The following is a 56,476-nucleotide window of genomic DNA, read 5'->3' as shown; positions in this document are numbered from 1 at the left end:
TCGAGGCGTAGCAGCACATACTGACGAATCCGCGTGACTGTGTAGATCTCGGCGTTCAGCTTCTCCGCGGTCACCGCTCGTTCCTCAGCGGACAACTGGAGCGGGGACTCGTCCGCGTAGAGGTCGTGCCCCCTCTCCATCCAGTCCAGGACGCGTCCGTAACGCTCGATCCGGCGAGTGATGTCCACCCGGCGGACGAGCATGCTCGCCGCGAGCCTTTCGAGGTCGACCAGGAAGCGGAGAAGCTCTGCGGAATCGGCGGTCGGACGACTGAAGTAGCTGATGGCCGGAGGGATCCAGTCGGTGTTGTCCAGCTGTTTCAGCCAGCCCAGCAGCCTGTTGATCGCGTCCGCGTCGGGTCCCCCGGCGTAGCTCGCACGCGTGACCGCCTCGAAGGCGTCCGAGTAGGGAACCAGCACGTCGTCGATGAACTTCTTGCCGTCCGGAACGGGCTCCAGGACCGACGCGCGGAACTCTTTCAAGATCGACTCACGAGCCTTCGTCTTCGCGTACACCATGCGGATGTGAGAGAAGAGATCGCCGAAGTCGTTACGACCGAGATCGTCCTCTTCCTGGGCCCATTTGGTGGTGTAGGCATCCTGGTCGGCTTCCGGGATGCGGCCGATGATCTCCGCCTTGAGGATGTCGGTGTGCGTGAGATCCAAGCCGCGCTCGTTGAGCACCGAGAAGATGCGGTATGCCGACTCGAAATCGGCCGTCGACACTACGACCAAGTACGTGTGCTGGATGATGAACGAGACCAGCCGCTCGCGCTCCCCCAGCTCCAGCCCGCTCAGCCGGGACTTGAGCAGGAGCGCGTTTTCGACGAGGCGTGCCCGGCTGTCGGGTCGCACGTTCGCCAGGGACTCGAGCAGCGCGTTTCCCTCTCGTTCCTGGATGTACTTCTCAAAGAAGCCCTGGTCCTGGTCCCGCAGACGGAGGCGAGGTTGATCCGCGGTCTGCGTGATGGGATCTCCCTTCTGGAAGATCCGGCCCTCCAGTGATGCGGCGAAGGAAGGCGAGACGCAGTCGCGAAGAACGCTCAAGAGCACCGTGAGGGTGGTGAGACGCTGCTGCCCGTCCACCACTTCGGCCGGCGCTTGTTTCTCCGTCTTGACCAGCACGATGCTGCCGAGAAAGTAGGGATCGGCTTCGGTGAGCGAATCCTTGGCGCGAGAAGCGGCGAGAAGGTCGTCGAACATCTCCCCCGCCTGGTCGGTCGTCCACGCGTAGGGGCGCTGATAACGAGGGATCGTGAAATGGTAGTCGTCGGTGAAGATCTTCCCGACGGTGTGCTCCGCTGCTTGGATTTTCGTCCCGGCCATGCGGGAGCTCTCGGTGGGAAGACGCCGGCTGTTACAGGATTCACCGCATCGTTCGGGAAGTCGTGGCCGACTGCCCGACGTTCGGCGCCATCCGGCTCGGTGCTGTCGCTGCGGCGACATCACCCCTTATGCCCGTCTTGACCAGGCGACTTGTCAGATTTGCTCGGCTGAGCTAAATTTTGCTCATGCGAGCAAGAACGTTCACCGAGTCCGGCAGGCGGGCCCAGATCGTGCGGGCGGCGATCGAAGTGATCGCCGCGGAAGGCTTCGCCAAGGCGTCGTTCAGCCGGATCGCGAAGCACGCCGGCCTGTCGAGCACCGGCATGATCAGCTACCACTTCGCGGGCAAGGACGACCTGCTCGCGGTGTGCGTCACGGAGATCGAAAAGATCACCGGGGCGTTCATGGGGCCGCGGATCGACGCCGCCGCCGGGCACGTCGCGCAGCTGCGGGCCTACGTCGAATCGAACGTCGCGCTCGTCGGCGAGCACCCCGCCGAAGTCCGCGCCCTGATTGACCTGGTGAAGAACGCCGGTTCGCAGAGCGCGAGCGTCAACGGGCGGATCGCCTTGTTCGAGGAGCACTTCCGCACCGGGCAGGCGGCCGGCGTCTTCGGGCGCTTCGACCCGCGGACGGCGGCGCTCGCCTTCACCACCGGCCTCGACGCCGTCGTCGCCATCGCGGCCGCCGATGTACCCGAACCCGCCGAGCTCACGCGCATCGGCCGTGAGCTCGCCGACCTCTACGTGCGGGCGACCGCACCCGAAACCACTGGGGAAACCGCATGATGATCGAACAGAAGTCCGAGCCCGACGCCGGCCTGCGGCGGGTGGTCCGCGCCAACGTGCTGACCGTCGTGTTCGAGGTGATCGTGCCGATGGCGCTGTTCTACGGCCTGCGCGCGGCGGGCGTCAGCCAGTGGTGGGCGCTGATGGCCGGCGTGCTGGTGGCCGCGCCGTACGTGCTGTGGACCATCGTGCGCAACCGCAAGGTCGACCTCGTCGCCCTGGTGACGCTGAGCGTCCTGGTGCTCTCGGTCGTACTCGGCCTGCTGTCCGACGACCCGCGCACCCTCGCCATCCGGGAGGGCTGGACCGCCGCGCTGGGTGGCGTGTTCGGCGCGTGGATGCTGGTCACGGTGTTCATCGGCCGGCCGGCGCAGCTGACGCTGGGCCGCACGATCGCCGAGGTCAAGCGCGGTGCCGAGGGCGCGAACGCGTGGGCGGCCCGCTGGGACACCGACGCCCGGTTCCGGCGCGGCATGCGGATCAACACGGCCGCCTGGGGCGGGGTGCTGCTGATCAGCGCGATCGCGCACGTCGTGCTCGTCTACACGCTGCCGATCGACCTGATCTCGCTGGTCACCAACGTGCAGTGGTTCGCCATGCTGGCCGTGCTGCTCGTCTGGCACGTCTGGTACCTCAAGAAGGAGAACCTCGATGCCTGACGTCCTCGTGGCGGGGGCCGGCCCGACCGGCCTGCTGGCCGCGTTCGAGCTGGAACGCGCCGGGCTCGACGTGCTGGTCCTGGACCGCGACGCCCGGCCCACCACGCAGTCGAAGGCGCTCGGCCTGCAGCCCCGGTCCGTCGAGGTGCTGGCGGACCGCGGCCTGCTCGCCGCGATCGAGCCGCACACCGAGGCCCGGCTGCCCGGCGGGCACTTCTCGGGCATCCACATCGACTACACCGACCTGCCGACGCCCTTCCCGTACCAGCTCGGTGTCGAGCAGGTGCACGTCGCGGCGGCGATCGAGGCGCGGCTGCGCACGCCGGTGCTGCGCGACGCGGCCGTCACGGCGGTGGCGCAGGACGACGAAGGCGTCACGGTCACCGCGGGCGGGCGCGAGCACCGGGCCGGCTGGCTGGTGGCGGCCGACGGCGGCCACAGCACGGTCCGGACGCTGCTGGGGGCGGCGTTCCCCGGCCGCTCGGCGCGGATCTCGCTGGTCGTCGCCGACCTCACGCTCACCCGCAAGCCGGCCGGGTTCGCAGACGAGTGGCGGCTGCCGACGAAGTCCGCGGGGTTCCTGCTGCCGCTGTCCGGCGGCCGCCACCGCGTGGTCGTCGTCGGCGAGGAGCAGCAACGGCTCGGCCGCGACGAGCCCGTCACGGCCGGCGAGCTGCAGCGGGCGCTGACCGCCCTGCACGGGCCGGGGTTCGAGGTGGGCGAAGTGCTCTGGGCGTCCCGGTTCGGCGACGCATCCCGGCAGCTGGAGCGCTACCGCCACGGCCGCGTGCTGTTCGCGGGCGACGCCGCCCACATCCACCTGCCGGTGGGCGGCCAGGGGCTCAACCTGGGGCTGCAGGACGCGGTGAACCTCGGCTGGAAACTGGCCGCGCACGTCCGTGGCCACGCTCCGGCCGGCCTGCTCGACAGCTACCACGACGAGCGGCACCCGGTCGCCGCCCGCGTGCTGGTCAGCACCCGCGCGCAGGCGGTGCTCGGGGTGCCCGATCCCGACGCGGTGGCCGTCCGGGAGATCGTCACGGGGCTGATCGCCGTCCCGGAGGCCCACCGCGCGGTCGCGGCGGAGATCTCGGGCATCGGCGTGACGTACCCGGGGGTTTCCGGTCGTGCGACGGGGATCCCGGTCGCCGAGGACGGTCGCGCGGTACTGATCGGCGCGGAACCGCCGCCGGGGTGGGCGGACCGCGTCGAGACCCGTTCCGGCGCCGAGCCGCGGCTCGTGCGGCCCGATGGTTACGTGGTCTGGAACGGCGGGCCGGGCTTGGCAGACGCGCTGAGCACGTGGTTCGGCGAGCCCGCGGTCGCGCTGGTGTGACTTGCCTGAGCCGAGTGACGGCTCGGCTCAGGCAAGACCGCTCAGGACGCCGCGGCCAGCACCGCCTGCTCGACCTCGCGGCGCCAGCCCGGCTCGATGCGGCCGCTGCGGGGCGTCACCGCGAACGAGTCGACCACCGCGCCGCCCAGCGTCGCCACCTTGGCCCAGCGGACCTCCGCGTCGCAGCGGCGCAACGCCCCGGCGACGCGGAACAGCAGGCCGATCCGGTCGGCCGCCCGGAGTTCGAGGACCACCGTGTCCGGGCCGCTCGTCTCGTCGTCGAACCACAGCACCTTCGGCGCGACCGACGCCGCGTCGGGTGAGCCGTAGTCGCGTTCCTTCGCCGCCAGCCGCTGCGTCAGCGGCAGGGTGCCGGCGACGGCGCGGGCGAACTGCTCGCGCAACAGCGTCACTTCCGGCAAGGAACCGAACTTCGGTGACGCCGTGAACAACCCGGCGCGCCCGCCGTCGTGGCCGCGCAGGATCGCCGAGTGCACCTCCATCGAGTTCAGCGCCAGCACACCCGCCGCCGGAGCCAGCAGCTCCGCGCGGGCCGGCACGGCCAGCAGCACCGTGACGACCTTGCCGTGCGTGCTGATCCGGACCTCGCCGTTGCCCGAGGCGACGGCCTGGGCGACGAGCTCGCGCTGTTCGGAGTCCATCGGCTCGGGGGCGGTGAACCCCTTGCCGCGCAGCACTTCCTCGCACCCGGTGACCAGCTCGGCGTGCAGCCGGGCCTTCCAGTCCGTCCAGACGCCGGGGCCGGTGGCCAGCGAGTCGGCCTGGGTGAGCGCGTGCAGCAGTTCGACCAGGACGATGTCGCTGTCCAGGGTCTTCACCACCCGCGCCACCGTCGCCGGCTCGCTGATGTCGCGCCGCGTCGCGGTGTGCGGCAGCAGCAGGTGGTGGCGGACCATCGCCGACACCGTCGCCGCGTCCGCCGCGTCCAGCCCGAGCCGGGCCGCGACCTGGGCGGAGATCTTGGCGCCCAGCTCCGAGTGGTCGGCGTCGCGGCCCTTGCCGATGTCGTGCAGCAGCGCGCCGATCAGCAGCAGGTCCGGCCGCGGCACCGTGGTCGTCAGCTTGGCCGCCTCGACGCAGGTGCGCACGAGGTGCCGGTCGACCGTCCACTGGTGCACCGGCGAGCGCGGCGGCAGGTCGCGGACCGCGCCCCACTCGGGGAACAGCCGTGACCACAGCCCGGTGCGGTCGAGCGATTCGACCGCGTCGACCAGGCCCTCCCCCGCGCCCAGCAGCTCCACCAGGGCGTTCAACGCCTCGGCGGGCCACGGCGCGCGCAGCTCGGGGGCCGACTCGGCCAGGGCTTTCAGGGTGCCGAGCGCGATCGGCTTGCCGGTGCGCGCCGACGCCGCGGCGACCCGCAGCAGCAGCGCGGGGTCCTTCGCCGGGACGGCGTCACGGGCGAGCGCGACCTCGTTCCCGTGCAGCACCACGCCTTCGGCGAGCGGCGTGCGGGACGGCCGCCGCCCGAACCGCGCCTTCGGCGGGTCCACAGTGGACCGCAGGGCGACGTCGAGCGCGTACGCGATCGTGCGTCCCGCGCCGGACAGCTTGCGCGCCAAGGTGAACCGGTCGCCGAAGCCCAGCTCGGAGGCGACCAGGTCGGCCTCCGGTGCGGACAGGACGTCCCGCTCGCGCCGGATCTCGCGCCGCAGCTCGGTCCGGACGTCGAGCAGGAGTCCCTTGGCTTCCAGCAGCTCCTCGCCCGGACGGGCGGTGAGCTGCGCCGCGGCCAGCGCTTCCAGCACGGCGAAGTCCCGCAGCCCACCACGCCCGTGCTTGAGATCGGGCTCGGCGGACTGCGCGATCTCGCCGCTGCGGGTCCAGCGCTGCCGCACCGACGCCGTCAGATCGGGGATCTGCTTGCGCGCGGTGCGGCGCCACTGGTCCCGCGCCGCCGTGACCAGGCGGCCGGACAGCTCGGCGTCCCCGGCGAGGTGCCGGGCGTCGAGCAGGCCCATCGCCGTCCGAAGGTCCTCCGAAGCGACCTTCAGTGCTTCGCCGGGTGTGCGGACCGAGTGGTCCAGCCCGACTTTCGCGTCCCACAAGGGGTACCAGAGCGCGTCCGCGATCTCGCCGACCTTGCTGTTGCCGTTGTGCACCAGCAGCAGGTCGAGATCGGAGAACGGCACCAGCTCCCGGCGGCCGAGCCCGCCCACGGCGACCAGCGCGACCCGCGGTTCCGCGGTGTCGACGCCGGCCGCCGAGGCACCCCTGCTCAGCCAGAACTCATAGAGGTCGACCAGGGCCGCCCGCAAAGCGGACGCCCCCAGCCTCCCGTGCCTGCCCTCGAGCAACCGCTCGGTGGCCTGGACCAGTTCGCCCCCGTCGGCCATCCCGGACGCCTATAGCGCGTCCGTGCCGCGCTCGCCGGTCCGTACCCGGATGACGGTCTCGACCGGCGTCACCCACACCTTGCCGTCACCGATCTTGCCGGTGTGCGCGGCCGTGGTGACGGCGTCGAGCACCTTCTCCACGTTGGTGTCGTCGGTGACGACCTCGATCTTCAGCTTGGCCACGAAGTCCACCGAGTACTCGGCGCCGCGGTAGACCTCGGTGTGGCCCTTCTGGCGGCCGTACCCCTGGACCTCGCTGACCGTCATGCCCAGCACGCCCAGCTGCTCCAGCGCGGAGCGGACATCGTCCAGCGTGAACGGCTTCACAATCGCCGTGATGAGCTTCATGCCTTGCTCTCCTCGAGTTTCGCGGCCGGCGTGGTCTTGACCGGAATGGTGGACGGAGCGCCACCGCCGGACAACCCGGTGAAGTCGTACGCGCTCTCCGCGTGCTGGGCCTCGTCGATGCCGCCGACCTCGTCCTCCACGCTGACGCGGAAGCCGCCCGTCTTCTTGATCGCGAACCCGATGATGAAGGTCAGCACGAAGGAGTACACCAGCACCGCACCCGCGGCCGCCGCCTGGCGCCCCAGCTGGGTGAAGCCACCGCCGTAGAACAGGCCGTCGGCGCCGAGCGAGTTCACGCTGGTGGTGCCGAAGAAGCCGATGAGCAGGGTGCCGACGATGCCGCCGACCAGGTGGACGCCCACGACGTCGAGCGAGTCGTCGAAGCCGAACCGGTACTTGAGCGAGACGGCCAGCGCGCAGACCGCACCGGCGATGAGGCCGATCGCGATGGCCCCGATCGGGCTCACGAAACCACACGCCGGGGTGACGGCGACCAGACCGGCGACCGCGCCGGACGCGGCGCCGAGGGTGGTCGGCTTGCCGAACTTGAGCTGCTCGACCACCAGCCAGCCGAGGACGGCGGCGGCGGTGGCGACGGTGGTGTTGGTGAAGGCGACCGCGGCGAGGTCGTTGGCGGCCAGCGCCGAACCCGCGTTGAAGCCGTACCAGCCGAACCACAGCAAGCTCGCGCCCAGCAGGACGAACGGCACGTTGTGCGGCCGGCCGGTGTCCTTCGGCCAGCCCTTGCGCTTGCCGAGCACGATCGCCAGTGCCAGACCCGCGGCACCGGCGTTGATGTGGACCGCGGTACCACCGGCGAAGTCGAGTGCCTTGAGGTTGTTGGCGATCCAGCCGCCGACGGCGTCCGCGCCGATGAAGCCGTTGAACGAGAACACCCAGTGCGCGACCGGGAAGTACACGACCGTCACCCAGATGACGACGAACAGCGTCCAGCCCCAGAACTTCGCGCGATCCGCGATGGCGCCGGAGATCAGCGCCGGCGTGATGATCGCGAACATCAGCTGGAACATCACGAATGCGAGCACCGGCAGCGCGTCGGAGCCCGGCCACGCGACCTCCGGCGAGGTGCTCGTGGCGGCCGTCACGAAGCCGGCGAGCTTGCCGACGGTGTCGCCGAGCCCGGCGAGGTCGAAGTTACCGACGAAGCCGCCGAAGGCGTCGTTGGAGAACGACATCGAGAAGCCGTACAGGGCCCACAACACCCCCACCACGGCCAGCGCGATGAAGTTCATCATCAGCATGTTCAAGACGCTCTTCGCGCGGACCATGCCGCCGTAGAAGAAGGCCAATCCCGGTGTCATGAGCATGACCAGCGCGGCGCTGGCCAATACCCATGCGGTGTCTCCTGCGTTCAGCACATCGTCCTCCCGTGCCCTGGGTTATGCGAAGGGAGTTTTGGCGCGCGGTGTTTCACGGGGCGGCTCGTCAGGTTTCACCCGCGTGAACTGTCCACGCCACGTTGTTACGTCCAGGTTTCCCGGGACCTGTGCTGAAGTGTCCGGTTGTGAAACCTCGTGGTCGAATATCCCCATGACCCCAGCCGACGGCGGGAATGACCCACTGCCACCCCAGGTCGTGGAAGCGTTGCGATGTTCGGTGTGCGGCGACCCGATCGGGCTAGCCGAACGCACGCTGCGTTGCGGCAACCGCCACTCTTTCGATCTAGCGCGACAGGGTTACGTGAACTTGTTGCACGCGCGAATCCCGGCCGGAACGGCGGACACCGCGCCGATGGTCACGGCCCGCGCGGACTTCCTCGCGTCGGGCGCGTACCGCGCACTGGCCGACGAGCTGGCGAGGGTGTGCGCGGAGGCCGACGGCCTGGTGATCGACGCGGGCGCGGGCACCGGCTACTACCTGGCCCACGTCCTCGCCGCGGCCCCGGCGGCGACCGGGCTGGCCCTGGACGTCTCGGCGGCAGCCCTCCGCCGCGCCGCGCGAGCCCACCCCCGCCTGGGCGCGGCGGTCTGGAACCTGTGGGAGCCGTGGCCGGTGGGCGACGAGGTGGCGACGGTCCTGCTGAACGTCTTCGCCCCGCGCAACGGCCCGGAGTTCCACCGGGTCCTGCGCCCGGGCGGCCTGCTGACGGTCGCCTCCCCGACCCCGGACCACCTACGCGAGCTGGGCGACTTGGTCCTGACGGTCGACGACCGCAAGGAGGAACGCCTGGACGGCACCCTGGGCGAGTACTTCACCCGCACGGCCCGCACGGCGGTGCACAGCAAGGTGGAAATGACGCCGGAGCGCATCCGCCAGGCGGTGGAGATGGGACCGGCAGGCCACCACCTGGACCGCGACGGCCGCCGGGAGCGTCTGGAAGCGGTGAGCGAGCCGCAGGAGGTCACGGTGTCGTTCTCGGTCTCCACGTACCGCCGCCTGTGAGGCGACCGGCACGGCACCCTCGGCGGCCCCGGCCGCACGCCATCCCTGGCGGCCAGTGCCGTCGTCGCGGCCGCGCCCGGGCCGCCACGGTCACCCCCCGGCGGCCAATACCGTCGGTACGGCCGGCTTGACTCCCTCGCACCCGCAAGGTCGCCGACGCGCCCGACCCGGTCCCCTCCACCGCGCCCTCGCCGATGCGCCCTCGTCAGCGGCCCGACCTCCGCGCACCGCAGCCTCACCAGCACGCCCGTCGGTGACCCGACCTCCCTCGCACCCCAGCCCGTCGGCGCGTCCGATCAACGGCCTGACCTCCGCGCACCGCGACTTGCCGGCGCGCTCAGCCTGGCGCAGGCGAGGCCGCCCCGATCGAGCGCGGCGAAGGACTCGACCGCGCGCCCGCTGCGGGCGTGGCAGCGGCGGGCACTGACCAAGATGGCCCATCTCCGCTCGGCGATGCCCTGGTTGTCCCCGCCGAGGTGAACTCGTCTCCCGCTCTCCCGCTCTCCCGCTCTCCCGCTCTCCCGCTCTCCCGCTCTCCCGCTCTCCCGCTCTCCCGCTCTCCCGCTCTCCCGTCCGGCGGACTTCCCGTCCGCTCGCGCCGCGGAACCGGCCTCGCCCGCACCGCGTCTCCCGCCTGCCTGCACCGCGTCTTCCATCAGCCCGGCACCGCGCCTCCCCGCCAGCCCGCACCTCGTCTCCCTGCGCCCGCCCACACCGCACGTACTCCGCGCGCGTCTGGCGCGTCTGGAAGGGTGGAGGCGTGAAGCCCGACTGGACCGCCCCCGCGACCCTGCTCGCGGATCCGGAGTGGGTACGGGCCCGCATTGGCGGCGCGGCGAAGCTCTACGGCTGCGCGCGGCCGGAGGTTCTCGGCACGATCTGGTGGTACTCCCTCTCCTCGATCCTCGTGGCACCCGCGCTCGAAGGCCTGGTCGCGGGCACCCTCGTCGACCCGGCGCTGGCGGCCACGGAGCTGGACCTCGTCGCCGACGGCCGGTTCCTCGGCGCCCGGTCCACCCGTCCGCTGGCCGGCGGGCTGCCCGAACTCGGCGCGGCGTTCGCCAAGACGCTCGGCACCGCGATCGCGACGATCGCCGCCGTCACCGGGGCCCGCGAACGCGCGCTGGGCGCGATCGCCACCGACTCGATCGGCAACCGGCTGCTGTGGACGCCGGATCCGGAGCGCGCGATGGCCCTGGCCGAGCCGCTGGTGGCGGCGATCGACCTCGACCTGCCGAAGCCGCGCTTCGTCCGCGTCGGCCGCACACCCGCCGTCCGGCGCGCGTCGTGCTGCCTGATCTACGAAGTCGGCAACCCCAAGTGCGTGAGCTGCCCGCGTCAGACGCCGTCGGAGCGCGAAGCACGCCTTCGCGCCGCCCTGGGCTGACCGGGTCAGTCCAGCACGGCGACCTCCAGCCCGCGCAGCCGCTCCGGGTCCGCGATGACGTCGATGCCGGTGATCCGGTCGTCGTCGATCGTGAACGACAGGACGACCGACAGCCGCCCGTCGCGCACCATGAGCAGACCGGGAACGCCATCGACGAGGGCCGGCTCGCTGGCGCGGGCCCGCGCGGAGGCCAGCAGTGCGCCGTCGCGGACGCTGGCGACCCCGCGCAGCACGACGGGCGCCGGGCTCGGCCCGACGAAGCGGTCGGCGTGCAGGACGACGTCCGGGTCGAGCAGCGACAGCAATGCCTCGAAGTCGCCACCACGCGCGGCGGCCAAGAACGCCTCGACGACCTTGCGGCGGCGGGGCACGTCCGCGTCCGCCGCGGCACCGCCCTTGACCCGTCGACGGGCGCGGCTCGCGAGCTGCCGCGTCGCGGCCGGGGTCTTGTCGATCATCGGGGCGATGTCGTCGAACGGCACGGCGAACATGTCGTGCAGCACGAAAGCGACCCGTTCGGCCGGCCCGAGCGAGTCGAGCACCACCAGCAACGCCAACCCGACCGAGTCGGCCAGTTCGGCTTCCCGCTGGGGATCGCGGACGTCCGCGTCCGGCTCGGGCTGCAGTTCTAACGGTTCCTCGCGGTGGTTGCGCCGGGTGCGAAGCATGGAGAGACACACCCGCGCGACGACGGTGGTCAGCCATGCGCCGAGGTTCTCGACGTCACCGGTGTCGGTGCGGTCGAACCGCAGCCAAGCTTCCTGGACGGCGTCGTCGGCCTCACTCGCCGAGCCGAGCATCCGGTAGGCGACCGCCCGCAGCCGGGGCCGCTCGTGTTCGAACCGCTCGGTCAGTGCATCCACCGTGTCCCGTTCCTTTCGCGCCGGAGTCGTAGCAGTAGACCCCGCGGCAACGACCGATGTGACACGAACGCCACGGCGCCCGGCGTGATCTCGGTCATCGCCATCTAGTCGCTACTCCTCGGTCATCGGCACCTCGGTCACTACGCCTCAGATATCGCCACCTCAGCCGTCTGCACCGCAGATATCGGCACCTCAGTCATCAGCGCGGTCCGGCACCCCGGTGGCCACCCGGCGCAGGGCCTCGGCCAGCAGCGCGGCCGGTTCGGAGAGCGGCCCCGGCAGCCGGGCCAGCACCACCCGCCGCCGTTCCGACGGCCCGCCTCGCACCGTCACCACCCGCACCCCCGGCGGCACAGCCTCGACGAGCGAAGCCGGCAACGTCGTCAGGCCGCAACCGGCGGCGACCAGGTTGAGCTTGGCGAGCCAGTCACGCGCGGTGTGCGCGATCTCGGGACGCTCGTCGAGCCCGGGCCACACGCCCATCAGCGTGTCCTCCCCCGACGGCCCCGCGATCCACCGCTGCCCACGGAGGTCGGCGACGTCGACCGCGTCCGCGCCGGCCAGCGGGTGCCCCGCGGGCACGGCGAGGCAAAGAGTGCGCTCAGCGAGGGTTTTGAGCCGCAGCGCCGGAGTTTCGGAGTCCGGCGGCCGGAACGGCGGCACCGAACCCAGCACGGCCAGGTCCACCGTGCCCGCGCGCAACGCCCGCACCAGGACCGGCGTCGTGCCCTCCCGGGTGGTGACGCGCACCGCGGGGTGGGTGCGCCGCAGTTTCGCGACGGCCCGCGGGACCAGGACGGCACCCGCGCTGGGGAACCAGCCGAGCCGCACGCTCCCGCCGTCGGCGGGCAGCCCGGCCAGCTCACGCCCGGCGGCGTCGATCTGGTCCAGCACCGCGATCGCCCGGCGCAGCACGACGTTCCCGGCCGCGGTCAGGCGGACCCCGCCGGGACGCCGGTCCAGCACCGGTGTCCCGGCCACGCGCTCGAGCGAGGCGATCTGCCGTGACACCGCGGACTGCGTGTAGCCCAGGGCCGCGGCAGCGGCGGTCAGTGTGCCGCGTTCGGCGACCTCGCGGAACACGCGGAGGGCCACCAGGGAGACGTCGCCGAATTCCATGACGTTCACGCATACCAGGCTTGCCAATCTCTCGCTGGGCGCATGGCCCGGACGGACCTAGCGTGGCGGCATGACACGTACCGCTGTGGTGACCGGAGCCAACCAAGGCCTCGGCTTCGCCCTGACCCAGGGACTCGCCACCCGCCTCGGCCCGGACGACCTCGTCCTGCTCGCCGGCCGCGACGCCGAACGCGTGGCGGCCGCCGCCGAGCGCGTCGCCGCGAACCCCGCGACGCGCACCCGGGTGGAAGGCCGCGTCCTCGATGTCTCGGACGCCGACGCCGTCGCCCGCTTCGCCATAAACCTCGGCGGGGTGGACATCGTGCTGTCCAACGCCGTCGGCCCGCTCCACCCCGGACGGCCCCAGGCCGAGCAGGCCGACGTCTTCCTCGACGTCGCGAACGCCGGCACCCATGCGGTGCTGCGCTCGTTCGGCCCGATCCTGCGCCCGGGCGGCAGGTTGCTCGTCGTCGCCAGCTCGCTGGGCACGCTCGGCCACCTGCCCGAAGCCTTGCGGCCCCGGTTCGACGGAGTCTCGCTCGACGACGTCGAGCAAGCCGTCGAGGACTGGCGCGCCGCGATCCACGACGGCCGGGCGAACGAGCTGGGCTGGCCGGAGTGGATCAACGTGCCCTCGAAGGTCGCCCAGGTCGCCGCCGTACGCGCGGTGGCCGCGGAGCGCCGGGAGCGAGACCTCGCCGACGGCACCCTGGTCGCGGCGGTCTGCCCCGGCCTGGTCGACACGCGGGCGTCACGCCCGTGGTTCGCCGACTTCAGCCAGGCCCAAACGCCCGACCAGGCCGCACGCGCGGTGCTCGACCTGACGCTCGACGACCTCGACCCGTCGACGTACGGCGAGCTGGTCCGGTTCGGCGCCGTGCTGCCGTGGCACAGCGGCAACCCGACGCGGCACGAGGAACTGACCCGCTAGCCGCGCCTAGGCAGGCCCACGCGCGACCGCCGGCCCGGGTCCTGTGCGACCACCGGTGACGACGACCAGCGGTCACGCCCGGTTCAACGGCGCCGGCTCAGAGCACGCAGAACTCGTTGCCTTCGGGATCCGCCATCACGACGTGGTCCGGGCGGCCGCCTGCCTCGTGCTCCTGCTGCACCGTCGCGCCCGCCGCGATGAGCCGGGCGATCGCCTCGGCGACCCGCTCCCATCGCGTCTCCCAAGGCACCTCGCGTCCGCCTCCCGCCTGGATGTCCAGGTGCAGCCGGTTCTTCACGACCTTGTCTTCGGGAACCTTGAGGAAGCTCAGGCTCGGCAGGACACCTTCCGGGTCGGCCAGGTACGCGCCGTCGTCCCATTCGTCCTCGGGTACTCCGAACTCGGTGAACCAGGCTTCCCAGCTCGCGAACCCGGCCGGTGGTGGCCGCTCGATGTAGCCGAGGGCCACCGCCCAGAACCTCGCCAGCGCGCGGGGCGCCGCGCAATCGATCGTCAGACTCCAGCGCACCGTCACCGGCGCAGCGTAGCCGCCAACAGCGCCACCGCCCCCCTCGCGACCGCGATTCCTCGTGCCGCGACGTGGTTTTCGTCCAGTGGCGCCACCGGGTCCGACACCATGACGCTGGTGACCAGTGACCGGCCGTCGGCCGTCCGGACCAGGTAGTTCAAGGTCAGCACGCCGGGTTCACTGCCGCCCTTGAACCAGACCTCCGGGAACTTCGCCTTGTCGAGACCGAGCCCGCCGTCGTTGAGCGACAGCGCGTGCCCGATCTCCGGTTGGTTCTCCTTCTGCAGCCCGGAAAACGCCCTGCAGATGTCGTCCGGGGAACCGAACCACTCGAGCTGGTCGATCTTCTCGGGCCTGGGCCAGGAGGTGAGTCCGGTGAGCGGGAGCCGTTCGAGTCCCGCGACCGCGGCGGGACGTGCCCAGCGTGGCAACGCCAGGTAGGCGTCGGCGCGGGCCGGGTACTGCGTCGCCTTGAGCTCGAACAGCGCCTTGGTCGTCAGGAACGGGACGTTCGCCGGCGGCCGCTGGTTGCCGAACGCGGTGACCTGCCGCTGCACGGCGTCGCGACCGAGCCGGTGGATCAGGTGGTCGGCAGCGGTGTTGTCGCTGATCGAGATCATCTTGTCGGCGTATTCCGACAGCGGGAGCCGGGTGCCGGCCGGCTGGTTCTGCAGCACGCCTGACGGCAGGCTCTTCCAGTCGTCGCGGATGGCGAGCTGTTCGGTCCAGGACGCCTTGTGCTCCGCGACCGCGGCGCCGAGCGCACCGAGGACGTAGAGCTTGAACGCCGAGCCCAGAGGCCGTTGCACGTTGTCCTGCACGCCGTGTACGTCACGGCAACGCCCGTCCGGCAGGATCTCCGACGCGCCGAACGAGACGCGCCCGCCGAGCGCCGCGAGCTGGGCGTCCACTTCGGGCCACGACGACGGCACCGGGTCGTCCGCGGTCGCCCGCAGCCCGTCGATCAGCCCGGTCTGGTCGACGTGGAGATCCAGCAGGTAGTCGTCCGCCGGGCCGTGGACCACCGCTTCGACGTGGTCGGGCGCCTCGGTGACGACCCGCTCCACCTCGAGCCGGCCGAGCCCGGTCAGTGCGGCGTTGATGCCCGCCGTGCCACCCGCCGCGGTCACCAGGACCTGCGCGATGTGCTGCTGTAACTCGGCATCGGACACCGGGACGCGCCCGGTGGCGTCGACGACCCATTCAAGCTGGTCCCCCGCCGTGGGTACCTCGGCGGCGTGGGCGGCCGGGGCCACCAGCGGTGCGAGGATCGCGATCACACCCGCGATTGCTGTCTTCATCGTTCCCCCTGTTCACAACTGCGCTCACAACTGTTCGGCCGACCGGATCCACAGCCCGGCCACCTGACCGTCCTCGCGGTAAGTCACTTGCACGGTCCGCTCACCGGCCTCGAAGGCCACCGGCAGGTGGACGATCGTGTAGTCCCCCGCCGACCGCGCGTACGCCTCTCCCATCCGTTCGTAGCGTCCGACCGATCCGGCCAGCTGCGTCCAGGCGAGCTGCAGCTCCTCTTCGCCGACCGACGCGAGCATGCGGTCGTCGAAGTCCCGGCGTACCTCGTGCCACCGGCACCCGACGAGCTCGAACACGAGCTCCTCTGCGAGGTGGATCGCGTCGGGCCGCTTCAGTTCCGTCATCGACGCGCCCGTCGCCGGATCGACCGGCCGGCCGAACCGCTGGAACGCGGCCTGCCGGCTGGTGCCCAGCAGGTCACCGATCTCCTGCCAGGTGTGCCCGGCCGCTCTGGCCGCGTCCACGGTGTCCCGCAGAGCGGCTTCCGCATCGCGGACCTTCCGCAACGCCGCACCGACCGCGGCCAATGGTTCGTCCGGCACGGTGTCAAGAGTGGATTGACGACCGGAGGTTGTCAAGTCATTCTTTACGTGCGTTCGCTGCCTGCGGGCAGCGCTCCGGCACGTGGCGTCGCAGTACTGGCGATTTCGCCCAGCTCCACGACGAGGTGGCAGCGGCTTGCCACACACGGCGCATTTCATACGTTCGAGTGTAGCGCACGGAATATCAAACCGTGCTAACGTCGGCAGCACGAAATGACCGCGCCCACCACCTGGGAGGCGTGGCCGACCGAAGGGGAGGACGGTTACGGTGAGGACCGATGAGTGAACGCACCTGGGGCTTCCGGACCCGCGCATTGCACGCGGGCGGAACGCCCGACCCGGCGACCGGTGCGCGTGCCGTGCCGATCTACCAGACCACGAGCTTCGTCTTCGAGGACGCGGCCGACGCGGCCAACCTGTTCGCGCTGCAGAAGTACGGCAATATCTACAGTCGGATCGGGAACCCGACCGTGGCGGCGTTCGAGGAGCGGATCGCCAGCCTCGAAGGCGCGATCGGCGGTGTCGCCACCGGCAGCGGGCAGGCCGCGGAGTTCCTCACATTCAGCGCGCTCGCCGAGGCCGGCGACCACATCGTGTCGGCGAGCGGTCTCTACGGCGGCACGGTCACCCAGCTCACCGGCACGCTCCGGCGATTCGGCGTGGAGACGACGTTCGTCAGCGGCGGCATCGACGACTACGCGGCGGCGATCACCGACCGGACCCGGCTGCTCTACACCGAGGTGATCGGCAACCCGGGTGGTGGCATCGCGGACCTCACCGCGCTGGCGGACCTGGCGCACGCCCACGACATCCCGCTGGTGGTCGACGCGACGCTGGCGACGCCGTACCTCTGCCGGCCGATGGAACACGGTGCGGACATCGTGCTGCACTCGGCGACGAAGTTCCTCGGCGGCCACGGGACGACACTCGGCGGGATCGTCGTCGAGTCGGGGAAGTTCGACTGGGGCAACGGGAAGTTCCCCCGGATGACCGAGGCCGTCGAAAGCTACGGCGGCCTCAAGTACTGGGAGAACTTCGGCGAGTACGCGTTCTGCACGCGGCTTCGCGCGGAGCAGTTGCGGGACATCGGCGCGGTCCTCTCACCACACTCGGCTTTCCTGCTGCTGCAAGGTGTCGAGACCCTGCCCCAGCGGATGGACGCACAAGTCGCCAACGCCCGCGCCGTCGCCGAACACCTCGACGCGGACCCACGCGTGGCCTGGGTGTCCTACGCGGGGCTGCCGGCGCACCCACACCACGACCTGGCGAAGAAGTACTTGCCCGCCGGGCCCGGGGCGGTGTTCTCCTTCGGCATCAACGGCGGGCGCGCGGCGGGCGAAAGGTTCGTCGAGTCGGTGGAGCTGTTGTCGCACCTTGCGAACGTCGGGGACGCCCGCACGCTCGTGATCCACCCGGCGTCGACGACCCACGCGCAGCTGTCCGAGGAGCAGCTCACGGCCGCGGGCGTGGGACCCGACCTGATCCGGCTGTCGGTCGGACTGGAAGACGTCGAGGACATCCTCTGGGACCTCGACCAGGCCCTGGGCAAGGCGGTGGCCGGATGACGTATACAGTGGGCGCTGTCGAGCGGCGCGCGATCCTGAACCAGGCGAAGTCGGTGACGCTGGTGGGAGCGTCCGCGAACCCGTCTCGGCCGAGTTATTTCGTCGCGACCTACCTGCTCTCGTCGACGCGGTACGAAGTCAACTTCGTCAACCCCCGCCTGGACACCCTGTTCGGGAAGCCGGTGTACGCCTCGCTGAAGGACGTGCCGGGCGAACCGGACCTCGTCAGTGTGTTCCGGAAGCACGACGATCTGCCTCAGGTGGCCGAGGACGTGATCGATGCCGGCGCGCGCACGTTGTGGCTGCAACTCGGGTTGTGGCACGAACCGGTGGCCGACCGGGCTCGGGAGGCGGGCCTGGACGTCGTGATGAACCGGTGCGTGAAGATCGAGCACGCGCGGTTCGCCGGGGGCCTGCACCTGGCCGGGTTCAACACTGGCGTGATCAGCTCGCGGAGGCAGTCGGCACCCTAGGGAAGAGCGCACCCGTTCCCGTCGTTGGCCCCGGGTATGACCGAGAAACTCGGGATCACCCTGTCCGGTGGTCCGACCGCGCTCCTGGAACTGGGCGGCGTCCGACTGCTCACCGACCCGACGTTCGATCCGCCGGGTGACCACTCGATCGGCCAGCGCGTGCTGGTCAAGACCGAGGACTCGGTGCTGACCGAGGACGCCGTCGGCGTGGTGGACGCCGTGCTGCTGTCCCACGACCAGCATCCGGACAACCTGGACGATCGCGGGCGCGACTACCTCAAGACGGTGCCGCTGACCCTGATCACTCCGAGCGGCGCCAAGCGGCTGGGCGGGACTGCGCGTGGCCTGGAGCCGTGGGAGGAGACGCAGGTCGGGCGGCTCACGGTCACCGCGGTCCCGGCGTTGCACGGGCCTGAAGGAGCGGAGCAGCTCGCCGGTGACGTCACCGGGTTCGTGCTCAGCGGCGAAGGCCTGCCGACGGTGTACGTCAGTGGGGACAACGCGTCGGTGGACCTGGTGCGGGAGATCACGTCGCGATTCAGCGTCGACATCGCGGTGCTGTTCGCCGGTGCCGCGAGGACGAAGCTGTTCGACGGCGCTCCCCTGACGTTGACCAGCGAAAACGCCGCCGCGGCGGCAAAGGTGCTCGGCTCGGCGAAGGTCGTCCCGTTGCACTTCCGGGGCTGGCAGCACTTCAGCGAGGGTCCTGACGTACTGAGGAAGGAGTTCGAGGCGGCCGGCCTGACCGACCGGCTGGTGCTGCTCGAACCCGGGGAGCGCGCAGAGGTCTGATGTGGACCCGTGAGAGGCTGGCGGTATGGCCAAACCGACGCCGCTGCAGTTCCGGAACATCCTCGTCGCCCTCCTGGCGGCGGCGGGCTTCGTGTGGAGCATCGTGGCCGGCCTGCCGTGGTGGGTCAGCGCGATCATCGGCTGCGCGTGCGTCTTGTCGCTGGCCTCGGCCTACCTGAACCGTCCCGACGCGGGCTGACCACGGGCCGTCGACGAGGTGTGTACGGCACTCGTCGACGACCCGCGAGTTCAGGCGGGGATACCGCGCCGGGGCTCGGACACCGGGGCCGACCTGCTCCGCTGAAGTGCGACGCGATAGGCCCACGGAGCGGCAAAGAACACGCGACTCGTCAACCCGACGTGCGTGACCCAACCGACTTGCAGGACACCACGCCGACTCCCATGCGCGGCCGTGCGAGCCTCAGCGGGTCTTGGCGAACCGGGCTTTCACGTTCGCGCGGCCCGTCTCCGTCAGGCGGCCGAACAGGCGCAGCCTGGCCAGGCCGCCGTCCGGGTAGATGTCCAGACGAGCCTCCGTCACCTCGGGGCCGTCCGGTACGGCGAAGCGGTGGCGCGTGTCCGGCTGCAGGCGCGTCTTCGGCAGCAGCTCCACCCACTCGCCGTAGGTGTCACGGCCGCTGATCGACGCCCAGCCCGGGGCGTTGCCCTTGAGGTTGCTCGTGTCCAGCTCGACAAACCGGACGGTGCCGGCGCCGGCCAGCCTGAAGGTCGCCCAGTCGTTGCCGTCGTCGCGGCGGCGGGCCGTCTCCCAGCCCTCCGCCTGGTGGGCCGCGAGGCCCGGCGAGAGCATGTTGTTCGGCGACGAATAGAACATGTTGCTGCACCCCGTCACCAGGGCGCCGTTCTCCAGGGCCGCCAGATCCAACGCGTCCAGGTCGAGCAGGTCCGGGTCCGGGATCGGGGCGCCGTGGACGCGCAGGCGGGCGACACCGCCGTCGGGGTGCTGGGTCAGGCGAACGTGGGTGTACCTGCGGGAACCGTTGACCGTGTGGAAGTTCTCCGTGTGGCCCGCCGCGGGTGCGCGGTCGACGAGGATGTCCCAGTCCGCCGTCGCCAGCTCGGCCGCGCTCGGGTAACCCGGCACCGAAGCCGCTTCGACCGAGACGAACGGCGGGTAGTTGCCCTTGAAGAACGCCGTGTCGACGACCACCCCCGTGACCGTGCCCGCCAGGCCGAGCCGAAGGATCGCCTGGTCGTCGCCCGGTTCGCGGTGGCGGCGGGTCTCCCAGCCGTCGTAGACCTGACCCTTCGGGCCGAACGTCTCGGCGCGGTGCGCCGGCGTCCACGGGTTGACCAGGTTCTCCTTCTCGGCGAACAGCTCGTCGGTCGCCCACATCACGGTCCCGCCGAAGCGACGTGAAGCGAGGTCGGGCAGTTCTGTCCACTCAGGACGGTCAGACAACACAGCCTCCATCTCAGCAGTTCCCCCGGGTCAGCAACGCCCCGAAGGGCGCGTCGCCGGTGATTTCGGTGCCGCGCAACCAGGTCGAGCGGACAACGCCGGCGAGCGGGCGGCGGTCGTAGGCGCTCACCGGGTTGCGGTGCTTCAGTTTCGCGACGTCGACGACGAACGCCTCGTCCGGCGCGAACACGCAGAAGTCGGCGTCGTAGCCCACCGCGAGGTGACCCTTGCGACGCATTCCCGCCTGCGCGGCGGGGTGCTCGGCCATCCAGCGGACGACGTCGGTGAGCGTGAACCCGCGTTGCCGCGCCTGCGTCCAGATCGCCGGAAGCCCCAGCTGCAGGCTCGAAATCCCGCCCCAGGCCTGCCCGAAATCGCCGCTGTCGAAGCGTTTCAGCTCCGGCGTGCACGGCGAATGGTCGCTGACGACGCAGTCGATCACACCGTCGGCGAGCCCCTGCCACAGCTGTTCGCGGTTGGCCGCCTCCCGGATCGGCGGGCAGCACTTGAACTGCGTCGCGCCGTCGCGGATCTCCTCGGCGACGAAACTCAGGTAGTGCGGGCAGGTCTCGGCGGTCAGCGCGACGCCGTCGCGGCGGGCCTCCGCCACGAGCGGCAGGGCTTCCGCGGACGACAGGTGCAGGATGTGCGCCCGCGCCGAGTTGCGGCGGGCCGCCTCGATCACGTGCGTGACGGCCAGATTCTCCGCCGCCCGCGGGCGCGAGTGCAGAAAGTCGACATAGCGACCGCCGTGCGGCTCGGGCGCCTCGTCGATCTCGTGCGCGTCCTCGGCGTGGACGATCATCAGCGCGTCGAAGGAACTCAGCTCCCGCAACGCTTCGTCGAGCCCAGCCGGGTCGAGCGGCGGGAACTCGTCGACGCCGGAGTGCAGCAGGAAGCACTTGAACCCGAAGACGCCGGCCTCGTGCAGCCCGCGCAGGTCCGAGACGTTGCCGGGGATCGCGCCGCCCCAGAAACCGACGTCGACGTGCACCCGGCCGGTCGCCGCCTTGCGCTTGACCTCCAGGGCCGCGACGTCGACCGTCGGTGGCAGGCTGTTGAGCGGCATGTCCACGATCGTGGTGACCCCGCCCGCCGCGGCCGCGCGGGTGGCCGTCTCGAAGCCCTCCCACTCGGCGCGGCCGGGATCGTTGACGTGGACGTGCGTGTCGACCAGCCCGGGCAGCAGCACGACGTCGTCGCCGAGTTCGACGACGCGGTCGCCGGTCAGCGAAGCGCCGGCGGGTTCGATCGCGACGATCCGGCCGCCGTCGACGCCGAGCGTCACCGGGACCTCGCCCTCGGCCGTGACCGCCCGGGCTGCGCGCACCACAAGATCCATCCGAGAACCCTTCGCCGGGAGAAGTGACCACCGCCGATTTCACAGTACGGAAAGGCGGTTTCGCACAACGACACTAACCACGGCTCGCGTCGCTCGTCAACGACGGACGCGGCGCGTTACGGTCACCTCGTGCGGCTTGAAGCGGAGTTCACCAGCGAACCGTTCCACGGCGAAGGTTCGCCGCCCGAGCACGCGCTCGCCGCGCGCGACGCGGCCGTGGAAGCGGGGCTGGACACCGACTTCGGGCCGCTCGGCACGCTCGTCCGCGGTGACGCGAAGGCCCTTCTCGAGGCCTTGCCCAGGATCACACAGGCGGCGCTCGACGGCGGCGCCACCCAGGTCACGCTGCAGGTGCGCCAGGTCGCCGCGGCGGACGCCGGCGCCGCCGCCAAGGGGGAAGTCCGACCCGGCGGGTCGACCGAACCGAAGGTCGTTTCCGCCGCCGACCAGCGCGATCCGACGACTGCCCGAGCTGCCGAACCGCACGCGGCGGACGGCCCTGCAGTCGATCCGCACGCGACGGGCGGCCAAGCAGGCAAACCGCACGCGACGGGCCGCCAAGCAGGCAAACCACACGCCACAGGCGACCCGGCAGGCAAACCGCACGCGACGGGCGGTCCAGCAGGCAAGCCGCACACGGCGAGCGGCCCGACAGGGAAACCGCGCTCGTCGGGCGATCCAGCAGGTAAATCGCACACGGCCGACAGTCGAGCAGGCGGAACGAACACGACGGGCGGGCAGGCGGGCGGACCGAACACGACGGGCGGCCAAGCAGGCGGACCGAACACAGCGAGCGGCCACGCGGGTGAGTCGCACGGCGTCGACAGCGCCCCATCCGTCGAACTGAACGATGCGCTCGCCCGGCTGATCGCCGATGTCGAGCGCGAACTCGGCGCCGAGCTGGGCGATCTCGACCGCGCCGGGAAGCAGCGCGCGGTGCGGCTGCTGCGTGAACGCGGCGCCTTCGGCCTGCGGAAATCCGTCTCTTCGGTGGCCGACGCGCTGGGCGTCACACGGTTCACCGTCTACAACTATCTCAACCGCGAAGCCGACTGACCAGCACTTTCAACAAAATGTTGACGGAACTCCGGCGCCGACGTACGGTCAGCGGGACGCCACTCACGAGGAGTTCCCCGTGCCGCTCACCCTCACCGATTTCAACACCGCCGACGCCGGCGACGTACGTCCGGCGTTGACGGCCTGCCTCGCCGTCCCCCGCTGGGCGGACGCGGTTCTCGACCGCAGGCCCTACGACAACCTCGACGCGCTGCAAGCCGCCGCGGACCTGCCGTTGAGTAGTGACGAGATCCGCCAGGCCATGGCCGCGCACCCCCGGATCGGCGAAACGCCGAAGCAGCAAGGGACCGAGGCCGACTGGTCCCGCAGCGAACAGTCCGGTGTGGACAACGCCGACGAGTTCGCCGCCGCGAACGCCGAGTACGAAGCCAAGTTCGGGCACGTCTACCTCGTCTGCGCGAGCGGGCGCAGCGGCGACGAGCTGCTGAAGATCCTCCGCGAGCGCATCGGCAACGACCCGGCGACCGAGCTCGGCGTCGCCGGGCAGGAGCTGCTCAAGATCGCCGGCCTGCGGCTGGCCAAGGCGGTGACCGCGTGAGCCTGGTGACGACGCACGTGCTCGACACGGCGCATGGCCGGCCCGCAACGGGAATCGCCGTCCGCTTCGAAACCGCCGAGGGCAAGCCGATCGCCGACGGGCGCACCGACGACGACGGCCGCGTCCGCGACCTCGGCCCCGAGACGCTGGCACCGGGCGTCTACCGGCTGGTCTTCGACACCGGCGCCTACCTCGGCCCGGACGCGTTCTTCCCGGAGGTGGCCCTCACCTTCCGGATCTCCGACCCCGCGGCGCACCACCACGTGCCGCTCCTGCTCAGCCCGTTCGCCTATTCGACTTACCGAGGGAGCTGAACCGTGGCCATCACCCTGGGCCCCAACCAGTACGGCAAGGCGGAGGTCCGCCTGGTCACGGTGCGCCGCGACGGCCCCGTCCACCACCTGAAGGACCTCACCGTGTCGACGTCGCTGCGTGGCGAGCTGGCCGCGACGCACCTGACCGGCGACAACGCCGCGGTGCTCGCGACCGACACGCAGAAGAACACCGTGTACGCCTTCGCGAAGGAGGCGCCGGTCGGCGAGATCGAGGACTTCGGGCTGCGCCTGGCCCGGCATTTCACCGGCACGCAGGAGAGCATCTCCGGCGCCCGGGTCAAGATCGACGAGCACAGCTGGGACCGGATCACCGTCGACGGCGCGCCGCACGACCACGCGTTCAGCGGCGCCGGCAACGAACGGCGCACCACGGCCGTCACGGTCCAGGGCGACCGCGCGTGGGTCGTGTCCGGGATCGACGGCCTGGTCGTGCTCAAGTCGACCGGCTCGGAGTTCCACGGCTTCCCGCGCGACGACTACACGACGCTCGCCGAGACCGACGACCGGATCCTCGCGACCGCCGTCACCGCGCGCTGGCGCTACCAGGGCGACGGCATCGACTGGGCGGAAAGCCACCGCGAAATCCGGCGCGCGATGCTGGAGACCTTCGCGACGAAGCACAGCCTTTCGCTGCAGCAGACGCTCTACGCGATGGGCCAGTCGGTGCTCGAACGGCGGCCCGAGGTCGCGGAGGTGCGGCTGTCGCTGCCGAACAAGCACCACTTCCTCGTGGACCTGAGCCCATTCGGGCTGAAGAACGACAACGAGGTGTTCTACGCCGCCGACCGCCCGTACGGGCTGATCGAGGGCACCATCCTGCGCGACGACGCCGAGGACCCCGGCCCTGCTTGGGACATCCACTAGCGAGCGCCTTCCGCTCGCCTCGCAAAAAGCAGCCCCCGCCCTCTCCGGGGGACCGGCCCCGCTTCCAGCGTATCGGGACCCTCCGACGGAAAGCCGGAAAAGCCGATGTCGAGGCCGGTTTGTCCACATCACGGGTGGGGTGTGGACAAACCGGGCCGGTGTAGCAACTCCCAGGTCGGGGCGCGGATGGGTAGGCCGAGTGTGGAGCGGCTTGGCCGAGGGCGCGGACACGATTGGTGGAATCTGCAGGATTGGCCGGACCGGCGGAATTTGGCGCGATCGGCGGGATCGGCAGGATTGGTCAGCTCGGCGGGAGTTGGCGGGAGTTGGCGGGATCGGCAGGAACGGCAGATCCGCAGGAACGGCCAGATCGGCGCGATCGGCAGCAACGGCGCGATCGGTAGGAACGGCGCGATCGGTAGGAACGGCGCGATCGGCGCGATCGGCGACGAACGCAAATCCGGCGAGCGCGGGCCCGAGGTGGAGCGACTCGAACGGCCGGGCGGTGCGGGGCGAGCCAGTTGGGTTGCGGACAGCTGCCGGGGGTAGGCAAGGGCTTTGGCCTGGACCACACCTCGCCGGGCGTGGGCGAGCCCCGGTCGAGGCGTGGACATGCCGATCGGGCGTAAACCCGCCGCCGAATCGTGGGCGACAGACCGCGCATGGCGAGCCGATCAAGCGGGAAACAGACTGCCGAGGCGCGAGCGGGCCGATCGAGCGTGAAGCGGGCTGCTGAGGCGTGGGCGAGTCGGCCGAGCGCGGACCAACCCGCTGAAGCGCGGGGCAAGCCGATCGAGCGCCGACCAAACCGCCAAAGCGTAGGCAAGCCGACCGAGCGTGGAACAGACCACCAAGGCGCGGGCGAACCGACCGAGCGTGGATCTCGCCCGCCGAGCCGCGGGGCAGGCCGACCGGAGTTGATAGAACGCTCTAACGACCGCGTATCCTCTAACCGTGGCAGGGACCAAGGAACGCATCATGGCCGCCGGGGCTGAGCTTTTTCGGCGCAATGGGTACAGCGGTACCGGGCTCAAGCAGATCGTCAGTGAGGCGAATGCTCCCTTCGGCTCGCTCTACCACTTCTTTCCCGGCGGGAAGGAGCAGCTCGGTGCCGAGGTCGTCCGGAGTTCCGGGCTGGCCTACATCCAGCTGTTCGACCTCTTCATCGACCCGGCACCCGACCTGATCAGCGGGATCGAGGCGTTCTTCGCCGCCGGGATCGCGACGCTCGAAGCCACCGACTACGTCGAAGGCTGCCCGATCGCGACCGTTGCTCTCGAGGTCGCGAGTACCAACGAACCGCTGCGGGAAGCCACCGCCGACGTCTTCACCGCGTGGATCGACGCCGGGACCGAGAAGTTCGCCCGGTTCGGGCTCGGCCGGGAGGCCGCGCGGACGCTCACCATCTCCGTCGTCAACAGCCTCGAAGGCGCCTTTGTCCTCTGCCGGGCGCTGCGGGACACCGAGGCCATGGCCGTCGCCGGCGCGACCAGCGTGGACGTTGCCAAGCGGCTTCAGAGCGAGCAACTTTAGTCGGGAATCCAACAAGAATACTCAAAATGGCGCTTGACCGATCAGCATCGGACATCAAGGCTGCAGAGTGGTCTAGTCCTCCTGCCTCAACACCGTCGTTCGGTTGGAGCCGCCATGCGCCGTGTCCTCGCCGTCCTCGCCACCGCCGTCGCCGTCATCGGGATCACCGGTCAGCCCGCCGATGCCCTGGAAAACGGGCTCGCGAGAACACCCCCGATGGGGTGGAACACCTGGAACACCTTCGAGTGCAACATCAACGAGACGCTCGTCAAGCAGACCACCGACCTGATGGTCAGTTCCGGGATGCGCGACCGCGGCTACACCTACGTCAACCTCGACGACTGCTGGATGACCAAGAACCGGGACGGCGCGGGCAACCTCGTCGCGGACCCGGCGAAGTTCCCCAGCGGCCTCAAGGCGCTCGGTGACTACATCCACGCGCGCGGGATGAAGTTCGGGATCTACGAGAGCGCCGGCAGCGAGACCTGCCAGCACTACCCCGGCAGCCTCGGCCACGAGCAGACCGACGCCAACAGCTACGCGAGCTGGGGCGTCGACTACCTCAAGTACGACAACTGCGGCAGCCCCGGCGGCGAAACCCAGCAGGACTACGTCCGCCGCTACTCCGCGATGCGTGACGCGCTCAAGGCCACCGGCCGCCCGATCGCCTACAGCATCTGCGAATGGGGCAACTTCTCCCCGTCCACCTGGGCGCCCGACGTCGGCAACCTGTGGCGCACCACCGGCGACATCACCAACAACTGGGGCAGCATCGACTCGATCTACCGCCAGAACGTCGGCCTCGCGTCCGCCGCGAAGCCCGGCGCCTGGAACGACCCCGACATGCTCGAGGTCGGCGACGGCATGGACTTCCAGGAGGACCGCGCGCACTTCACGCTCTGGGCGGCGATGGCCGCGCCGCTGATCGCCGGCGCCGATCTGCGCTCCGCGAGCGTCGCGACCTTCTCCACCTACCTGAACTCGGACGTCATCGCCGTCGACCAGGACTCCCTCGGCAAGCAGGCGACGCGCATCTCGTCGAGCGGCGGGCTGGACGTCCTGCGGAAGCCCCTCCAGGACGGGGACGTCGCCGTCGTCCTGTTCAACGAGAACACCACCACGAAGACCGTCTCGACGACGGCCGCCGCGGCCGGGCTGCCCAGCGCGTCGAACTACCGGCTGACCAACCTGTGGTCGAAGGAGCTGACCACCAGCACCGGCACGATCAGCGCCGCCGTGCCGTCGCACAGCACCGTGATCTACCGGGTGAAGGCCAATGCGAGCGGCTCCAGCATCGGCACGGCCAAGGCGCTGCAGGGCGCGTCGTCGTCGCGGTGCGCCGACATCAACGGCAACCTCACGACGCCCGGCACCAAGGTCGACATCTGGGACTGCGACGGCGGGTCCAACCAGTCCTGGACGTTCACCAGCGCCGGAGAACTGAAGGCCAACGGCCTCTGCCTCGACGCCGACGGCGGTGCGACCGCGGCCGGGACCAAGCTGATCGTCTGGACGTGCCACGGCGGCACGAACCAGCAGTTCAAGCTCAACGTCGACGGCTCGATCACCGGCACGCAATCCGGCCTGTGCGTCGACGTCACCGGCGGCGACAAGCCCGCCGGCAACGTCAACGGCACTCAGCTCGAACTGTGGGGCTGCAACGACGACGCCAACCAGAACTGGTCCCTCAAGTAGCTCAGGTCCCCGTCAGGTGTTCGGGCCGCACCGGGACGCGCGTGAGCGCGAGCCCGGTCGCGGCCCGGATCGCCGCCACGATCGCCGGGGTCGACGAGATCGTCGGCGGCTCCCCCACCCCGCGCAGGCCGTACGGCGCGTGCGGGTCCGGGCGCTCCAGGACGTCGATGCTCATCGGCGGCATGTCCAGGACCGTCGGGATCAGGTAGTCGGTGAAGGAGGGGTTCCGGATCTTCCCGCCGGAGGTCTGGATCTCCTCCATCACCGCGAGCCCGAGCCCCTGCGCCGAACCGCCCTGGATCTGGCCCAGCACGGCCTGCGGGTTCAGCGCCTTGCCGACGTCCTGCGCGCAGTCCAGCGCGACCACCTTGACCAGGCCCAGCTCGACGTCGACGTCGACGACGGCCCGGTGCGCGGCGAACGCGTACTGCACGTGCGCCATGCCCTGCCCGGTTTCCGGATCCAGCGAAGAAGTAGGCCGGTGCCGCCACTCCACCGTCTCGTCGTAGACGTCCTCGGCGAGGACGTCCACCAGGTCGGCGAGCACCTGGCCGTCGACCGCGACGAGCTTGCCGCCGACGACGCGCGTCTTCCGGTCGAACCGGGACAGCAGCCGCGCCCGCACCGCCACGCAGGCGGCCTGCACCGCGCCGCCGGTCACGTACGTCTGCCGTGACGCCGACGTCGAGCCGCCGTTGCCGATCGAGGTGTCCATCGGCAGCACCGTCACCTGCTCGACGCCCAGCTCGGTCCGGACGATCTGCTGCATGATCGTCACCAGGCCCTGGCCGACCTCGCAGGCCGCGGTGTGCACCGTCGCCGCCGGCTCGCCGCCGACCAGCTGCAGCCGAACCCGCGCCGTCGAGTAGTCGTCGAAGCCTTCGGAGAAGCAGACGTTCTTGATCCCGACCGCGTAGCCGACGCCGCGGACGACGCCTTCGCCGTGCGTCGTGTTGGAGACGCCGCCGGGCATGTGCCGCAGGTCGAACGGCCGGTCCGGGGGCATCGGCTTGGCTCGGACCAGGTCCAGCAGCTCGGCGACCGGGGCGGCGGAGTCGACGGCCTGGCCGGTCGGCATCAGCGCGCCTTCGCTCATCGCGTTGCGGACGCGGATCTCGACCGGGTCGAGGCCGCAGGCAGCCGCGAGCTTGTCCATCTGCGACTCGTAGCCGAACGCCGCCTGCACCGCGCCGAAGCCGCGCATCGCGCCGCACGGCGGGTTGTTCGTGTAGGTGCCCCAGCAGTCGACCGCCACACTGTCCACTGTGTACGGTCCGACGCCGAGCGTGGCGGCGTTCGCGACCACCGCGCCGGTCGAGGACGCGTACGCGCCGCCGTCGAGGAACAACCGCGTCCGCACGTAGACGAGCCGGCCGTCGCGGGTAGCGCCGTGTTCGTAGTACATCTTCGCCGGGTGGCGGTGCACGTGGCCGTAGAAGGACTCTTCGCGGTTGTAGACCATCTTCACCGGCTTGCCGGTGTGCAACGCCAGCAGGCACGCGTGGACCTGCATCGACAGGTCCTCGCGCCCGCCGAACGCGCCCCCGACGCCGCCCAGCGTGAGCCGCACCTTCTCCACCGGCAGGCCCAGCGCGGCGACGATCTGCTGCTGGTCGACGTGCAGCCACTGCGTCGCGACGTACAGGTCGACGCCGCCTTCGGTGTCCGGCACGGCGAGCCCGGACTCCGGGCCGAGGAACGCCTGGTCCTGCATGCCGACCTCGTAGACGCCGGAGACGACGACGTCGGCGGAAAGATCCTGCGGCCCACGGCGGATCTTCACGTGCCGGACGACGTTGCCGCCGTCGTGTAGCGAAGCACCTTCGCCCGCGACAGCCGCTTCGGAATCCGTTACAGGAGAGAGTTCTTCATAGGAAACGGCGATCCGCTTCATCGCGCGCCGCGCGGTCTCCGGGTGGTCGGCGGCGACCAGCGCGACCGGCTCACCCTGGTACCGCACAACGGAAGAAGCGAGCACCGGCTGATCGGTGTGCTCCAGCCCGTAGCGGTTGACGCCGGGGACGTCCTCGTGGGTCAGCACGGCGTAGACCCCGGGCACCTTCAGGGCGTCGGTGATGTCGATCCCGGTGATCCGCGCGTACGGGTGCGGGCTGCGCAGGGTCACGCCCCACACCATGTCCTCGTGCCACAGGTCCGAGGAGTACGCGAACTCGCCGCGCACCTTGACCGTCCCGTCGGGACGCCGCGGCGACGTGCCGACGCCGTTGACCGTCTGCGTGCCGACGGTGGCGGTCATCGGTCCTCCCGCAGTCTGGCGCTCGCCGACTTCAGCTCCGACGCGATCTCGGACTCGTCCGCCTCCCGCAGCGTGCCGTCCTCGACGACGGCCTTGCCGCCGACGAACAGCCGCCGCACCGGCGGCGTCGTGCCCAGGACCAGCGCCGCGACGGGGTCCGTGATGCCCGCGTAGTTCAGGCCGGTCAGGTCCCAGATCGCCAGGTCGGCGAGCTTGCCGGGCTCGATCGAGCCGAGGTCGTCCGCCCGGCCGAGGCAGCGGGCGCCGCCCATCGTGCCCATCCACAGCGCTTCCCGTGTGGTCAGCCCGCGCGGGCCGCCGCGTTGCCGCGCCTGCAGCAACGCCTGGTGCAGCTCCTCACCGAGCCCGCCGGACTCGTTGGACGCGGCCCCGTCGGCGCCGAGGCCGACCGCGACGCCCGCGTCGAGCAGGTCGCGGACCGGGGCGATGCCGGCGCCGATGCGGCCGTTGGACGTCGGGCAGTGCGCCGAGCCGGTGCCGGTCGCGCCGAAGCGGCGGATCGCGTCGGGCGCGAGGTGGATGGTGTGCGCGAGCCAGACGTCGTCGGCGAGCCAGCCCAGCTTGTCGGCGTACTCGGCGGGCGTGCAGCCGACTTCGGCCAGGCACTGCTGCTCTTCGTCGAGGGTTTCGGCGAGGTGCGTGTGGAGCCGGACGCCCTTGCTGCGGGCCAGTTCGGCCGCGCCGGACATCAGCCGTTCGGTGACCGAGAACGGCGAGCACGGGCCGACGGCGATCTGCAGGTGCGCTCCCGCCGAGTCGTCGTGGAAGCGGCCGATCGCCGCTTCGGTGCCGGCCAGCGCGTCGTCGGTCGTCTCGACGAGGTTGTCCGGCGGCAGCCCGCCGTCGGACTCGCCGCGGTCCATCGAGCCGCGCACGACATGCAGCCGGACGCCGATCCGCTGCCGGGCCGACGCCAGCGCGGCCACCTGGTCGCCGCCGTCGCGGGGGAAGACGTAGTGGTGGTCCGCGACGGTGGTGCAGCCGGTCAGCGCCAGCCGTGCCATCCCGGCCGTGGCGGCGGCGTGCGTGATCTCCGCGTCGAGCCGGCCCCAGACCGGGTAGAGCGCGACCAGCCACTGGAAGAGCGTGTGGTCGGCGGCCATCCCGCGGGTCGCCCACTGGTAGAGGTGGTGGTGGGTGTTGATCAGGCCGGGGGTGACCAGGCAGCCCGACGCGTCGACGCGCTCGTCGAACTCGCCGGTGTAGCCGCCTTCGCCGACTTCGGCGATCCGGTCGTTCTCGACGACGACGTATCCGCTGGCGTACTCCTCGCCGCTGACCGTGGCGATCGCCCCGCCGGTGATGAGTGTCCTCACGCGACAGTGTCCTTTCCGCTAGGGCCCTTCGCCACGGCTCGCACGGCGTCGAGGATCTTTTCGTAGCCGGTGCAGCGGCAGAGGTTGCCGGCCAGCGCTTCGCGGATCTCTTCGTCGCTCGGATCGGCGACGCGGTTCAGCAGGTCGTGCGCGGCGACGACCAGCCCCGGCGTGCAGAAGCCGCACTGGACGGCGCCTTGGTCCACAAAGGACTGCTGGATCGGGTCGAGGACGTCGCCGTCGGCCAGGCCCTCGACCGTGCGCACCACGCGCCCCTCGGCCTGTCCGGCCGCGACCAGGCAGGCGCACACCGGGACGGCGTCGAGGTAGACCGTGCAGGAGCCGCATTCGCCCTGCTCACAAGCGTTCTTCGAGCCCGGGAGGCCGAGCCGCTCGCGCAGCACGTAGAGCAGGCTTTCACCCTCCCAGACGTCGTCGGCCTGCCGTTTCTCGCCGTTGATCGTGACATTCAGGCGCAAACCCGCTCCCCCGTCCGGTGCTCGTCCCAGGCCCACGTCAACGTACGCCGCGCGAGCACCGACAGCGCGTGTTTGCGGTACGCGGCGCTGCCGCGGACGTCGTTGATCGGCGACGTCGCCTCGGCGACCAGGTCGCCGAAGCGGCGTTTCAGGGAGTCCGGCAACGGCTCCGGCGAGCCCCACGGCAGCTCCGCGGCGAGGAACTCCTCGGCGGCGCGGGCCCGGCGTGGCGTGGGCGCGGCCGACCCGATCGCGGCACCGACAACACCGTCGCGCAGGGCCAGCGCGAAGGAACAGACCGCGATGACCATCGCGTTGCGCGTCCCGACCTTGGCGAACTGCTGCGGTCCGGCGTGCGCGGGCAGGTGGACGGCGGTGATCAGCTCGTCCGGCGCCAGCGAGTGGCGCTTCACGCCGACGTAGAACTCCTCCGCCGGGAGGACCCGGGTCCCCCGCACGGAGGCGACCTCGACCCGCGCGTCCAGGGCCAGCAGCACCGGGTGGGTGTCGCCGGCGGGTGAGGCGGCGCCGAGGTTGCCGCCGACCGTGCCGCGGTTGCGGATCTGGGGCGAGCCGACCGTGCGCGAGGCCATGGCCAGCGCCGGGACGAGTTCACCCACTTCGGCGATGACGCGGCTGTACGGGACGCCGGCGCCGAGCCGGACCGTGCCGTCCGTTGTGGACCACTCCGCCAGTTCAGGCACGCGGGTCAGGTCGAGCAGCGCGTCCGGGCGGCGGTGGTCGAAGTTCAGCTCGACCATGACGTCCGTGCCGCCGGCGATGGGGACGGCGTCCGGGCGCTCGGCTTTGTGGGCCAGGGCCTCGGCGAGCGTCGTGGGACGCAGGAACTCCACTCGTGCTCCTTTGCGAAGAGGGCGATAGACCAGTAGACGCCCAACCGGGCGGGGGCGGCAACGGCGCGGGCCATGAAACGCACCCGAGCGGAACCCCGCGCGTTTGTGCTTTCCTACAAGCCTGATGACGACCGTGAAAACTCTGCTGGACCTGCCGGGGCTGCGGCTGCGCCCGCGGGCCGGGGCCGACCTGCTCGACCGGCCGGTGACGCGCATCTACGTCACCGAACTGCCCGACCCCGGACGGTACCTGTCGGCCGGTGAGCTGGTGCTTTCCGGCTTGCTCTGGTGGCGCGGGCCGGGGGACGCCGAGCCGTTCGTGGCCGCGCTGGCCCGCTCCGGCGCGGCGGCGCTGGCCGCGTCCGGCGCCGACTCCGACGGCATCCCGGACGACGTCGTCGACGCCTGCGAGCGGCACCGGATCCCGCTGCTCGAAGTGCCGATCGACCTGTCGTTCTCGGTGGTCACCGAGCAGGTGGTGCTGGCGCTCGCGGCCGCGTCCGACAGCTCCCGCAAACGTTTGCTGGCCGCCGCGGACGCCCCGGTCGGGACGCTGCTGGAGAGCGCGTCGGCCGAGCTGGGCCTGCCGTGCTGGGTGCTGTCGACGCTGGGCCGGGTGGTTGCCGGGACGGCGCCGCTGCCGATGCCGGTCGAGGACGTCGTCCAGCGGTACGCCGCGAAACAGGACACGGCGGGGCCGCTGACGCTGACGCCGGTGGAAGGCCGGCACGCCGTGCCGTGGCTGATCGCCGTCGGCGGGCCGCTGAGCACCGCGCAGACGGAGCTGACCGAGGAGCTGGCGGGGCTCGTCGGCGTCACCCGGGCGCGCGCGAAGCCGTCCGAAGCCGACCTGACCGGCGACGTCCGCGTGGTCGCGTTGCGGACCGAAGGCAGCGACGAGAGCCGGGACATCCTGCGGGAGCTGCTGCCGGACGCGACGCTCGTCGAACCCGGCGGCGAGACGACGTACGCCGTGACCGCGCGGTGGCCGTCCGACGCCTTCACGGCGCTGTCCACAGTGGAGCCACTGCTCACGGCGCGCCGGATCGTCTGCGGGGTCGGCGATGCCGCGCCCCGCGATGAGGCACGCGAGGTCGCGGCCTACGCGCTGGCCGTGGCGTCGCGGCGCCCCGGGCGGGTCGTCGTGGTGCCGGGCGAGGAGATCGGCGTGCACCAGCTGCTGCTCGCCGGGGCGCCGGACGGGCTGCGGGCCGCGCTGCGCCGGCGCGTCCTCGGGCCGCTGCTGGACTACGACGCCGAGCAGCACACGGACCTGGTGCACACGGTGCGGGTGTTCCTGGAGTGCTCGGGCTCGCCGACCCGCGCGGCGAAGGCGCTGCACGTCCACGTCAACACCCTGCGCTACCGCATCGGCCGGGCAGGCGAGCTGCTCGGCGCGGACCTGACGGAGTTCACCGACCAGCTCGACGTCTACCTGGCGCTGCGCGCCGGGGACCAAGCAGGATGATGGGGAGCGTGGAACCCGAAATCACCTCGGCGCGGCAGGCGGGGCACGACCCCCGCGTGCTGGCCTTCGGGCGGCTCCAGGGCGCGGCGAACCGGCTCGAATACCTGCTCGGGCGCGCGCTGGAGAAGGAGTGCGGGATCACCCACCTGATGTACGAGGTGCTGCTGATCGTCGGGCGCGCGGGCGACGACGGGCTGACGATGCGCTCGATCGCCCAGGAGCAGGTGCTGACGACCGGCGGCGCGACCCGGCTGGTCGACCGGATGGAGACCCTCGGCCTGGTGACCCGCACGGCCCACCCGCGCGACCGGCGCGTCCAGCTGGTGCGCTTGACCGAGCTCGGCGAGCGGACGACGGTGCGCGCGAGCCGGCTGCACGTGGCGAACATCGAGCAGTACTTCTTCTCGCCGTTGCCGGAGGAGCACCGGGAGCGGTTCGCCGACGACCTGCGGCGGCTGAGCCACGCGGCCCGCGACGCCCTCCCCCGGCTGCGCTGAGCGAGCTTTCCGATCGAGGGGTTGAGAAGTGGGTAAGCAGAAACGCCGGGCGGCCGTCGAGGACGTCCCGGCGCCCCGGACGGCCGGGGAGTTCGGCGACGCCCTGCTCGCGGCGGCCTACGACGTCGCGCGGGGCATTCCCGGCGCGGCCAAGGCGTCCGCGAAGAGGCTCGCGAAGGGCTTCGAGCCGGCACCGGAACTCGCGGAGGGCGCGGACCTGGCCGCCCGGCGGGCGATCACCCGGCCCTGCCGGAACGGCTGGCTGCCCGAGGACGTCGACCAGGCGGCCCGGCGGCGGGTCGACGAGTTCGCCGTCTCGTACGTGCTCGACACGCTCGCCGGCTACGCCGGGCAGTTCGCGACCCTGCACCCGGGCTGGCGGGAGCAGCTGGACGACGTCGGCGCCGTCGCCTGGTGGTCGACGTCCGAGCCGCACTTCACGCAGTGGGCGGCGAAGCACATCCTGACCCCCGCCGAAGCGGTGACGACCGTCGTCGAAGCCCTTGGGCTCTTGGTGTCGATGCCGGCGCTGAACCCTGTTCTGCCGGTGCCGGGGACGCCTTACCGGCCGCCGGTCCCCCACGCCATCGACGAGAAGAAGCTGGGCCGCGTCCGCGCGCTGCTGGCCAAGGCCGAGTCGAGCTCGTTCCCGGAGGAGGTCGAGGCGCTGTCCGCGAAGGCGCAGGAGCTGATGACCCGGTACGCGCTCGACCGCGTGCTGGTGGAGACGACGGTCCCGGACGTGCCGGCGTCGCGGCGGCTCTGGCTCGACACGCCGTACCTCGACGCCAAGTCGCTCCTGGTCCACGTGGTCGCGACGGCGAACCGCTGCCAGGCCGTCTTCGACCCGCGCTGGGGGTTCGTCACCGTCGTCGGCGACGAGAACGACCTGGACGCCATCGCGCTGCTGACGACGTCACTGCTGGTCCAGGCGACGCGCGCGATGATCGCCGACCCGGCCGGCCGCTCGCGGGCGTTCCGGCAGTCGTTCCTCGTCTCCTACGCGACGCGGATCGGCGAGCGGCTGGAGAAGGCCGCGAAGGCGACCCTGTCGTCCTCGCCCGACTCGGACCGGCTGCTGCCGGTGCTGGCGTCCCACGAGCTGAAGGTGAAGGCGGCGTTCACGGAGCTCTTCCCCGAGGTGGTGGGCAAGTCGGTGACGGTCCGCGACCTGGACGGCTGGGACGCCGGGCGGTCGGCCGCCGACCGCGCCCGGCTGCACGGCTCGTGAGTGACTCTCACACTTCGCGACGCGCGTACTTCTCCAGCTCCGGGCGGCCGAACGGCAGCTCACCTTCGTCCAGCGCCCCGCAGTCCAGGCCCCGCAACAGGTACACCGCCAGTGCCTGGGCCGTCGCCGGTTCGTCCAGCACTCCCCCGGACGTCTTCTCCGCGTACGCGCGCAACCGGTCCACCGCCGACGGGAAGTTCTCGCGGTAGAACGTGTACGTCGCGGCGAAGCGGGTCGGCAGCTGGTGGGCGTGCAGGTCCCAGCCCTGGTAGAAGCCGCGTTCCAGGGACCTGCGCACCAGGCGCAGGTGCTCGGCCCACGCCGACGGGAGCGCGTCGCCGAGGGGGAGGCGGTTGGTCGAGCCGTCCGAGAGGCGGACGCCCGTGCCCGCCGCCGAGACCTGCATCAGCTGCTTGGCCAGGTCGGCCGCCGGGTGCTCCATGCTCTGGTACGCCGCCGCGATGCCGAGGCCGGCGCTGTAGTCGTACGTGCCGTAGTGCAGGCCCGAACAGCGGCCGTCCGCGGCGTGCACGATGCGGGCCACCGCCAGCGTGCCGTCGGCGTCCACAATGGACTGCGTCGTCTCGATCTGGACCTCGAAGCGCAACGTCCGCTCGGGCAGTCCGTACGCGGATTCCAAGCGGGCCAGCACTTCCGCGGCCACCGAGACCTGGTCGACCGCCGTCACCTTCGGCAGCGTGACGACGAACCCGGACGGCAGTGGCCCGTGTTCCAGCAGGCTGCCCAGGAACAGGTCCAGGGTGCGGATCCCGCGGTGGCGCGTCAAAGCTTCGAAGCTCTTGAAGCGGATGCCGACGAACGGCGTCCCGCCGGTGGTCGCGAGGGTCTGGCCGGCCGCGCGCGCCGCCGCGTCCTCGACGTCGTCCGCGACGCGGCCGAAGCCGTCCTCGAAGTCGATCCGCAGGTCCTCGATCGGCTCGGTGAGCAGCTTGGCCCGGACGCGCTCGTAGACGTCGGCGTCCAGGCCCAGCAGGTCTTCGTGCTCGACGAAGACCCGCATGGCCTGCTTGCCCCAGTCCGCGACCAGCCGCGTCCGGTACTGCGACGCCGGGACGTACACCGTGTGCACCGGCTGCCGCCCCGGCCGCTCCCCCGGGTACAACGCCGCGACGCGCGCGTCGGCCTCGGCCAGGCGCGCGTCGGCGGCGTCGTAGACGTCCTGGGACAGCCGCACTACTTGATCCGCTCGTACGCGGGCAGCGTCAGGAAGTCCGGGAAGCCGTCGGCCAGCGCGACCTGCTCGAACAGCTCGACGGCCGGCTCCAGCTGCTCCGGCTTGATCTCCGCGGCCAGCTCGCCGCGGACCTCGGCCAGCACGCCGCGCACCAGCTCGGACGTCACGACGTCGCCGGTGTCCAAAGTGGTCCCGTTCTTGACCCACTGCCAGACCTGCGAACGCGAGATCTCCGCCGTCGCCGCGTCTTCCATCAGGTTGTGGATCGCCGCCGCGCCGTTGCCGGACAGCCAGGACGCGATGTAGCGGATGCCGACGTCCACCGCCGCGCGCAGGCCGGCCGCCGTCGCGCCACCCGGCGTCGAGGCGACGTCGAGCAGCTGCTCGGCGGTGGCAGAGAGATCCCAGTCCTCGTCGCGCCTGCGCTCCAGCTGGTTCGGCTGGTCGCCGAGGACCTTGTCGAACTCCTCGCGGCAGATGCCGACCATGCCCGGGTGCGCGACCCAGGAGCCGTCGAAGCCGTCGCCGGCCTCGCGGCTCTTGTCGGCGCGGACCTTGTCGAGCGCGGCCTTGGTGACGTCGGGATCGTTGCGGTTCGGGATGAACGCGGCCATGCCGCCGATCGCGAACGCGCCGCGCTTGTGGCAGGTGCGCACGAGCAGCTCGGTGTAGGCACGCATGAACGGCGCGGTCATGGTGACGGAGTTGCGGTCCGGCAGCACGAACTTCTCGCCGGCGTCGCGGAAGTACTTGATCACGCTGAACAGGTAGTCCCAGCGGCCCGCGTTGAGGCCCGAGGCGTGCTCGCGCAGCTCGTAGAGGATCTCCTCCATCTCGAACGCGGCCGGGATGGTCTCGATCAGCACGGTCGCGCGGACGGTGCCGTGCTCGATGCCGAGCGTCTTCTCGGCGTGGGTGAAGACGTCGTTCCAGAGCCGCGCTTCGAGGTGGCTCTCCATCTTCGGGAGGTAGTAGTACGGGCCCTTGCCGCGGCTGAGCGACTCCTTCGCGTTGTGGAAGAAGTGCAGGCCGAAGTCGATCAGCGCGCCGACGGCCTGGCGCCCGCCGAAGGACAGGCCGCGCTCGTCGAGGTGCCAGCCGCGCGGGCGGACCACGATGGTGGCGTGCTCGACGTCGTCCTTCAGCGCGTAGCTCTTGCCGCCGCTCTCCAGCGTGATGTCCTCGCGGACGGCGTCGTACAGGTTGACCTGGCCGGACACCACGTTGGCCCAGTGCGGGGTGTTGGCGTCTTCGAGGTCGGCGAGCCACACCTTGGCGCCGGAGTTGAGCGCGTTGATGGTCATCTTGCGGTCGGTCGGCCCGGTGATCTCGACGCGGCGGTCGCGCAGCGCGGCCGGCGCCTCGGCGACCTGCCAGTCGCCCTCGCGGATCTCCTTGGTCTCCGGCAGGAAATCCAGCTTGCCGGTGGTGCGGGCCTCCTCGCGGCGCTTGCCGCGCGCCTGCAGCAGCTCGTCGCGGCGGCCGGCGAAGGCGTCGTGCAGGCCGGCGAGGAAGGCGAGCGCCTCCGGCGTCAGGATCTCGTCGCCACGCTCGACCGGGTCGCCCAGCACCTGGACTTCAGAAGACATGCGGAACACCTCGAGGGTTCGGATCTTTGGATAACGGCCCTACGGTTTTCTACCAGCCGGACTATAGTTTCTGCATAGCGGAAGCTCAACGCAGACGTAAGGAGGACCACCGGTGGCAGCGGAGAAGAACGGGCGCGATGGCGGCGTCCAGTCCCTGCAGCGTGCCTTCGAGCTGCTGGAACACCTCGCGGACACCGGCGGTGAAGCCAGCTTGTCCGAGCTCGCGACGCTGTCCGGGCTGCCGATGCCGACGATCCACCGGCTCATCCGCACCCTGGTCGACCTGGGGTACGTGCGGCAGAACACCAACCGCCGGTACGCGCTGGGCGCGCGGCTGATCCGGCTCGGCGAGAACGCGAGCATGCAGTTCGGCGCCTGGGCGCGGCCGCTGCTGGCGGAGCTGGTCGAGGAGGTCGGCGAGACGGCGAACCTGGCGGTCCTGGAGCGCGACGAGGTCGTCTACGTGGCCCAGGTGCCCTCGAAGCACTCGATGCGCATGTTCACCGAGGTCGGCCGGCGGCTGCTGCCGCACGGCACCGGCGTCGGCAAGGCGATGCTGGCCCACCTGCCGGCTGACGACGTCCGGTCGCTGCTCTCGCGGACCGGCATGCCGGCTTATACCGAGCACACGTTCACGGACGCGGATGCGCTGGCCGTCGAGCTTTCGCGCATCGCCACGCAGGGGTACGCGCTGGACGAGGCTGAGCAGGAGCTGGGGGTCCGGTGCGTGGCGGTGGCCGTGCCGGGCGCGCCGGTGCCGGCGGCGGTATCGGTGTCCGGACCGTCGGGCCGGCTGACCGCCGAGGCGGTGGCGCACATCGCCCCGGCGGTGCAGCGGGTGGCGGACGCACTGGGCGCGAGCCTCACCCAGGCGCCGCTATCAGTGTTACATTAAGTGATATCCAGTGACTGATAGTGACTCCAGTGTCGGGGGTTCCGAGCCCGCCGGTAAAGTACGCGACATGGCAAGTCTCGAAGACCTCGAAGGCCGGGTGAACGTCCTGGAGGAGCAGATGCTGTCCACCCGGCAGGACGCCGCCGCCGCTCGCGCGCTCGCCGGCACCGCGGATCGCGACGTCTCCGAGTTCAAGCAGACCCTGAACGGCCACACCAAGGTGCTCAACGCCGTGCGTGAGACCCAGATCGAAGACCACCGGGACATCGCGGCCCTCAAAACCGAGGTCAGTGCCCTGCGGGCCGACATGACCAGCAGCTTCACCAAGGTGAGCATCGGCATGGACCGGATGGCTCAGCTGCTCCAGCAGGTCGTCGAGAAGGACTGATTCACCTCAGCTCACCGGCCAGCATGTCCATGAGCAGGCCGTCCCGCCAGGTGCCGTCCGGGGCCTTCTCGTACCGGCGCAGCACGCCGACCGGGCGGAAGCCCAGCTTCGTGTAGACCCGGATCGCCGTCTCGTTGGACGCCGCCGGGTCGATCGTCAGGCGGTGGTGGCCGTTGTCCAGCAGGTGGCGGGCCAGCGCGCGGATCGCGTCCGTGCCGACGCCGCGGCCGTGGAAGTCCGGGTGCACGGAGACGTCGATCCCGGCGTGGCGGTACTGCGGCTCCAGCTCCTCGCAGCTCTGGATGATTCCGACGACCAGGCCGTCGAGTTCGATCACGTAGCTGGTGTAGCCGGCCTCGACCTCGTACAGGCCGTCGACCTCGTGGGCCGCGTCGCCCCACCAGCGGGCGACCTCCGGGGTGGCGAGGATTTCGCGGACGCGGGCGCGATCTTTTGCCGAAATGGTACGCAAAAGTACCCGCGCACCGTGGATGATGGGCATGATTGGTCCTCTCTCGCGGCGAATGACGGCTTTGGGACGTCTGGGGCGAGGAGGGGCACGAGCGGACCTGCGTCAACCGGGCATGCCCGGATTCTCCTTCGGCGCGCACCCGCCCGTCATCCGATTTTCGCGGAAGGACGGCATGGACTCCCATACCGGCGGCGCGCTCGCCTGGCTCGCTCAGGGCGCCGCCTCGAACCTGCTCGACCGGCTCGTCGACCGCGCGCTCAACGGGCCGCCGCTGCCGCCTTCCTGGCCGCCGCGCCCGGGTGGGGCGGTGCCGGGGACGGTCGAGATCTCCGTGCGGCATCAGCTGACGATCCGGACCCGGACGCCGGTGATCCTCACGCTGCAGGAAGACGGCAGCCGCACGGGCACGGTCTTCTCGATCGTCCTGGGCCACACGACCCGCGTGAACCTGCCGGGCGGTGACTACTTCGGCGCCGCGATGATCGTCGACCCGTTGGCGCGCAAGCGCTCCGGCCAGACGCTGCAGGGCATCGGCTGGTCCCGCCTGACGGTCACCGCCCGCCGGACGTCACCCCTGATCATCCCGGCCCACCACCCGTCGGCGCCGGTACTGCTGCAGCTGGGGCTGCGGAAGGCGGACGGCACGCCGTTGTTCCGTTTACCGCCTTCCCGGCTCTAGCCGGTATCCGGCCGCCGTCTCGCGACTCCGGAGGAGAGCGAGAGGGGACTCGACTGGGAACCGTTCACCGGATCACTCGTCTGGCTGGGTCAGGCCGGGACCGCCGGGGAACCGCACGGGGTGACGGTGCCGATGCTGCTCGGCGAGACCGCGCACCTGACCCTGGCACGCGACGACTACCTGATCAGCGCGCTGGTCCTCGACGCGCCCGCGCGGCTCGGCGGCAACCCGGTGCTGCACGGCGTCGGCTGGGTCCGTCACTGGGTGGCCGGCAACCGGACCGATCGGCTCGGCATCACCACCGAGGTGCCGGCCAAGGAGCTGCTCGAACGGCTCGGCCTGCGCAAGCCGGACGGGACAAGCCCGTTCGAGCTGCCGTCGCGCCCTGACCGGCCGCAGCTGCCGGCCTCATGGGTTCGCGTGCGCCGAGCCGCGCTGCTCGCGGAGCAGCCGGCTGCCTTCACCGCCACGGCGAACGCGCGGTGCCGCGCGAGCGTGGTGCAGCGCGGCTCGCGCTGCACCACGGCGGTTTCCACCTTCAGCGCGAACGGACTGTGCACGCACCACGACAGCCACTTCAAGGCGGGTGGCACCGTCCACGACTGGGCCACCCGGAAACGGATCCGTCAGCCCAGCAGAGCGTTCACGAACGCACCCGGCTCGAACGGCGCCAGGTCGTCGGGCCCCTCGCCGAGGCCCACGAGCTTCACCGGCACGCCCAGCTCGCGCTGGACCTGGAACACGATGCCGCCCTTGGCGGTGCCGTCCAGCTTGGTCAAGACGATGCCCGTGACGTCGATGACCTCGGCGAACACGCGGGCCTGCATCAGGCCGTTCTGGCCCGTGGTCGCGTCCAGGACCAGCAGGACCTCGTCGACCTTCGCCTGCTTCTCGACGACTCGCTTGACCTTGCCCAGCTCGTCCATCAGGCCCGTCTTCGTGTGCAGTCGGCCCGCGGTGTCGATCAGGACCGCGTCGACGCCCGTGTCCACGCCGCGCTTGACCGCGTCGAACGCGACCGCCGCCGGGTCCGCGCCTTCCTTGCCGCGCACGACCTCCGCGCCGACGCGCTCGGCCCACGTCTGCAGCTGGTCGGCCGCCGCCGCGCGGAACGTGTCCGCCGCGCCCAGGACCACCGTGGCGCCCTGGGCGACCAGCACCCGCGCGAGCTTGCCCGTGGTCGTCGTCTTGCCCGTCCCGTTGACGCCCGCGACCAGCACCACCGCGGGCTGCTTCTGCCCGTCGACGGTGTGCGGCAGCGCGCGCACCGCGCGGTGGCCGTCGGTGGACAGCTCCGCCGTCAGCACCTCGTGCAGCACCTCGCGGGCCTCGACGGAGTTCCGCACCGCGCGGCGGGACAGCTCGTCGCGCAGCCGCTCGACGATGTGGTTCGTGGTCGCCGCGCCGAGGTCGGCCATCAGCAGCGTGTCTTCGACGTCCTGCCAGGAGTCCTCGTCGAGGTCGCCGGCGCCGAGCAGGCCCAGCAGGCTCTGGCCGAACATCGAGCGGGACTTCGTGAGCCGCCCGCGCAGCCGCTCCAGCCGGCCGGCCGCGGGGTCGATCTCCTCGGCGACGGGCGCCGGTTCGACGACCTCGGTGTCCGGCCGAGTGGTATCCGGCCGAGTGGTATCCGGCAGAGTGGCGTCCGGCAGCTTGACGTCCCGGACCGTGCGCTGGGCCGAGTCGCGCGGGACCGCCGCGTCGTCGCCGACGGCGGGCTGGCCGTCGACCTCCGGGCGGTCGTCGACCGGGTGCTCGGCCGGCCGTTCGACCTCGGGCGCCGCGCCGCCGGGCGCGAGCGCGATGCCCCCGCTGGCCGCGTAGCTGCCGCCCTTCGGTTTCGCTTCGACCTCACGCTGGGCGTCCAGGCTGATGCGGCGCTTGCGCGCGATCAGCAGGCCGGTCACCAGCAGGGCGACCAGCACGACGACCGCGATGACTACGAAGATGAACCAGGAGCTCGACACCGCACCATCCTTTCATTGGCCCGCCGCCACCGCGGACCCGCCGTCCACGCAGGCAATTCGTAACGACGTACATCCCGATTGAGCCAAGACTTCACAGGGTGGGTTGCGTCACAGGCAACGCTGCACTAAACCCCTCCGGATGGGGAAACGCGCTAGCCACGGCTTCCGGGTGATCGGGTTGATTTCGGGCACGTCGGTCGACGGCATCGACGTCGCCGCGGCCGACCTGCTCGCCGAGGACGGCACCGTGGTGCTGACGCCGCTCGGCGAGCTCGACGTCCCCTACCCCGAACCGCTGCGCGAAGGCCTGCTCGCCGCGCTGCCGCCGAACCCGTGCACCGCCGGGGAGCTGACGCGGCTCGACACCGGCGTCGGCCAGGCGTTCGCCGACGCCGCCCTGCGCGGGGCCGTCGAGCTGGCGGGCGGCACCGCGGACCTCGTCGCCTCGCTGGGCCAGACCGTGTTCCACTGGGTCGAGGACGGCAGCGTCCGCGGCACCCTGCAGCTCGGCCAGCCCGCGTGGATCGCCGAACGCACCGGGCTGCCGGTGCTCGCCGACCTGCGTGCCCGGGACGTCGCCGCGGGCGGCCACGGCGCGCCGCTGGCCAGCACCTTCGACCAGCTCTGGCTGCGCGGCCTGGCCGAGGACGGCGGCCGTCCGGTCGCCGCGCTCAACCTGGGCGGGATCGCGAACATCACCGTCGTCGCCGCGGACGCGCCCGCGATCGCCTACGACACCGGGCCCGCCAACGCGCTGCTCGACCTCGCCGCCCACCGCGTCACCGGGCACCGCAGCGACCTCGACGGGCGGCTCGCGCTGAGCGGCTCGGTGCGCGCCGACCTGCTGGTGGCGCTGCTCGCCGACCCGTACTTCGCCGCCCCGGCGCCGAAGTCCACCGGCAAGGAGCACTTCAACGCGGCCTACCTCGACGCCGCCCTCGCCGGGCTGCCGCCGGTCACCGCGGCCGACCTGCTCGCGACGCTGACCGAGCTCACCGCCGTCACGGTCGCCGAGCAGTGCCACCACCACGGCGTGACGACGGTGATCGCGTCCGGCGGCGGGATCGCCAACCCGGCGCTGATGACGGCGCTCGCGCGGAACCTGCCCTCGGCGGTGCTCAAGACCAGCGACGACCTCGGCCTGCCCGGTGCCGGCAAAGAGGCGTACCTGACGGCGCTGCTGGGCTGGCTCACCTGGTGCGGCGTGCCCGGTACGGTGCCGTCGGCGACCGGTGCGCGGGGACCGCGCCTGCTCGGCGCCCTCGTCCCGGGTGCCGGGCCCTTGACCCTTCCTGCCCCGCTGGGGGGCGCCGTGACGCGGTTGCGCGTCGCGGAGAAGGCCGGATGAGGAGTAGGAGAAGTCCATGCGGGGTGTTGATCTGGCCATCATCGTGGTCTATCTGGCGGCGATGCCGCTGATAGGCGTGCTGGTCGGGCGGAAACAACGATCGGCCGCCGACTACTTCGTCGGGGAGCGCAGCCTGCCGTGGGGCGCGGTGATGCTGTCCGTGGTGGCCACCGAGACGTCGACGCTGACCGTGATCAGCACGCCGGGCCTGGTGTTCGGCAACGCGTTCCTGTTCCTGCAGCTGGCCTTCGGCTACATCATCGGCCGGGTCATCGCCGCGTTCGTGCTGCTGCCGCGGTACTTCCGCGGCAACCTCGTGAGCGCGTACGCCTTCCTGGGCAAGCGGTTCGGCTCGGGGCTGCAGGGCACCGCGTCGGTGACGTTCGTGGTGACGCGGCTGCTCGCCGAGGGCGTCCGGCTCTTCGCCGGCGCGATCCCGATCAAGGTGATCCTGGGGCACTACAACATCCACCTCGACTACTGGGTGATCGTGGTGATCCTGACCGCGCTCACGCTGATCTACGCCTACATCGGCGGGATCAAGGCGGTCGTCTGGGTCGACGTCATCCAGCTGACGCTGTACCTCGGCGGCGCCGCGGTGGCGGCGATCGTGCTGCTGAACAAGCTGCCGGGCGACTGGGTGAGCCAGGCGTCCGCGGACGGGAAGTTCGCACTCGTCGACTTCACGAAGAACCTGCTGACCAGCCCGTACGCCTTCGTGACGGCGGTGCTCGGCGGTGCGGCGCTGTCGATGGCCTCGCACGGCGCCGACCAGCTGATCGCGCAGCGGCTGATGGCCACGCGCAGCCTGCGCGACGGCCAGAAGGCGCTCATCGGCAGCGGGCTCATCGTCACCGTGCAGTTCGCGCTGTTCCTGCTGGTCGGGGCGATGCTGTGGGTGTTCAACGGCCGCAAGTCGGTGGCGGAGCTCGGCCTGCAGAGCCCGGACGACGTGTTCTCGAAGTTCATCATCGACGACCTGCCGGTCGGGGTGTCGGGCCTGCTCATCGCCGGTGTGCTCGCCTCGACCATGGGCGCGCTCGCGTCGGCGCTCAACGCGCTCTCGACGTCGACGGTGGCCGACCTCTACCAGCGCTTCACCAAGAAGGCGCCCGAAGACTCGAAGCTGCTCAAGCACGGTCGCATGTGGACGCTGATCTGGGCCGTGGTGTTCGCGGTGTTCGCGTCGCTGTTCTCCACCACGAAGAACTCGGTGATCGAGCTCGGCCTGGCGATCACCGGCTACACCTACGGCGCGCTGCTCGGGGCGTTCCTGCTCGGCCTGCTGATCAAGAAGGCCCGGCAGGTGGACGCGATCGTCGCGTTCGTCGCGACGGTCGTGGTGATGGCGTTCGTGATCCTCGGCCTGAAGTTCAGCGCGAAGAGCGGTTCGCTGATCGGCGTCGACTTCAGCAAGGCGGCCGGCGACCGCGTCGCGCTCGCCTACCCCTGGTACACGCTGCTGGGCGTGGTGATCACGCTGGTCGTCGGCGGGTTGCTCTCGCTGCGCCACCGCACGCCCGACCCGAAGGCCGCGGAGGCCAACGCCGTGGGCGAAGAAGTCACTTCCGCCTGATTCTTTGAACCGCTTCCGGCGGGCGCCCGTGTTGGTCAGCGGGAGCCCGCCGGGAAGCGGCGGGAGGATTCGAAGGTGGGAACATGAAACGGATTTTGGTTGCGCTCGCGGTCGGCTCGCTGGCCCTCGGCGGCGCGGCGACGGCTTCGGCCGCCACGGCGACCCCGAAGGTCCCGGTGGCGATCCAGGTCCCGACGGGCAACCGGCCCCTCGCCACGTACGCCGGTGACGGTGTCCAGATCTACGGCTGCACGAACGGCGCCTGGGCGCTGATCCAGCCCGCGGCCGTGCTGTCGAAACACGGTCAGCCGGTGGCGATCCACAGCAAGGGTCCGGTGTGGACATCCACTGTGGACGGAAGCACGGTCGGCGCGGCCGCGGCGGCGACCTCGCCGCGTGACGGCGCGATCCCGGAACTGCTCCTCAAGGCGAACCTCAACAGCGGCACCGGGGTGTTCGGCAAGGTCACCTACGTCCAGCGCTTGAACACCCGCGGCGGTGTCGCACCGGCCGGGGCGTGCGCGGAAGGCGCCCAGACCGCGGTCCACTACACGGCCGACTACGCCTTCTGGGTGGCCGGCTAGCAAGCATCCCAAGGCGGCCTCGGTTGCGTGAGACGCACCGAAGGCCGCCTTGGTTCGTCCAGGGCCCGGCGAAAGCCGAGCGTCAGCCGACCGCGACCGGTTCGTCGTCGGCGGTGCGGAGGCGCTGCGAGATCACCTTGGTGATGCCGTCGCCCTGCATGCTCACGCCGTAGAGCGCGTCGGCGATCTCCATCGTCGGCTTCTGGTGGGTGATGATGATCAGCTGGGACGAGTCGCGCAGCTGCTCCAGCAGGCCGATCAGCCGGCGCATGTTGGTGTCGTCCAGCGCCGCCTCGACCTCGTCCATGACGTAGAAGGGTGAGGGGCGGGCGCGGAAGATCGCGACCAGCATGCCCACCGCGACCAGCGACTTCTCGCCACCCGAGAGCAGCGACAGCCGCTTGACCTTCTTGCCCGGCGGGCGCGCCTCGACGTCGACGCCGGTGGCGAGCAGGTCGTCCGGCTGGGTGAGGACCATCCGGCCCTCGCCGCCGGGGAAGAGCACGCTGAACACCGTCTCGAACTCGCGCGCCACGTCCGCGTAGGCGCCGGCGAAGACCTCGAGGATCTTCTCGTCGACCTGCTTGATCACGGCCTCGAGGTCCTTGCGGGTGTCCCGGAGGTCCTCGAGCTGCGTGGAAAGGAACTTGTACCGCTCCTCCAGCGCCGCGAACTCCTCCAGCGCGAGCGGGTTCACCTTGCCCAGCAGGGAAAGGTCCTTCTCGGCGCGCTTGGCGCGGCGGGCCTGGGTGTCGCGGTCGAAGGGCATCGGCGGCGGCGGGGTGACGTCTTCGCCGCGCTCCTTGGCCGCCTCGTACTCGGCCGTCTCGCCCGCGCTCGGCGGTACCGGGACGTCCGGGCCGTACTCCTGGACCAGGTCGGCGAGGCCGATGCCGAAGTCCTCGGCGATCTTGGCTTCCAGGGTCTCCAGCCGCAGCCGCTGCTCCGCGCGCTGGACCTCGTCGCGGTGGACGGCGTCGGTCAGCTTCTCCAGCTCGCCGGTCAGCTCGCGGACCTTGGCGCGGACGCCGGTGAGCGCGGACTCGCGGCTTTGACGCCGGGACTGGACCTGGTCGCGTTCGGTGGCCGCGCGCTGGACCGAGCGCTCGATGCGCTCGAGCGCGATCTCACCGCCGTCGACGACGGCGTCGGCGATCCGCGCGCCGTGCTTGCGGGCCGCGGCGGCGCGCTCGGCGCGTTCACGGGCCTGCTGCTCGGCGTGGGCGGCGCGGCGGAGGCCTTCGGCCCGGCCCGCGATGCTGCGCGCCCGCTCCTCGGCGGTGCGCTGCGCGAGCCGCGCCTCCATCTCCTCCTGCCGGACGACGGCCAGCTCTTCGACGGCCTGGTCGCGCTCGGCGGTGTCCGGGTCGTCCTCGACGGGCTGCTCGGCGACGGCGGCGAGGCGTTCCTCCAGCCCGGCGAGCTGGGCCAGCGCCTGGATGCGGCTGTGCTCGACCTTCGCGCGCTGCCCGGTGAGGCGTTCGACCTCGGCCTGCGCGGAGCGGGCGGCCTGCTGCAGCCGGTTGAGCCGCTCCGACGAGCGGGCCTTGCGTACCTTGGCGTCGCCGAGGGCGTCCTTGGCCTGGGAGACCTCTTCGCGGCGGGCCTGCTGCTCGGCGCGGGCGCCTTCCAGCTCGGCCGTGTACTGCTCCACCTGGCGTTCGGCCGTGCGCAGCCGCACCCCGGCCTCGTCGACGGCGGCCTGGACCTCGATCACGCTCTCGCGGGCGCTGGAGCCGCCGATCGCCCAGCGGGCGCCGAAGACGTCACCCTCGGCCGTGACCGCGCGGACGTCCGGGTGCGCGGCGACCAGGCGCCGGGCCGACTCGAGGTCGCGGACCAGGGCGAGCTTGTCGAGCGCCTGCTCGACGGCGGGCCGCAGCTGGGCCGGCGCGGAGACGACCTCGCGGGCCCAGCGCGCGCCTTCCGGCAGCGCGGGCCAGGAGTAGGTGTCCACAGTGGACTCGGACGCGCCGAGCACGATGCCCGCGCGGCCGGAGTCCGTGTCCTTCAAGTACTTCAGGGCGCGCAGGGCGTCTTCGCCGCCGCTGACGGCGACCGCGTCGGCCACCGGGCCGAGCGCCGCGGCCAGCGCGACCTCGTGACCGGGCTCGACGGTCAGCAGCGCGGCGACCGAGCCGAGCAGGCCCGGCAGCTCGTGGGATGCGCCGAGCAGCGCGCCCGCGCCGTCCTTGCGCTTGAGCCCCATGGACAGCGCCTCGACGCGGGCCTTCTCCGACGCGATCTCGCGCTCGGCGGTGCGTTCGGCCTTGACCAGCTCTTCGACGCGCGCCTTGGCCGCGTTGTTGGCCTCGACCGCGCGGTCGTGGTGGGCCATCAGGCCGGAGTCGTCGGACTCCTCGACGCCGCCTTCGGCCTTGGCCTCTTCCAGCTCTTCGTCGGCGATTTCGGCGCGCTCGGCGGACTCCTCGATGGAGACGCTGAGCCGGTCGATCTCGTCCGTGGTCGCGCCGTTCTTGCTGCGCAGCGCCTCGACCTGGCCGGTCAGCTTGGCCATGCCCTCGCGGCGGTCGGCGATGGCGCGGACGGCGGCCCAGTGCGCGCGCTCGGCGGCCTGGACGCGCTGTTCGAGGTCTTCGCGCCGCAGCACGGTCTGGGCGAGCAGCTCCCGGGCCTCCATGACGGCCTCGTTGAGCTCTTCCTCCTGCTCGGCGACGCGCTCGGCTTCTTCGAGCAGCTCTTCGGGGTCGCGGCCGCCGGTGTGCGCGGCGACGTCGGCCGAGAGGTGCCGCTGCCGCTCGATCGCCAGCCGGACGGTGCCGCGCAGGCGCTCGGCCAGCGCGGACAGCTTGTACCAGGTCTCCTGGGCGCTCTGCAGCAGCGGCGCGTCCTCGGCCAGCGACGACTCCAGCTCGGTCTCCTCGGCGGAGACGATCTCGAGGGTCTGCTCGACCTCGGCGCGGCGCTGGCGGGCGACCTTCTCGTCGGCCTCTTCCCGCGCGATCGAGCCGCGCTGGCTGACCAGGTCGTCGGCGAACAGGCGCAGCCGGGAGTCGCGCAGCTCGGACTGGACGTACTGGGCCTTGCGGGCGATCTCGGCCTGCTTGCCCAGCGGCTTGAGCTGACGGCGCAGCTCGGTGGTGAGGTCGCCGAGGCGGTCGAGGTTGCCCTGCATGTTGGCCAGCTTGCGCAGGGTCTGTTCCTTGCGCTTGCGGTGCTTGAGGACGCCGGCGGCCTCTTCGATGAAGGCGCGGCGCTCCTCGGGCTTGGACTCGAGGATCGCCGAGAGCTGGCCCTGCCCGACGATGACGTGCATCTCGCGGCCGATACCGGAGTCCGAGAGCAGCTCCTGGACGTCCATCAGGCGGCAGCGGTCGCCGTTGATCTCGTACTCGCTGGCGCCGTCGCGGAACATCCGGCGGGTGATCGACACCTCGCCGTACTCGATCGGCAGCGCGCCGTCGGCGTTGTCGATGGTGAGGGTGACCTCGGCGCGGCCGAGCGGGGCGCGGCCCGCGGTGCCGGCGAAGATGACGTCCTCCATCTTGCCGCCGCGCAGGTCCTTGGCGCCCTGGGTGCCCATGACCCAGCGCAGGGCATCCAGCACGTTGGACTTGCCGGAGCCGTTCGGGCCGACCACGCAGGTGATGCCCGGTTCGAAGCGCAGCGTGGTGGCCGAGGCGAAGGACTTGAAGCCCTTGAGCGTCAGGCTTTTCAGGTGCACTGGGTGCTGACCCCTCTGGCTGCCGGTTCGGGCGTTTCAATCGTCCCAGGCTACCTGGGGGTGTCCCGGGACCGCCGGACGCGCCCCCTCTCCGGCGCGCCTTAGCACAGCGTGATCGGCGTCGGCAACCTCCTGCGCCACACCCGCCCCGGAAGTACCAAGGCCCGGGCTACCGCTCGGCGAAGCCGCTGAGCCCCCCTTTCGGGTCGGACCAGCGCTCGACAACGGTCTCCACACTTCCGGGTGATTCTCCGGAACGGAGGACGGCCAACAGCCGCTCACAGTGGTCGCGATCACCCTCCGCTATGACCTCGACACGACCGTCGGGCATGTTGCGGGCACTGCCGACGAGACCGAGCTCGAGCGCCCGGCTGCGCGTCCACCAGCGGAAACCGACGCCCTGCACCCGCCCGCGGACCCACGCCGTCATCCTGGTGTTCGTTTGTCCCTCACTCACACGTTCATCCTTTCCGGACAGTTTGACTGCACTCAGTGATCACGCGGGCTCCCTACCTGGGCGAATGCGGCACTGACGGTGATAATCTCCCCGCCGAGGTCGCCCTCCCGGGTTCCCCCGCTCGGGCAAGCAGTGATCGTTCGACGACCTCGAGCCGCAGGTTTTGGAGTCACCCCGATCTTCTAGGAGCCTCTATGCCCCGCCCCGACGGGTCGGATTCGAGCTCACGCATCACCAGGATCGACACCACCGCACCGCCGAAGAGCAGCAAACCGAACCGCGCCGGGTACGTCGTGCTCGGGGTGGCCGGGCTGGTCGTCGCGACGGCGTTCGCGGCCGTCGCCGAGCTCGCCGGACCGGCCCCCGCGACCACCGCGGGCGGCACCGGCGCCCCGGGCGGCCAGGGCACCTCGCCCGCCGGCGTCCAGACGGTGTCGGGCACCCCGACCCCGGGCGGCCCGTCCACCCTCGGCGGCCCGCCGCCGCCGACGGAGACGCAGTCGTCGAGCGCGCCGACCACGGTGGTCTCGGTCAGCCCGGACGGCAAGACGACCACCACGGTCGTCACCCACGCCCCGCCGCCCCCGTACACGCCCCCGCCGGGCGGCCCGGGCAGCACACCACCGCCGGTGACCAAGACGACGACGAAGACCCCACCGCCGGTGACGACCACTCCGACGACGCCGCCGCCGACCACGACGTCGCCGCGGACGGACCCGCCGACCGACACGACCACGCCGGCCGGCGGTGGCGGCAGCTCGTCGGGCGCACCGTCGGTGAGCACGACCGGCACGTCGCCGACGCCCAGGTAAGCGCGAAGTCCCCGAAGGCCACCGCCGCGGCGGTGGCCTTCGTCGTTCCTGGGCCAAACCGCGGTTCGGCTTCGCCGGCGCGTTGCCCCGACCAGCCGACCTTCCTGCTCTGACCCGAAGTCCGTGAATGCCACATCGAGGGACGCTAGTTCCCTCAATGTGGCATTCACGGACTTCGGCCGGTCCCAGTGACACGGGCCGTGCGTCAGGCCTCGAAGCGGTAGCCCATGCCCGGTTCCGTCAGCAGGTGGCGGGGCCGCGAGGGTTCCGGCTCCAGCTTGCGCCGCAGCTGGGCCAGGTACACCCGCAGGTAGTGGGACTCCGTCTCGTACGACGGGCCCCACACCTCGTGCAGCAGCTGCTTCTGCGCGACCAGCCGGCCGCGGTTGCGGACCAGCAGTTCCAGCACGCCCCACTCCGTCTTGGTCAGGTGGACCTCGTGACCGTCGCGGCGGACCTTCTTGGCCGCCAGGTCGATGCTGAACGACGCCGTGTCCACCACCGCGTCCACGTCGTCGGCGCCCGCCACCGCCGAGCGGCGGACCGCCGCACGCAGCCGCGCCAGCAGCTCGTCCATGCCGAACGGCTTGGTGACGTAGTCGTCGGCGCCCGCGTCGAGCGCCTGGACCTTGTCCGCCGAGTCGCCGCGGGCGGACAGGACGATGATCGGGACCGTCGTCCAGCCGCGCAGGCCGGCGATCACCTCGGTGCCGTCGAGGTCGGGCAGGCCGAGGTCGAGCACGACGACGTCCGGCTTGGTCTCCGCGACGGCCTTGAGCGCGGCCGTGCCGTCGTGGGCGGTGATCACCTTGTAGCCGCGCGCGGTGAGGTTGATCCGCAGTGCCCGCACGATCTGCGGCTCGTCGTCCACCACCAGCACGGTGGCCCCGATGTCGGTCATCGCACCCCCTCTTCGACTTTGTACGTGACGCTCTCGGCGGGCAGGGAGACGACGACCGTGAGCCCGCCGCCCGGGGTGTCCTCGGCGCGGATCGTGCCGCCCATCGCCTCGGTGAACCCCTTCGCCACCGACAGCCCGAGCCCGACCCCCGGTGTCGCGTCCCGGTCGCCACCGAGCCGCTGGAACGGCGCGAACGCCGAGTCCGCCGTCCCCTTCCGCAGGCCCTTGCCGTGGTCGACGATCCGCAGCTCGACGTGGCCGGAGTGGGCGCTGGCCCGGGCCGACACCCGGCCCCCGCCGTGCCGCAGCGCGTTGTCCAGCACGTTCGCCACCACCCGTTCCAGCAGGCCGGGATCGGCGAGCACCGACGGCAGCTGGTCGTCGACCGCGACGACCACCGCGCCGGAGGCGTCCACATTGGACAGCGCGTGCGCGACGACCTCGTCGTAGCCGACCGGACGCAGGAGCGGCACCACCGCGCCGGTGGCCAGCCGCGACGAATCCAGCAGGTTGTCGATCAGCCCGGCCAGCCGGTCGGCGGACAGTTCGATGGCCTCCATCAGCTCCGCGGTGTCCTCTTCGGACAGTTGCAGGTCGGGCGCGCGCAAGCTGCCGATGGACGCCTTGATCGACGTCAACGGCGTCCGCAGGTCGTGCCCGACGGCCGAAAGCAACGTCGTGCGCAGCTCGGTGGCCTCGGCCTTGCGCTCGGCTTTCGCCGCGGCGTCGGCACTGCGCTGCTGCCGCAGGGACAATAGCGCCTGCCCGGCCACGGCTTCCAGCACCCGCCGGTCGGCCGCCGGCAGCGCGCGCCCGCGCAGCGTGAGGTGGACGTCGGCGGTGACGGCGATGTCGACGTCGGCCTCGTCCGGGTCGGCGCACGGGTGCTCCCCCGCGGTCGCCACGCCCTGCCACGCGCCTTCGCGCTTTTCCAGCAGGGTCACCGAAGTCAGCGCGAAGTTCTCGCGGACCTTCTCCAGCAGGCGCTCGATCGGGTTCGCGTGGGTCAGCACGGTCCGCGCGTAGGAGGCGAGCAGCGCCGCCTCGGTCCGCGCCCGCGCCGCCTGCGTCGCCCGGCGCGCGGCCGCGTCGACGACCAGCGCGACGAGCACCGCGACCACGACCATCGCGATCAGCGTCACGAGGTTCTGCGGGGTGTGCACGGTGAGCGTGTACAGCGGCGGCGTGAAGAAGAAGTTGAGCAGCCCGGCCCCGAGCACGGCCGCGACCAGCGCCGGGCCGAGGCCGCCGACCAGCGCGACGACGACCGTGGCCAGCACGTACGAAATCACGTCGGTGGCGAAGTCGAACCCGGTGCGCACGAACAGGCCGATGACCGTCACCAGCACCGGCAGCACGACGCTCAGCACCCAGCCCGCGACCAGCCGCGAGAACCCCAGCGGGCTCGCGCCGAGCCGGGCTCGCAGCCGCCCGCCGGCCTCGGCGTGGGTGACCATGTGGACGTCGATGGGCCCGGACTGGCGGACCACCGTGGCGCCAATGCCCTCGTCGAACAGCCGCGCCACGCGCGAACGGCGTGACGTGCCGATCACCAGCTGGGTCGCGTTGACGCCGCGGGCGAAGTCCAGCAACGCGGTCGGGACGTCGTCGCCGACGACGGTGTGGAACGTCGCGCCGACCTCCTCGGCCAGCGTGCGGCAGCGGGCGATCGCGGTGGGGCCGAGCCCGGACAGGCCGTCGCCGCGCAGGATGTGGAGGACCTGCAGTTCGGCGCCGGCGCGGGTGGCGATCCGGCTGGCGCGGCGCATCAGCGTCTCGCTCTCCGGCCCGCCGGTGATGGAGACGACAACGCGTTCGCGCGCCTCCCAGGTGTCGGTGATCTGCTGCTCGGCGCGGTAGCGCTGCAGGGCGACGTCGACCTGGTCGGCCACCCAGAGCAGGGCCAGCTCGCGCAGCGCGGTGAGGTTGCCGGGGCGGAAGTAGTTGCCGAGCGCGGCGTCGATCCGCTCGGCCGGGTAGACGTTGCCGTGCGCGAGCCGCCGCCGCAGCGCCTCGGGCGTGATGTCGACCAGTTCGAGCTGTTCGGCGCGGCGGACGACCTCGTCGGGCACGGTCTCCTGCTGCGTGACGCCGGTGATGCGCTCGACGACGTCGTTGAGGCTCTGCAGGTGCTGCACGTTGACGGTGGACAGCACGTCGATGCCGGCCTCCAGGAGCTCCTCGACGTCCTGCCAGCGCTTGGCGTTGCGTGAGCCCGGCACGTTGGTGTGCGCGAGTTCGTCGACGACGGCGACCTCGGGCGCGCGGGCGAGGATGGCGTCGACGTCCATCTCCTCGAAGGCGCGGCCGCGGTGCTCGGCGTGCCGGCGCGGCACGATCTCGAGGTCTTCGAGCAGCACCGCGGTCTTCTCGCGGCCGTGCGTCTCCACCAGCCCGGCGACGACGTCGGTGCCGCGGTCGAGCCGGCGCCGCGCCTCGCCGAGCATGGCGAAGGTCTTGCCGACGCCCGGAGCCGCGCCGAGGTAGATCCTCAGCTCCCCCCGGCGCGGCTTCTTCGTACTGGTCACGCTGTCAGTGTGCCCCTCCGGCCGCACCTTGCACGGCCAAGTTGAGCTGGAGCACATCCACCCCGGGGACACCGATCCCGGCGCCCGACGTGTTCGCTTCGACGAGCTGCTTCACCCGATCCGCGGGCAGCCCCGTCACCCGGGCGACGCGGGCGATCTGGAGGTCGGCGTAGGCGACGCTGATCGCCGGGTCGAGCCCGGAACCCGACGCCGTCACCGCGTCCGGCGGTACCTGATCGGGTGACACGCCTTCCCGCTTCGCGATGGCGTCCTTCCGCTCGCCGATGGTCTTCACGAGGTCCTCGTTGTACGGGCCCTTGTTGGACGCGCCGGACGTCGACGGGTCGCCGGGACCGAGCGCGTCCTTCGAGAGCGCCGAGGGCCGGTTGTGGAACCACGGGTCGCGCGCCGGGTCGGCGGGCACCGGGTCGACGCCGATGAGCGACGACCCGACGGCCTGGCCGTTCTGCGTGACGACCGAGCCTTCGGCGTGGCCCTCCAGCCCGGGGATGCGGGCGATCGCCCACACGGCCAGGGGGTAGATCACCCCGAGCAGGACCGTCATCACGATGAGGACGCGCAGCCCGGCCCAGGTCTGCTTGACGAGAGTGTTCACGAGGTCACCCGATTCCAGGGATGAGGCGCACGAGCAGGTCGATCAGCCAGATCCCGAGGAAGGGGCTGACGATGCCGCCGAGGCCGTAGACAAGCAGGTTGCGGCGCAGCAGGGCCGAGGCCGACGACGGCTTGTACCGCACGCCGCGCAGGGCCAGCGGGATGAGCACGACGATGATCAGCGCGTTGAAGATGACCGCGGAGAGGATCGCCGACTTCGGCGTGGCCAGGTGCATGATGTTCAACGCGCCGAGCTGGGCGAAGATGCCGGTGAACATCGCCGGCAGGATCGCGAAGTACTTCGCGAGGTCGTTCGCCACGCTGAACGTCGTCAACGCGCCGCGGGTGATCAGCAGCTGCTTGCCGATCTCGACGATCTCGATCAGCTTCGTCGGGTCGCTGTCGAGGTCGACCATGTTGCCGGCCTCCTTCGCGGCGGACGTGCCGGTGTTCATCGCGACGCCGACGTCGGACTGCGCGAGCGCGGGGGCGTCGTTGGTGCCGTCGCCGGTCATCGCGACGAGCCGGCCGCCTTCCTGCTCCTTCTTGATGAGCGCCATCTTGTCTTCGGGCTTGGCCTCGGCGAGGTAGTCGTCGACGCCGGCGTCCGCCGCGATGGCCTTGGCGGTGAGCGGGTTGTCGCCGGTGATCATCACCGTCTTGATGCCCATCGCCCGCAGTTCCTTGAAGCGCTCCTTCATGCCCGGCTTGACGACGTCGGACAGCCGGATCACGCCGTGCACCACGGTGTCTTCGGCGACCACCAGCGGAGTGCCGCCCTGGGCGCTGATCTCGTCGACCACGCGCTCGGTCTCGTCGGGGAACTGCCCGCCGTTGTCGCGCACCCACGCGCGCACGGCACTCGCCGCACCCTTGCGGATCCGCCGGTCACCGACGTCCAGGCCGCTCATCCGGGTCTGCGCGGTGAACGGGACGAACTCGCCGTGCACGTCGTCACCCGCGTGGGCCGCGGTCAGCTCGACGACGCTGCGTCCCTCGGGCGTTTCGTCGGCGAGGCTGGCCAGCCGGGCCGCGCGGGCGAGGTCGTCCGGAGTGGACGATCCCACCGGGATCAGCTCGGTGGCCCGGCGGTTGCCGAAGGTGATGGTGCCGGTCTTGTCGAG

Annotated in this window: 51 protein-coding genes and 1 pseudogene (2 of these 52 running past the window's edge); 26 read left to right on the top strand and 26 right to left on the bottom strand. The window is 71.3% G+C overall.

Annotated elements, in window-relative coordinates:
- A protein-coding gene (locus tag MUY22_RS22875) for a DUF262 domain-containing protein (RefSeq protein ID WP_247062357.1) crosses the window boundary here: on the bottom strand, positions 1–1,325 show its 5' portion. The gene continues 379 nt to the left of window position 1, outside the view; the window shows 1,325 of its 1,704 coding nt (coding positions 1–1,325); the start codon lies at positions 1,323–1,325; the stop codon falls past the left edge of the window.
- Between the two features lie 185 nt (positions 1,326–1,510).
- On the opposite strand from MUY22_RS22875, the gene MUY22_RS22870 reads away from it, so the two are divergent.
- The 3 genes from MUY22_RS22870 to MUY22_RS22860 are packed head-to-tail and all read left to right on the top strand — an operon-like array spanning position 1,511 to position 4,108.
- Positions 1,511–2,113: a TetR/AcrR family transcriptional regulator gene (locus MUY22_RS22870; RefSeq protein ID WP_247062356.1), complete on the top strand. Its 603-nt coding sequence runs from the start codon at positions 1,511–1,513 to the stop codon at positions 2,111–2,113.
- A complete protein-coding gene (locus MUY22_RS22865) occupies positions 2,110–2,772 on the top strand; it encodes a VC0807 family protein (protein ID WP_247062355.1) in 663 nt (220 codons plus the stop codon). Before MUY22_RS22870 ends, MUY22_RS22865 begins: the two co-directional genes overlap by 4 nt.
- Entirely contained in the window at positions 2,765–4,108 is a 1,344-nt protein-coding gene (locus MUY22_RS22860; RefSeq protein ID WP_247062353.1) for an FAD-dependent oxidoreductase, read from the top strand. The genes MUY22_RS22865 and MUY22_RS22860 overlap by 8 nt, the downstream gene beginning before the upstream one ends.
- 41 nt (positions 4,109–4,149) lie before the next feature.
- Here MUY22_RS22860 and MUY22_RS22855 read toward each other — a convergent pair whose 3' ends face one another.
- From MUY22_RS22855 to MUY22_RS22845, 3 genes are read right to left on the bottom strand one after another with little or no spacing between them, the layout of a single operon-like run.
- Entirely contained in the window at positions 4,150–6,465 is a 2,316-nt protein-coding gene (locus tag MUY22_RS22855; RefSeq protein ID WP_247062351.1) for a [protein-PII] uridylyltransferase, read from the bottom strand.
- A 9-nt stretch (positions 6,466–6,474) separates the two neighbouring features.
- On the bottom strand, positions 6,475–6,813 hold the full coding sequence (locus MUY22_RS22850) for a P-II family nitrogen regulator (RefSeq protein ID WP_247062350.1): 339 nt from the start codon (positions 6,811–6,813) through the stop codon (positions 6,475–6,477).
- Complete coding sequence (locus tag MUY22_RS22845) at positions 6,810–8,192, bottom strand: ammonium transporter (RefSeq protein WP_247062349.1); 1,383 nt, start codon at positions 8,190–8,192, stop codon at positions 6,810–6,812. Before MUY22_RS22845 ends, MUY22_RS22850 begins: the two co-directional genes overlap by 4 nt.
- A 172-nt stretch (positions 8,193–8,364) precedes the next feature.
- On the opposite strand from MUY22_RS22845, the gene MUY22_RS22840 reads away from it, so the two are divergent.
- Both MUY22_RS22840 and MUY22_RS22835 read left to right on the top strand, forming a co-directional pair.
- On the top strand, positions 8,365–9,216 hold the full coding sequence (locus MUY22_RS22840) for a putative RNA methyltransferase (protein WP_371827636.1): 852 nt from the start codon (positions 8,365–8,367) through the stop codon (positions 9,214–9,216).
- A 760-nt stretch (positions 9,217–9,976) separates the two neighbouring features.
- Positions 9,977–10,603: a (2Fe-2S)-binding protein gene (locus MUY22_RS22835; protein WP_247062347.1), complete on the top strand. Its 627-nt coding sequence runs from the start codon at positions 9,977–9,979 to the stop codon at positions 10,601–10,603.
- 5 nt (positions 10,604–10,608) lie between these two features.
- On the opposite strand, the gene MUY22_RS22830 is transcribed toward MUY22_RS22835, so the two are convergent.
- The gene (locus MUY22_RS22830) at positions 10,609–11,466 is read right to left on the bottom strand and encodes a sigma-70 family RNA polymerase sigma factor (RefSeq protein ID WP_247062346.1); all 858 of its coding nucleotides are present in this window, start codon (positions 11,464–11,466) and stop codon (positions 10,609–10,611) included.
- Positions 11,467–11,658: 192 nt separating this feature from the next.
- Complete coding sequence (locus MUY22_RS22825; protein ID WP_247064057.1) at positions 11,659–12,585, bottom strand: LysR substrate-binding domain-containing protein; 927 nt, start codon at positions 12,583–12,585, stop codon at positions 11,659–11,661.
- Between the two features lie 70 nt (positions 12,586–12,655).
- On the opposite strand from MUY22_RS22825, the gene MUY22_RS22820 reads away from it, so the two are divergent.
- Positions 12,656–13,516 (top strand): SDR family NAD(P)-dependent oxidoreductase, encoded by an 861-nt coding sequence (locus MUY22_RS22820; protein WP_247062345.1) that lies wholly within the window; start codon positions 12,656–12,658, stop codon positions 13,514–13,516.
- Between the two features lie 97 nt (positions 13,517–13,613).
- Here the strand turns inward: MUY22_RS22820 and MUY22_RS22815 are convergent, their stop codons facing one another.
- The 3 genes from MUY22_RS22815 to MUY22_RS22805 are packed head-to-tail and all read right to left on the bottom strand — an operon-like array spanning position 13,614 to position 15,901.
- Complete coding sequence (locus MUY22_RS22815) at positions 13,614–14,051, bottom strand: VOC family protein (RefSeq protein WP_247062344.1); 438 nt, start codon at positions 14,049–14,051, stop codon at positions 13,614–13,616.
- Entirely contained in the window at positions 14,048–15,346 is a 1,299-nt protein-coding gene (locus MUY22_RS22810; protein WP_247062342.1) for a serine hydrolase, read from the bottom strand. Before MUY22_RS22810 ends, MUY22_RS22815 begins: the two co-directional genes overlap by 4 nt.
- Before the next feature lie 24 nt (positions 15,347–15,370).
- Positions 15,371–15,901 (bottom strand): DUF3887 domain-containing protein, encoded by a 531-nt coding sequence (locus MUY22_RS22805; protein WP_247062340.1) that lies wholly within the window; start codon positions 15,899–15,901, stop codon positions 15,371–15,373.
- 278 nt (positions 15,902–16,179) lie between these two features.
- Here MUY22_RS22805 and MUY22_RS22800 point away from each other — a divergent pair, with 278 nt between their 5' ends.
- Genes MUY22_RS22800 through MUY22_RS22785 form a run of 4 tightly spaced genes read left to right on the top strand, consistent with a single transcriptional unit; the run spans position 16,180 to position 18,930 of the window.
- Positions 16,180–17,466 (top strand): O-acetylhomoserine aminocarboxypropyltransferase/cysteine synthase family protein, encoded by a 1,287-nt coding sequence (locus MUY22_RS22800; protein WP_247062339.1) that lies wholly within the window; start codon positions 16,180–16,182, stop codon positions 17,464–17,466.
- Positions 17,463–17,939, top strand: coding sequence for a CoA-binding protein (locus tag MUY22_RS22795; RefSeq protein ID WP_247062338.1), 477 nt, complete (start codon positions 17,463–17,465; stop codon positions 17,937–17,939). Before MUY22_RS22800 ends, MUY22_RS22795 begins: the two co-directional genes overlap by 4 nt.
- A gap of 36 nt (positions 17,940–17,975) precedes the next feature.
- Positions 17,976–18,731 carry an MBL fold metallo-hydrolase gene (locus tag MUY22_RS22790; RefSeq protein WP_247062337.1) on the top strand — a complete coding sequence of 252 codons (756 nt, stop codon included), beginning with the start codon at positions 17,976–17,978 and terminating at the stop codon, positions 18,729–18,731.
- A 25-nt stretch (positions 18,732–18,756) separates the two neighbouring features.
- On the top strand, positions 18,757–18,930 hold the full coding sequence (locus MUY22_RS22785) for a hypothetical protein (RefSeq protein WP_247062336.1): 174 nt from the start codon (positions 18,757–18,759) through the stop codon (positions 18,928–18,930).
- A gap of 222 nt (positions 18,931–19,152) precedes the next feature.
- Here MUY22_RS22785 and alc read toward each other — a convergent pair whose 3' ends face one another.
- Both alc and allB read right to left on the bottom strand, forming a co-directional pair.
- Positions 19,153–20,166 carry an allantoicase gene (alc, locus tag MUY22_RS22780; RefSeq protein ID WP_247062335.1) on the bottom strand — a complete coding sequence of 338 codons (1,014 nt, stop codon included), beginning with the start codon at positions 20,164–20,166 and terminating at the stop codon, positions 19,153–19,155.
- A 1-nt stretch (position 20,167) separates the two neighbouring features.
- The gene (allB, locus tag MUY22_RS22775) at positions 20,168–21,496 is read right to left on the bottom strand and encodes an allantoinase AllB (protein ID WP_247062334.1); all 1,329 of its coding nucleotides are present in this window, start codon (positions 21,494–21,496) and stop codon (positions 20,168–20,170) included.
- 825 nt (positions 21,497–22,321) lie between these two features.
- Here allB and MUY22_RS22770 point away from each other — a divergent pair.
- The 6 genes and pseudogenes from MUY22_RS22770 to MUY22_RS22745 all read left to right on the top strand — a co-directional run.
- Positions 22,322–22,552: pseudogene (locus tag MUY22_RS22770) on the top strand (helix-turn-helix domain-containing protein); the annotation flags it as partial.
- Between the two features lie 79 nt (positions 22,553–22,631).
- Positions 22,632–23,111, top strand: a complete 480-nt coding sequence (gene uraD / locus MUY22_RS22765; protein ID WP_247062333.1) for a 2-oxo-4-hydroxy-4-carboxy-5-ureidoimidazoline decarboxylase — start codon at positions 22,632–22,634, stop codon at positions 23,109–23,111.
- Positions 23,108–23,425: a hydroxyisourate hydrolase gene (gene uraH, locus MUY22_RS22760; RefSeq protein WP_247062332.1), complete on the top strand. Its 318-nt coding sequence runs from the start codon at positions 23,108–23,110 to the stop codon at positions 23,423–23,425. The genes uraD and uraH overlap by 4 nt, the downstream gene beginning before the upstream one ends.
- Positions 23,426–23,428: 3 nt before the next feature.
- Positions 23,429–24,310 carry a factor-independent urate hydroxylase gene (pucL, locus tag MUY22_RS22755; protein ID WP_247062330.1) on the top strand — a complete coding sequence of 294 codons (882 nt, stop codon included), beginning with the start codon at positions 23,429–23,431 and terminating at the stop codon, positions 24,308–24,310.
- A 978-nt stretch (positions 24,311–25,288) separates the two neighbouring features.
- Positions 25,289–25,843, top strand: a complete 555-nt coding sequence (locus MUY22_RS22750; protein WP_247064055.1) for a TetR/AcrR family transcriptional regulator — start codon at positions 25,289–25,291, stop codon at positions 25,841–25,843.
- 114 nt (positions 25,844–25,957) lie between these two features.
- Positions 25,958–27,538 (top strand): alpha-galactosidase, encoded by a 1,581-nt coding sequence (locus MUY22_RS22745; protein ID WP_247062329.1) that lies wholly within the window; start codon positions 25,958–25,960, stop codon positions 27,536–27,538.
- 1 nt (position 27,539) lies between these two features.
- Here the strand turns inward: MUY22_RS22745 and pucD are convergent, their stop codons facing one another.
- Genes pucD through MUY22_RS22725 form a run of 4 tightly spaced genes read right to left on the bottom strand, consistent with a single transcriptional unit; the run spans position 27,540 to position 32,465 of the window.
- Positions 27,540–29,795: a xanthine dehydrogenase subunit D gene (pucD, locus tag MUY22_RS22740; protein ID WP_247062328.1), complete on the bottom strand. Its 2,256-nt coding sequence runs from the start codon at positions 29,793–29,795 to the stop codon at positions 27,540–27,542.
- Positions 29,792–31,132, bottom strand: coding sequence for an 8-oxoguanine deaminase (locus MUY22_RS22735; protein ID WP_247062327.1), 1,341 nt, complete (start codon positions 31,130–31,132; stop codon positions 29,792–29,794). Before MUY22_RS22735 ends, pucD begins: the two co-directional genes overlap by 4 nt.
- Positions 31,129–31,611, bottom strand: coding sequence for a (2Fe-2S)-binding protein (locus MUY22_RS22730; protein ID WP_247062326.1), 483 nt, complete (start codon positions 31,609–31,611; stop codon positions 31,129–31,131). Before MUY22_RS22730 ends, MUY22_RS22735 begins: the two co-directional genes overlap by 4 nt.
- Positions 31,602–32,465 (bottom strand): xanthine dehydrogenase family protein subunit M, encoded by an 864-nt coding sequence (locus tag MUY22_RS22725; protein WP_247062325.1) that lies wholly within the window; start codon positions 32,463–32,465, stop codon positions 31,602–31,604. Before MUY22_RS22725 ends, MUY22_RS22730 begins: the two co-directional genes overlap by 10 nt.
- 124 nt (positions 32,466–32,589) lie before the next feature.
- Between MUY22_RS22725 and MUY22_RS22720 the strand changes: the two genes are divergently transcribed.
- The 3 genes from MUY22_RS22720 to MUY22_RS22710 are packed head-to-tail and all read left to right on the top strand — an operon-like array spanning position 32,590 to position 35,661.
- Positions 32,590–33,933: a PucR family transcriptional regulator gene (locus tag MUY22_RS22720; protein WP_247062324.1), complete on the top strand. Its 1,344-nt coding sequence runs from the start codon at positions 32,590–32,592 to the stop codon at positions 33,931–33,933.
- A gap of 8 nt (positions 33,934–33,941) precedes the next feature.
- Entirely contained in the window at positions 33,942–34,430 is a 489-nt protein-coding gene (locus MUY22_RS22715) for a MarR family winged helix-turn-helix transcriptional regulator (protein WP_247062323.1), read from the top strand.
- A gap of 28 nt (positions 34,431–34,458) precedes the next feature.
- Positions 34,459–35,661 (top strand): DUF2786 domain-containing protein, encoded by a 1,203-nt coding sequence (locus MUY22_RS22710; protein WP_247062322.1) that lies wholly within the window; start codon positions 34,459–34,461, stop codon positions 35,659–35,661.
- Between the two features lie 7 nt (positions 35,662–35,668).
- Here the strand turns inward: MUY22_RS22710 and MUY22_RS22705 are convergent, their stop codons facing one another.
- Both MUY22_RS22705 and aceB read right to left on the bottom strand, forming a co-directional pair.
- Positions 35,669–36,856 carry an aldolase gene (locus MUY22_RS22705; protein ID WP_247062320.1) on the bottom strand — a complete coding sequence of 396 codons (1,188 nt, stop codon included), beginning with the start codon at positions 36,854–36,856 and terminating at the stop codon, positions 35,669–35,671.
- Positions 36,856–38,445, bottom strand: coding sequence for a malate synthase A (gene aceB, locus MUY22_RS22700; protein WP_247062318.1), 1,590 nt, complete (start codon positions 38,443–38,445; stop codon positions 36,856–36,858). The genes MUY22_RS22705 and aceB overlap by 1 nt, the downstream gene beginning before the upstream one ends.
- A 112-nt stretch (positions 38,446–38,557) precedes the next feature.
- On the opposite strand from aceB, the gene MUY22_RS22695 reads away from it, so the two are divergent.
- Positions 38,558–39,340: an IclR family transcriptional regulator gene (locus MUY22_RS22695; RefSeq protein ID WP_247062315.1), complete on the top strand. Its 783-nt coding sequence runs from the start codon at positions 38,558–38,560 to the stop codon at positions 39,338–39,340.
- A 67-nt stretch (positions 39,341–39,407) separates the two neighbouring features.
- Positions 39,408–39,728 (top strand): hypothetical protein, encoded by a 321-nt coding sequence (locus MUY22_RS22690; protein WP_247062314.1) that lies wholly within the window; start codon positions 39,408–39,410, stop codon positions 39,726–39,728.
- A gap of 1 nt (position 39,729) precedes the next feature.
- Here the strand turns inward: MUY22_RS22690 and MUY22_RS22685 are convergent, their stop codons facing one another.
- Positions 39,730–40,230: a GNAT family N-acetyltransferase gene (locus tag MUY22_RS22685; RefSeq protein WP_247062313.1), complete on the bottom strand. Its 501-nt coding sequence runs from the start codon at positions 40,228–40,230 to the stop codon at positions 39,730–39,732.
- Positions 40,231–40,372: 142 nt separating this feature from the next.
- Between MUY22_RS22685 and MUY22_RS22680 the strand changes: the two genes are divergently transcribed.
- Entirely contained in the window at positions 40,373–40,879 is a 507-nt protein-coding gene (locus MUY22_RS22680) for a hypothetical protein (RefSeq protein WP_247062312.1), read from the top strand.
- A gap of 257 nt (positions 40,880–41,136) precedes the next feature.
- On the opposite strand, the gene MUY22_RS22675 is transcribed toward MUY22_RS22680, so the two are convergent.
- Positions 41,137–41,460 carry a hypothetical protein gene (locus tag MUY22_RS22675; RefSeq protein WP_247062311.1) on the bottom strand — a complete coding sequence of 108 codons (324 nt, stop codon included), beginning with the start codon at positions 41,458–41,460 and terminating at the stop codon, positions 41,137–41,139.
- A gap of 45 nt (positions 41,461–41,505) precedes the next feature.
- Entirely contained in the window at positions 41,506–42,846 is a 1,341-nt protein-coding gene (gene ftsY / locus MUY22_RS22670; RefSeq protein WP_247062310.1) for a signal recognition particle-docking protein FtsY, read from the bottom strand.
- A gap of 139 nt (positions 42,847–42,985) precedes the next feature.
- Between ftsY and MUY22_RS22665 the strand changes: the two genes are divergently transcribed.
- From MUY22_RS22665 to MUY22_RS22655, 3 genes are all read left to right on the top strand, one after another.
- On the top strand, positions 42,986–44,194 hold the full coding sequence (locus MUY22_RS22665) for an anhydro-N-acetylmuramic acid kinase (RefSeq protein WP_247062309.1): 1,209 nt from the start codon (positions 42,986–42,988) through the stop codon (positions 44,192–44,194).
- Positions 44,195–44,210: 16 nt separating this feature from the next.
- Positions 44,211–45,770 carry a sodium:solute symporter gene (locus MUY22_RS22660; protein WP_247062308.1) on the top strand — a complete coding sequence of 520 codons (1,560 nt, stop codon included), beginning with the start codon at positions 44,211–44,213 and terminating at the stop codon, positions 45,768–45,770.
- 83 nt (positions 45,771–45,853) lie between these two features.
- Complete coding sequence (locus MUY22_RS22655) at positions 45,854–46,354, top strand: DUF3455 domain-containing protein (RefSeq protein WP_247062307.1); 501 nt, start codon at positions 45,854–45,856, stop codon at positions 46,352–46,354.
- A gap of 82 nt (positions 46,355–46,436) precedes the next feature.
- Here the strand turns inward: MUY22_RS22655 and smc are convergent, their stop codons facing one another.
- Both smc and MUY22_RS22645 read right to left on the bottom strand, forming a co-directional pair.
- On the bottom strand, positions 46,437–50,039 hold the full coding sequence (gene smc / locus MUY22_RS22650) for a chromosome segregation protein SMC (protein WP_247062306.1): 3,603 nt from the start codon (positions 50,037–50,039) through the stop codon (positions 46,437–46,439).
- Positions 50,040–50,208: 169 nt separating this feature from the next.
- Complete coding sequence (locus MUY22_RS22645) at positions 50,209–50,469, bottom strand: acylphosphatase (protein WP_247064053.1); 261 nt, start codon at positions 50,467–50,469, stop codon at positions 50,209–50,211.
- A gap of 221 nt (positions 50,470–50,690) precedes the next feature.
- On the opposite strand from MUY22_RS22645, the gene MUY22_RS22640 reads away from it, so the two are divergent.
- Positions 50,691–51,308 (top strand): hypothetical protein, encoded by a 618-nt coding sequence (locus tag MUY22_RS22640; protein ID WP_247062304.1) that lies wholly within the window; start codon positions 50,691–50,693, stop codon positions 51,306–51,308.
- Between the two features lie 205 nt (positions 51,309–51,513).
- On the opposite strand, the gene MUY22_RS22635 is transcribed toward MUY22_RS22640, so the two are convergent.
- The 4 genes in view from MUY22_RS22635 to kdpB are tightly spaced (at most 4 nt apart) and all read right to left on the bottom strand, a layout consistent with a single transcriptional unit that may run on beyond the window.
- The gene (locus MUY22_RS22635) at positions 51,514–52,209 is read right to left on the bottom strand and encodes a response regulator (RefSeq protein WP_247062303.1); all 696 of its coding nucleotides are present in this window, start codon (positions 52,207–52,209) and stop codon (positions 51,514–51,516) included.
- Complete coding sequence (locus MUY22_RS22630; RefSeq protein ID WP_371827635.1) at positions 52,206–54,794, bottom strand: DUF4118 domain-containing protein; 2,589 nt, start codon at positions 54,792–54,794, stop codon at positions 52,206–52,208. Before MUY22_RS22630 ends, MUY22_RS22635 begins: the two co-directional genes overlap by 4 nt.
- Positions 54,742–55,353, bottom strand: coding sequence for a potassium-transporting ATPase subunit C (locus tag MUY22_RS22625; protein WP_247062301.1), 612 nt, complete (start codon positions 55,351–55,353; stop codon positions 54,742–54,744). The genes MUY22_RS22630 and MUY22_RS22625 overlap by 53 nt, the downstream gene beginning before the upstream one ends.
- A 4-nt stretch (positions 55,354–55,357) precedes the next feature.
- Positions 55,358–56,476: the 3' portion of a potassium-transporting ATPase subunit KdpB gene (kdpB, locus tag MUY22_RS22620; protein ID WP_247062300.1), read on the bottom strand. It continues 930 nt past the right edge of the window; the window shows 1,119 of its 2,049 coding nt (coding positions 931–2,049); the start codon falls outside the window, past its right edge; it ends in the stop codon at positions 55,358–55,360.

Source organism: Amycolatopsis sp. WQ 127309 (assembly GCF_023023025.1).
Classification (GTDB): domain Bacteria; phylum Actinomycetota; class Actinomycetes; order Mycobacteriales; family Pseudonocardiaceae; genus Amycolatopsis.
The sequence above is the reverse complement of the archived record's forward strand: the minus strand, read 5'-3'. Positions and strand labels throughout refer to the sequence as shown.

What these genes read in the sequence shown, in the direction of transcription:
- MUY22_RS22870 (WP_247062356.1), top strand. Translation starts at nt 1,511, where the DNA reads ATGCGAGCAAGAACGTTCACCGAGTCCGGCAGGCGGGCCCAGATCGTG.
- MUY22_RS22865 (WP_247062355.1), top strand. Translation starts at nt 2,110, where the DNA reads ATGATGATCGAACAGAAGTCCGAGCCCGACGCCGGCCTGCGGCGGGTG.
- MUY22_RS22860 (WP_247062353.1), top strand. Translation starts at nt 2,765, where the DNA reads ATGCCTGACGTCCTCGTGGCGGGGGCCGGCCCGACCGGCCTGCTGGCC.
- MUY22_RS22855 (WP_247062351.1), bottom strand. Translation starts at nt 6,465, where the DNA reads ATGGCCGACGGGGGCGAACTGGTCCAGGCCACCGAGCGGTTGCTCGAG.
- MUY22_RS22850 (WP_247062350.1), bottom strand. Translation starts at nt 6,813, where the DNA reads ATGAAGCTCATCACGGCGATTGTGAAGCCGTTCACGCTGGACGATGTC.
- MUY22_RS22840 (WP_371827636.1), top strand. Translation starts at nt 8,365, where the DNA reads ATGACCCCAGCCGACGGCGGGAATGACCCACTGCCACCCCAGGTCGTG.
- MUY22_RS22825 (WP_247064057.1), bottom strand. Translation starts at nt 12,585, where the DNA reads ATGGAATTCGGCGACGTCTCCCTGGTGGCCCTCCGCGTGTTCCGCGAG.
- MUY22_RS22820 (WP_247062345.1), top strand. Translation starts at nt 12,656, where the DNA reads ATGACACGTACCGCTGTGGTGACCGGAGCCAACCAAGGCCTCGGCTTC.
- MUY22_RS22810 (WP_247062342.1), bottom strand. Translation starts at nt 15,346, where the DNA reads ATGAAGACAGCAATCGCGGGTGTGATCGCGATCCTCGCACCGCTGGTG.
- MUY22_RS22800 (WP_247062339.1), top strand. Translation starts at nt 16,180, where the DNA reads ATGAGTGAACGCACCTGGGGCTTCCGGACCCGCGCATTGCACGCGGGC.
- MUY22_RS22795 (WP_247062338.1), top strand. Translation starts at nt 17,463, where the DNA reads ATGACGTATACAGTGGGCGCTGTCGAGCGGCGCGCGATCCTGAACCAG.
- MUY22_RS22790 (WP_247062337.1), top strand. Translation starts at nt 17,976, where the DNA reads ATGACCGAGAAACTCGGGATCACCCTGTCCGGTGGTCCGACCGCGCTC.
- MUY22_RS22785 (WP_247062336.1), top strand. Translation starts at nt 18,757, where the DNA reads ATGGCCAAACCGACGCCGCTGCAGTTCCGGAACATCCTCGTCGCCCTC.
- alc (WP_247062335.1), bottom strand. Translation starts at nt 20,166, where the DNA reads ATGGAGGCTGTGTTGTCTGACCGTCCTGAGTGGACAGAACTGCCCGAC.
- allB (WP_247062334.1), bottom strand. Translation starts at nt 21,496, where the DNA reads ATGGATCTTGTGGTGCGCGCAGCCCGGGCGGTCACGGCCGAGGGCGAG.
- MUY22_RS22750 (WP_247064055.1), top strand. Translation starts at nt 25,289, where the DNA reads ATGGCCGCCGGGGCTGAGCTTTTTCGGCGCAATGGGTACAGCGGTACC.
- MUY22_RS22745 (WP_247062329.1), top strand. Translation starts at nt 25,958, where the DNA reads ATGCGCCGTGTCCTCGCCGTCCTCGCCACCGCCGTCGCCGTCATCGGG.
- pucD (WP_247062328.1), bottom strand. Translation starts at nt 29,795, where the DNA reads ATGACCGCCACCGTCGGCACGCAGACGGTCAACGGCGTCGGCACGTCG.
- MUY22_RS22720 (WP_247062324.1), top strand. Translation starts at nt 32,590, where the DNA reads ATGACGACCGTGAAAACTCTGCTGGACCTGCCGGGGCTGCGGCTGCGC.
- aceB (WP_247062318.1), bottom strand. Translation starts at nt 38,445, where the DNA reads ATGTCTTCTGAAGTCCAGGTGCTGGGCGACCCGGTCGAGCGTGGCGAC.
- MUY22_RS22690 (WP_247062314.1), top strand. Translation starts at nt 39,408, where the DNA reads ATGGCAAGTCTCGAAGACCTCGAAGGCCGGGTGAACGTCCTGGAGGAG.
- MUY22_RS22685 (WP_247062313.1), bottom strand. Translation starts at nt 40,230, where the DNA reads ATGCCCATCATCCACGGTGCGCGGGTACTTTTGCGTACCATTTCGGCA.
- MUY22_RS22680 (WP_247062312.1), top strand. Translation starts at nt 40,373, where the DNA reads ATGGACTCCCATACCGGCGGCGCGCTCGCCTGGCTCGCTCAGGGCGCC.
- MUY22_RS22665 (WP_247062309.1), top strand. Translation starts at nt 42,986, where the DNA reads ATGGGGAAACGCGCTAGCCACGGCTTCCGGGTGATCGGGTTGATTTCG.
- MUY22_RS22660 (WP_247062308.1), top strand. Translation starts at nt 44,211, where the DNA reads ATGCGGGGTGTTGATCTGGCCATCATCGTGGTCTATCTGGCGGCGATG.
- MUY22_RS22655 (WP_247062307.1), top strand. Translation starts at nt 45,854, where the DNA reads ATGAAACGGATTTTGGTTGCGCTCGCGGTCGGCTCGCTGGCCCTCGGC.
- MUY22_RS22645 (WP_247064053.1), bottom strand. Translation starts at nt 50,469, where the DNA reads ATGACGGCGTGGGTCCGCGGGCGGGTGCAGGGCGTCGGTTTCCGCTGG.
- MUY22_RS22640 (WP_247062304.1), top strand. Translation starts at nt 50,691, where the DNA reads ATGCCCCGCCCCGACGGGTCGGATTCGAGCTCACGCATCACCAGGATC.
- MUY22_RS22635 (WP_247062303.1), bottom strand. Translation starts at nt 52,209, where the DNA reads ATGACCGACATCGGGGCCACCGTGCTGGTGGTGGACGACGAGCCGCAG.
- MUY22_RS22630 (WP_371827635.1), bottom strand. Translation starts at nt 54,794, where the DNA reads ATGTGCTCCAGCTCAACTTGGCCGTGCAAGGTGCGGCCGGAGGGGCAC.